Origin of the sequence: Janthinobacterium sp. HH104 (assembly GCF_001758715.1) — a bacterium.
Classification (GTDB): Bacteria; Pseudomonadota; Gammaproteobacteria; order Burkholderiales; family Burkholderiaceae_D; genus Janthinobacterium; species Janthinobacterium aestuarii.
The window spans coordinates 340922-397717 of sequence record NZ_LRIB01000027.1; the positions used below are offsets into that span (position 1 = coordinate 340922).

39 protein-coding genes and 3 pseudogenes (1 of these 42 running past the window's edge) are annotated in these 56796 nt (G+C 55.4%); 14 read left to right on the top strand and 28 right to left on the bottom strand.

The window, feature by feature from the left end; genetic code table 11:
• The 5 genes from JAB6_RS10665 to JAB6_RS10685 all read right to left on the bottom strand — a co-directional run.
• On the bottom strand, positions 1–427 hold the start of the coding sequence (locus JAB6_RS10665) for an aminotransferase class I/II-fold pyridoxal phosphate-dependent enzyme (RefSeq protein WP_070302752.1). It extends 602 nt beyond the left edge of the window; the window shows 427 of its 1029 coding nt (coding positions 1–427); the start codon lies at positions 425–427; its stop codon lies beyond the left edge, outside the window.
• A 20-nt stretch (positions 428–447) separates the two neighbouring features.
• Positions 448–2610: a hypothetical protein gene (locus JAB6_RS10670; RefSeq protein ID WP_070302753.1), complete on the bottom strand. Its 2163-nt coding sequence runs from the start codon at positions 2608–2610 to the stop codon at positions 448–450.
• 10 nt (positions 2611–2620) lie between these two features.
• Positions 2621–3976 (bottom strand): hypothetical protein, encoded by a 1356-nt coding sequence (locus tag JAB6_RS10675; RefSeq protein WP_034755504.1) that lies wholly within the window; start codon positions 3974–3976, stop codon positions 2621–2623.
• Positions 3977–3980: 4 nt separating this feature from the next.
• Positions 3981–4715 carry a hypothetical protein gene (locus tag JAB6_RS10680; protein ID WP_083292652.1) on the bottom strand — a complete coding sequence of 245 codons (735 nt, stop codon included), beginning with the start codon at positions 4713–4715 and terminating at the stop codon, positions 3981–3983.
• A gap of 74 nt (positions 4716–4789) precedes the next feature.
• On the bottom strand, positions 4790–5356 hold the full coding sequence (locus JAB6_RS10685; RefSeq protein WP_070302755.1) for a hypothetical protein: 567 nt from the start codon (positions 5354–5356) through the stop codon (positions 4790–4792).
• A 413-nt stretch (positions 5357–5769) separates the two neighbouring features.
• Here JAB6_RS10685 and JAB6_RS10690 point away from each other — a divergent pair, with 413 nt between their 5' ends.
• Both JAB6_RS10690 and JAB6_RS10695 read left to right on the top strand, forming a co-directional pair.
• The gene (locus tag JAB6_RS10690; protein WP_070302756.1) at positions 5770–7557 is read left to right on the top strand and encodes a DUF1800 family protein; all 1788 of its coding nucleotides are present in this window, start codon (positions 5770–5772) and stop codon (positions 7555–7557) included.
• Positions 7558–7567: 10 nt separating this feature from the next.
• Entirely contained in the window at positions 7568–9007 is a 1440-nt protein-coding gene (locus tag JAB6_RS10695; protein ID WP_070302757.1) for a DUF1501 domain-containing protein, read from the top strand.
• Here JAB6_RS10695 and JAB6_RS10700 read toward each other — a convergent pair.
• Both JAB6_RS10700 and JAB6_RS10705 read right to left on the bottom strand, forming a co-directional pair.
• Complete coding sequence (locus JAB6_RS10700; protein ID WP_070302758.1) at positions 9004–9846, bottom strand: intradiol ring-cleavage dioxygenase; 843 nt, start codon at positions 9844–9846, stop codon at positions 9004–9006. The two genes, JAB6_RS10695 and JAB6_RS10700, sit on opposite strands and share 4 nt — an antisense overlap.
• 131 nt (positions 9847–9977) lie before the next feature.
• Positions 9978–10256 carry a hypothetical protein gene (locus JAB6_RS10705; RefSeq protein ID WP_070302759.1) on the bottom strand — a complete coding sequence of 93 codons (279 nt, stop codon included), beginning with the start codon at positions 10254–10256 and terminating at the stop codon, positions 9978–9980.
• 193 nt (positions 10257–10449) lie between these two features.
• Here JAB6_RS10705 and JAB6_RS10710 point away from each other — a divergent pair, with 193 nt between their 5' ends.
• Together JAB6_RS10710 and JAB6_RS10715 are read left to right on the top strand one after the other, a co-directional pair.
• On the top strand, positions 10450–11139 hold the full coding sequence (locus tag JAB6_RS10710) for a response regulator transcription factor (protein WP_070302760.1): 690 nt from the start codon (positions 10450–10452) through the stop codon (positions 11137–11139).
• A gap of 2 nt (positions 11140–11141) precedes the next feature.
• The gene (locus JAB6_RS10715; protein ID WP_070302761.1) at positions 11142–12620 is read left to right on the top strand and encodes an ATP-binding protein; all 1479 of its coding nucleotides are present in this window, start codon (positions 11142–11144) and stop codon (positions 12618–12620) included.
• Between the two features lie 39 nt (positions 12621–12659).
• On the opposite strand, the gene JAB6_RS10720 is transcribed toward JAB6_RS10715, so the two are convergent.
• From JAB6_RS10720 to JAB6_RS10740, 5 genes are all read right to left on the bottom strand, one after another.
• Complete coding sequence (locus JAB6_RS10720) at positions 12660–13001, bottom strand: FlxA-like family protein (protein ID WP_070302762.1); 342 nt, start codon at positions 12999–13001, stop codon at positions 12660–12662.
• 122 nt (positions 13002–13123) lie between these two features.
• Positions 13124–13693 (bottom strand): dCTP deaminase, encoded by a 570-nt coding sequence (dcd, locus tag JAB6_RS10725; RefSeq protein WP_034755486.1) that lies wholly within the window; start codon positions 13691–13693, stop codon positions 13124–13126.
• A gap of 133 nt (positions 13694–13826) precedes the next feature.
• Positions 13827–14627, bottom strand: coding sequence for an alpha/beta fold hydrolase (locus JAB6_RS10730; protein ID WP_070302763.1), 801 nt, complete (start codon positions 14625–14627; stop codon positions 13827–13829).
• A gap of 58 nt (positions 14628–14685) precedes the next feature.
• Complete coding sequence (locus JAB6_RS10735; RefSeq protein ID WP_070302764.1) at positions 14686–15381, bottom strand: HAD family phosphatase; 696 nt, start codon at positions 15379–15381, stop codon at positions 14686–14688.
• Between the two features lie 32 nt (positions 15382–15413).
• The gene (locus JAB6_RS10740; protein WP_034756294.1) at positions 15414–16175 is read right to left on the bottom strand and encodes a TSUP family transporter; all 762 of its coding nucleotides are present in this window, start codon (positions 16173–16175) and stop codon (positions 15414–15416) included.
• 149 nt (positions 16176–16324) lie between these two features.
• Here JAB6_RS10740 and JAB6_RS10745 point away from each other — a divergent pair, with 149 nt between their 5' ends.
• On the top strand, positions 16325–17248 hold the full coding sequence (locus JAB6_RS10745; RefSeq protein ID WP_070302765.1) for a LysR family transcriptional regulator: 924 nt from the start codon (positions 16325–16327) through the stop codon (positions 17246–17248).
• Between the two features lie 21 nt (positions 17249–17269).
• Here JAB6_RS10745 and JAB6_RS10750 read toward each other — a convergent pair whose 3' ends face one another.
• Both JAB6_RS10750 and JAB6_RS10755 read right to left on the bottom strand, forming a co-directional pair.
• Positions 17270–17779 carry a hypothetical protein gene (locus JAB6_RS10750; RefSeq protein WP_070302766.1) on the bottom strand — a complete coding sequence of 170 codons (510 nt, stop codon included), beginning with the start codon at positions 17777–17779 and terminating at the stop codon, positions 17270–17272.
• Positions 17780–17869: 90 nt separating this feature from the next.
• Positions 17870–18178: a ComEC/Rec2 family competence protein gene (locus tag JAB6_RS10755; RefSeq protein ID WP_175444528.1), complete on the bottom strand. Its 309-nt coding sequence runs from the start codon at positions 18176–18178 to the stop codon at positions 17870–17872.
• A gap of 92 nt (positions 18179–18270) precedes the next feature.
• Between JAB6_RS10755 and JAB6_RS28385 the strand changes: the two genes are divergently transcribed.
• The 6 genes and pseudogenes from JAB6_RS28385 to JAB6_RS10765 all read left to right on the top strand — a co-directional run bounded on the left by JAB6_RS28385 (position 18271) and on the right by JAB6_RS10765 (position 26149).
• Positions 18271–19401, top strand: coding sequence for a tyrosine-type recombinase/integrase (locus JAB6_RS28385; RefSeq protein WP_083292653.1), 1131 nt, complete (start codon positions 18271–18273; stop codon positions 19399–19401).
• Entirely contained in the window at positions 19391–21052 is a 1662-nt protein-coding gene (locus tag JAB6_RS28390; RefSeq protein WP_083292654.1) for a tyrosine-type recombinase/integrase, read from the top strand. The genes JAB6_RS28385 and JAB6_RS28390 overlap by 11 nt, the downstream gene beginning before the upstream one ends.
• Complete coding sequence (locus JAB6_RS10760) at positions 21052–22995, top strand: tyrosine-type recombinase/integrase (protein WP_070302768.1); 1944 nt, start codon at positions 21052–21054, stop codon at positions 22993–22995. Before JAB6_RS28390 ends, JAB6_RS10760 begins: the two co-directional genes overlap by 1 nt.
• The gene (locus tag JAB6_RS28915; protein ID WP_139143346.1) at positions 22992–23504 is read left to right on the top strand and encodes a TetR family transcriptional regulator; all 513 of its coding nucleotides are present in this window, start codon (positions 22992–22994) and stop codon (positions 23502–23504) included. The genes JAB6_RS10760 and JAB6_RS28915 overlap by 4 nt, the downstream gene beginning before the upstream one ends.
• Before the next feature lie 200 nt (positions 23505–23704).
• A pseudogene (locus JAB6_RS28395) lies at positions 23705–24054 on the top strand (transposase); the annotation flags it as partial.
• Between the two features lie 214 nt (positions 24055–24268).
• Positions 24269–26149: an ATP-dependent endonuclease gene (locus tag JAB6_RS10765; protein ID WP_070302815.1), complete on the top strand. Its 1881-nt coding sequence runs from the start codon at positions 24269–24271 to the stop codon at positions 26147–26149.
• Between the two features lie 747 nt (positions 26150–26896).
• Here JAB6_RS10765 and JAB6_RS10770 read toward each other — a convergent pair.
• The 12 genes and pseudogenes from JAB6_RS10770 to JAB6_RS10815 form a co-directional block, all read right to left on the bottom strand.
• A complete protein-coding gene (locus tag JAB6_RS10770) occupies positions 26897–31078 on the bottom strand; it encodes an NACHT domain-containing NTPase (RefSeq protein WP_139143347.1) in 4182 nt (1393 codons plus the stop codon).
• A gap of 408 nt (positions 31079–31486) precedes the next feature.
• The gene (locus JAB6_RS10775) at positions 31487–32359 is read right to left on the bottom strand and encodes a hypothetical protein (protein WP_139143348.1); all 873 of its coding nucleotides are present in this window, start codon (positions 32357–32359) and stop codon (positions 31487–31489) included.
• Entirely contained in the window at positions 32343–33989 is a 1647-nt protein-coding gene (locus JAB6_RS28400; protein ID WP_175444529.1) for an AAA family ATPase, read from the bottom strand. Before JAB6_RS28400 ends, JAB6_RS10775 begins: the two co-directional genes overlap by 17 nt.
• A 344-nt stretch (positions 33990–34333) precedes the next feature.
• Positions 34334–35029 (bottom strand): hypothetical protein, encoded by a 696-nt coding sequence (locus tag JAB6_RS28920; protein WP_139143349.1) that lies wholly within the window; start codon positions 35027–35029, stop codon positions 34334–34336.
• A 1458-nt stretch (positions 35030–36487) separates the two neighbouring features.
• Complete coding sequence (locus JAB6_RS28925; protein ID WP_139143350.1) at positions 36488–37249, bottom strand: hypothetical protein; 762 nt, start codon at positions 37247–37249, stop codon at positions 36488–36490.
• A 596-nt stretch (positions 37250–37845) separates the two neighbouring features.
• Entirely contained in the window at positions 37846–39495 is a 1650-nt protein-coding gene (locus JAB6_RS10795) for a hypothetical protein (protein ID WP_070302774.1), read from the bottom strand.
• A 1200-nt stretch (positions 39496–40695) separates the two neighbouring features.
• A complete protein-coding gene (locus JAB6_RS28930; protein WP_139143351.1) occupies positions 40696–41577 on the bottom strand; it encodes a hypothetical protein in 882 nt (293 codons plus the stop codon).
• A 499-nt stretch (positions 41578–42076) separates the two neighbouring features.
• Positions 42077–42391 carry a GNAT family N-acetyltransferase gene (locus tag JAB6_RS29940; protein WP_368072921.1) on the bottom strand — a complete coding sequence of 105 codons (315 nt, stop codon included), beginning with the start codon at positions 42389–42391 and terminating at the stop codon, positions 42077–42079.
• A 49-nt stretch (positions 42392–42440) separates the two neighbouring features.
• Positions 42441–48980, bottom strand: coding sequence for a hypothetical protein (locus tag JAB6_RS10805; protein ID WP_070302776.1), 6540 nt, complete (start codon positions 48978–48980; stop codon positions 42441–42443).
• Between the two features lie 21 nt (positions 48981–49001).
• Positions 49002–49526, bottom strand: coding sequence for an AlpA family transcriptional regulator (locus JAB6_RS10810; RefSeq protein WP_070302816.1), 525 nt, complete (start codon positions 49524–49526; stop codon positions 49002–49004).
• Between the two features lie 4 nt (positions 49527–49530).
• Positions 49531–49807, bottom strand: a pseudogene (locus tag JAB6_RS29695) (hypothetical protein).
• A 56-nt stretch (positions 49808–49863) separates the two neighbouring features.
• Positions 49864–50307, bottom strand: a pseudogene (locus tag JAB6_RS10815) (tyrosine-type recombinase/integrase); the annotation flags it as partial.
• A 1308-nt stretch (positions 50308–51615) separates the two neighbouring features.
• On the opposite strand from JAB6_RS10815, the gene JAB6_RS10820 reads away from it, so the two are divergent.
• From JAB6_RS10820 to JAB6_RS28940, 3 genes are all read left to right on the top strand, one after another.
• The gene (locus tag JAB6_RS10820) at positions 51616–52614 is read left to right on the top strand and encodes a DUF4238 domain-containing protein (protein WP_070302817.1); all 999 of its coding nucleotides are present in this window, start codon (positions 51616–51618) and stop codon (positions 52612–52614) included.
• A 484-nt stretch (positions 52615–53098) separates the two neighbouring features.
• Positions 53099–53578 (top strand): helix-turn-helix transcriptional regulator, encoded by a 480-nt coding sequence (locus JAB6_RS10830; protein ID WP_083292657.1) that lies wholly within the window; start codon positions 53099–53101, stop codon positions 53576–53578.
• 38 nt (positions 53579–53616) lie between these two features.
• Complete coding sequence (locus tag JAB6_RS28940) at positions 53617–53859, top strand: hypothetical protein (protein ID WP_139143353.1); 243 nt, start codon at positions 53617–53619, stop codon at positions 53857–53859.
• A 92-nt stretch (positions 53860–53951) separates the two neighbouring features.
• Here the strand turns inward: JAB6_RS28940 and JAB6_RS10835 are convergent, their stop codons facing one another.
• Complete coding sequence (locus JAB6_RS10835; protein WP_254671545.1) at positions 53952–54887, bottom strand: hypothetical protein; 936 nt, start codon at positions 54885–54887, stop codon at positions 53952–53954.
• A gap of 736 nt (positions 54888–55623) precedes the next feature.
• Positions 55624–56796: ComEC/Rec2 family competence protein (locus tag JAB6_RS10840; protein ID WP_254671547.1), on the bottom strand; the 1173-nt coding region annotated here is incomplete at its 5' end.

The window sequence follows — 56796 nt, forward strand, 5'->3', positions numbered from 1 at the left end:
AGACCTGTCCGCTGCCCGGCACATAGCCGTCGGCCAGTATCAATGGACGCCGCCCTTGCCTGCCCCAGGCCGCCACCAGCTGCCGCAGCGCCGCCATATCGCCGCTGGGAAACATTTGCTGCGGCAAGCCCAGGGCCTGCGCCCGCTCGGCGCCCCAGCGCGCGATGGCGTAGCTGCCGCCATCGACAAGGATCACCAGCCGCTCGGCAGCCAGCATGCCGAACAGGTCCCAGAACAGGTGCAAGGTCGACGGCAGCACGCAGGCCGCTTCGCAGCTTTGCAGGGCAGCGAGATCCGCGGCCAGGGCCAGCGCGTCGGGCGGCTCCTGCAGCGCGGCCGGCTGGCCCAGGGTCAGGCTGCTCCACGGCGCCAGCGCGGCCGCCGGATGGCGCATGCCCAGGTACAGGGCACTGGTAAAGTCGAGCATGCACGCGCCCCGCTCCCGCCCTAGACGCTGCGCAGCTGCTGGCTCAGGCGCTGGCGCAGCAACACCGAGGGCATCGTCGATTCGACCACCGGGTCGCTGCTGTCGACGGACAGGTCGACCCCGGTGGCGGCACGGTAGCCGTGGATATAGCCCTGCACTTGCGGGCGCCAGAAACGCGCCCAGTTGAACGCCTGGGTCGGCTCATAAATGTCGCTCCAGTTGCCGTAGCGCACGGAGAGCAGCAATTGCTCGCCAAAGATGGCCAGGTTACGGAAATGCATCACGCTGGTATCCGTCCAGCCCTGCAGTTTCTTCATGGCGTCAACCCTGTCCATCCACGGTTCCGGATATGCGACCATCACGCGCGTCGGTAAAAATTCACGGAATTCGGGGCGCGCCAGCATCCATTGCTGCATCAGCATCTCGATGCGTGCCGTCGACGGCAAGTCGCCGAACTGGTTGTGGGCGCCCTGCGACAGGATCAGGTGGATTTCCTTCAAGGCATTGAGCACGGGGAAGGCGTCGGCCTTCACGGTGGTGTCGTCATCCTGCTTGTAGAACGAAGTCAGCAGGCGCAGCAAGTGGTGGAACGCTTCCAGGAATTTGGAGCGGCTATCGGCTGGCCGGAAGTGCTGCACTGCCTTGCCGTCCAGGCGCACACCGTAGTGATGGTCATACTCATAGTTCCGGCGCATCACGGTCAGCCGATGCTGTTCATCCTGCGTGTATCCCCACAGCAAATTATTCAGCGGACGCAGCATGTCGATTTCCGTGTTCGACAGGGGATCGAGATGGTTGCCCGGCGCGCGCAGGTTCTGGAAGCGTTGCGCGATGGCGTTCATGGTTTGCACGAGCATGCCCTCTTCATGCCAGTACGACCAGATCAGTTCCAGCAGGCAAGGATTGGCCAGCTTTTCCTGGATGATGCCAAAGCACAGGTCGACTTCGCCTTCCTGGCCGCGCGGGATGCTGATTGGGATGTCGGGCAGCTTGCGGCGGATCACGGCCAAATAGGGCAAGGTCTGGAAGCCGTCGATGTTTTCCAGGTAGTCATTGCGCAGCACGGTTTCCAGGTCGCGCCCCTGGGGGATGTCGCGCCGGTCCAGGTAAGCGTTGTCCTCGGCCGGATTGAAGGCCAGCGGCTGGTTCAGCACGCCGCAATTGACCATCACGAACGCTTCCGTCGCCACTTTCAGCACGCGGTAGGAATCGGCATCGGAAAACGGCAGCGCGCGGCGCTGCTTGAGCTGCTGGAACATCTCCGTCTTTTTGACGAAGCGTTCCTGCTCGAAGCCGCGCACGCTGGCCAGGTCGCCGCAAAACAGGCTGTCCATGAAATGCAGGTAATTGGTAAACGACATCGCCTCGGTGCTGTTGCGTATCAGGGTCCACAGCGGCAAGTCTTCCGTCGGCTCCGTTTCCGTGCGCGTCAGCGACACGCCCACATTGCCCGAAATCGGTTGCGGCTGGCGCTCTTCCGTCTCGTATTCCGCATCCAGCGCCAGCATGGCGTTCGGGCTCAGCCCTTCCGGCACGGGCAAGGCGCTGCGCAGTTCGGGCCGCTGCGACAGCATCATCTGCCCCATGAAACGGTGCATGCCGGCGCGCCGCACCGGGGTGGAGAAAGCGTTCGGCGTGCCGCGCAGGGGTACCCATGGCGCGGCGGCCAGCACCTGCACCTGGTCGCGACCATCGGCGCTTTGGTCGCCGTCAAACGAGATCGTGGCCACGGCGCGGTCGCCCACCCTGCCGAAATGGCAGTCGCTGGGATGGCAGTCGGCCGTTTCAAACGCCAGCGTCACCTGTGGATTGAGCTGGGGCGTGAAGCACAGCACGGCGCTGCAGCCGGCCTGCACCGTCACGCACTGGGGCGACGTGGCGGGGAAATTGCCATACACCCCCACGTAGCTGCCCGTCGCCAGGTCGGTAAACACGGTGCCGCCACGCCCGTCCGTCCAGCGCACGCCCACCAGCATGGCGGGGTCGGGTACCCAGGTGGCGACATTGAACAGATGGCAATCAGCATCATTGCCCCGGTACAGGCTGATGGCGGCATTGACGACCATGGCCCCGCTGTTCTGCTCGTGTACGGTGACAGCGATGCTGCCGCCGTGGTGTTTCGGACCCGCCTGGCCCGCCCCCCTGTTCTTGCCACCCATATTGCTGCTCATCTTGCTGCTCATGTCATTCTCCTCAATGGATAATCAAACGGGATGCCAGGGGCGGCAGCGGCCTGCCGGACTGGCGGCCATGCCGCACGACATCGGCGCACAGCTCCGACGTGTCCAGGGTGCTGCGCAGGGCCCAGTGGGTCAGCAAACGCCCCAGCAGCTCGCTTTCGTCTTCCGGGCTCAAGGTGCCGCTGGCGCGCGCCTGGCCCAGCACGGCGAAGACCAGGGTCGGCGCGGCTTGGTACATCTGCGCCGGCGCCAGGGTCCAGCTGCGCAACAGCTGCGCCAGCATGGCCGGTTGGCGCGTGCGCACGGCCATGGCTTCGGCCAGCGAGCCGCCGCGCAAGGCCGGCGGCCGGTGCTGCACCAGCAAGCCCACGAGGGCCGCCATGCTGGCCTGCAACTGTTCCAGCAGCCGCTGCCGGGCCGGCGGCAGACCAGCCAGCGGGTAGTACGACAGCCACAGCTGCTCCAGGCGGTCCCACTGCGGATGCGGATACAGGGCCCGCCCCATGGCGCAGCTCAGGCGTACCCGCAGCCATGGCACCGGGTGGGGATCGTCGATATTGAGGCGGAAGACAAACACGCGCGGCAGGCTGACCACGCCGATCAGGCCCAGGGTGGCGGCCACGCCGACCCGCGCCAGCGACCAGAAATCGGCCACGATCTCGGAAATCCACCGTTCCCACAGCTGCCACACGTGCACGGCACCGCTGCCGCCGTGCTGCATGGCTTGCAGCACGGGCCGCAAGGACGCCACCAGGTCCAGCAGCGCCGCGCCCTGGTGGCCTACCTCGTGCACGAGCGACGAGGCGATGCTGCTGCCGATCATGCGTTCGCGCGGCAGGCGGATGATGGCGACGGGATTGTCGCCGCCACCCGGCAGGCGCGTGCGTGCGCGGCGGATGGCCGCGCCCGGCCCCCGGTCCAGGTAGCAGATCACGGGCGGCGCCTGGTACACATTGCCGGGCAGCGCCAGCGCGTCGGCGGCAACGATGTCGAGGCCGGCCAGCCACACACCCGTCTTGTGCTCGCTGCGCTGCGTGATGACTTCGTTGAACAGGTCGAACTGGGTCAGCGCGGCATTGAATTTCAGGCGCAGGAAGGTGAAGCGGCGCTGTGCCTCGGCGGCCGTGGCCATGCTGGCGCCGTCGGCGTGCTCGCGCCGCAGCCACCACTGAAACTGGGCCACCATGCGCCGCAAGGCGCGCCGGCCCTGCACCAGCTGGCTTTCGATGGCCGACTGGGCGCTGGGCATCAGGGCGGCCGCCAGCACCGTCGGCTCGATCAGCGCGAACGGTTCCAGCCGCGCCAGCCGCGTCAGCAGCGAGCGCGCCTCCTGCGCCAGCATCCAGGCTGCGTAAGCGCCGATGGCCATGATGTCAGACGCCGTACAGGACGATTTTGTGGCCCTGGCGCGCCCAGCGCCCGCTGGCCGGGCGCATGCCGCCCTGGCCCTGGCCGCGTCCGCCCCCCTGCGTCATGCCGCCGCCCGCACCGGCGCCGCTGCCGCCCTGCGTGGCCACCTGGCTGCCGGGGCGTCCCAGCAGGCCGGGCGCGAACTGGCGCGCCGCCGCGCTGGCGGCCGCCTGGGCGATGGCGCGCGGGTCGCCCGCACCGCGTGCCTGCGCGGCGCGGTTGACGGTGTCGGCGGCCAGGCGCACGAACTGCTTGGCGCCCTCGAATTCGCGGTCTTCATTCGACGACGCTTCCGCTTCCAGCCCCAGCGCGTTGCCGGCGGCCGAAGCGAGGCCGCTGCCGATCTTGGCCCCCAGCGGGCCGCCGAAATAACCGCCGATGGCGCCGCCGGCCAGGGGGATGGCTTTTTTCGCTACGCCCTTGAGCACGCCGCCGATCGCTTGTCCCACGGGCGACTTGATGATGCCGCCCGCCACCGAGGCGGCCTTGCGCAGGAAATTGCCGAGAAACTGTTCCAGTTCCGCTTCATTGCTGACTGACAGCAGTTCATTCGCCAGTTCCATCTCCTCGGTCTCGGAAAACATGGCGTTCGCGCCCCCCTCGCCGCTCCACTCGCCCTGGCCAAACTCGAACTGTTCCGCTTCAAAGCCGGACATCTCCTGCCCGTATTCCAGGGTCGTACGATCTAAGTCATGCATGATGAGCTCCTAAAAGTTAGCACCTTGGTTGACACCTCAGTTGACACTACAGCGCCGGACAGATGGCCGTCCGGTTAACAATCGAGCACGACGATGTGCCCGCCCTCGCGGCGCCAGCGGCCACCGTCCCGCCCCGGCGTTTGCGCCGCCTGCCTGAGCAAGCCTGGCGCCACGCTGCGTGCCACTTGCAGCAAGGCCGTTTCCACCCTCGCCCTGGGCGTGCGCGCGTCCGTGCCGCCGTCCTGCGCCAGCGCCGTATTGACGGCATCGATCAGGTGCACGACCTGGCGCGCCAGTTCGAATTCCTTGTCTTCCGGGCTCAATCCTTCCAGTTCCATGCCGAAGATGCCGGCCGCGCGCCGCTTGAGCGCCTGCGGCGAACCGCCATGCAGGGGCAGCAGGGGCGCCACCACCTTGCCCAGCAACTGGCGCAGCGGCCCTTCGAACGGCGTGCCGCGCACTTGCTGCCCCGCCGCCGTGGCGCCCAGCTGGCGCGCCAAAAAGCCATCGAACTGGGCCGGCGCCTGCAATTCCAGCAACTGCGCCGCCAGTGCCAGTTCATCTTCCTGCTGCAAAGGCAGCATGCCCGGCGCTTCAGGCAATTCCATTTCGGGACGATAGGCGAGCAGACGGCTGGTCATGGCAGGCTCCGGCAACAAGGGAAGGCACGCGGCCCATGCCCTGTTATCGCAAGGGCCGTGCCAGCAAGGACAAGGGAGAGGAGCGGGTAGCGGCGAACGGCGTTTCGCCGATAGCGTAAAAACCATGGTTTCCGGCGAAGCTGTTTTCGCTCTGTCCATGAGCTTTCAAACAAGCTTAATTCGATGAAATTTATTACGTCGCCTATCCACCACAGTGGCTGCGATCGGCAAAAAATATTTTTTATTTTCAAACAGCAAAGTTCGCTCTACAGCATCAAAAACAACCACAACATCACGCCAACGTCCGGCAACTGAAAACGTGGCCAACACGTAAATAGTTAATTGAAAACAGGATTTTGGTAGCTAAGGCCTACAATTAACGGGCTAGAATTTGATTGCCTGAAAGAAACTTAATGACTGATCCTACTTTGCGCCGTTTACTGGCCATCACATTGTTCAGCCTGCTTTCCGCCTGCGGCGGTGGCGGCGACAGCAAAACCGGCTCCATCCAGAACCCGGACGTCTCGGTCGTGCCGCCAGCGAACGACGCCTCCGACAGCTCGGCGGGCGATACCATCCCGCCTCCCCCCCTGACCACGCCCCCAGCCAGCCGGACGGCCGTCACCTTCACCCGCCAGGAAGCGTCGCGTTTCCTGGGCCGCGCCACGTTCGGGCCCAATATGGCCGCCATCGACGCGCTGGCTGCCAGCGACAGCGAAGCGTGGTTCCGCGCGCAGTTTTCCAAGCCGCAAACCTTGCACCGGAAATATATCGACGCCATGCTGGCGACGCAGGCCGCCGGCGGGCAAGCGGTCGGCTTTACGGGGGTGTATGAAACATTCTGGCAGCAGGGCATACGCGGCGAGGATCAATTGCGCCAGCGCATGGCCTTTGCCCTGTCCGAAATCTTCGTCATTTCCATGCAGAACGAGTCCGTGCGCCCAAGAGTGCGTGGCGTGGCCAGTTACTACGACATGCTGGGCCAGCATGCTTTTGGCAATTTCCGCAACCTGCTCGAAGGCGTGGCCCTGCATCCGATGATGGGACTGTACCTGTCCCACCTGCGCAACCAGAAGGAATCGGCGACGCGCACGCCCGATGAAAACTTCGCCCGCGAAGTGATGCAGCTGTTTACCATCGGCCTATACCAGTTGAATGCGGATGGCAGCCTGAAATTGTCCGGTGGCAAGCCTATCGACACCTACACGCACGATGACGTGGCGGGCCTGGCCCGCGTCTTTACGGGCTGGAGCTGGGCCGGTCCGGACCAGAGCGACGCGCGCTTCTATGCCAGCACGACCGACCCCGACCGTGACTGGAAGCCGATGCAGAACTACGCGGCCTTTCATTCCAGCGGCGACAAGCGCTTCCTCGGCCAGAGCATTTCCGGCGCCAGCAGCGGCCAGGCCGACCTGAAACTGGCGCTCGACACCCTGTTCAACCATCCGAATACGGGGCCGTTCTTTGCCCGCCAGCTGATCCAGCGCCTGGTCAGCAGCAATCCCAGCGCCGCTTACGTGGGCCGTGTGGCAGCCGTGTTTGCCAACAATGGCAGCGGCGTGCGCGGCGACATGCAAGCCATCATCCGCGCCGTGCTGCTCGATCCGGAGGCACTGGCCCCAGGCGGCACCACCCTGCGCACGGGCAAGCTGCGCGAGCCGCTGCTGCGCCTGGCTGGCTGGATGCGCGCCTTCGATGCCAAGCCGGCCAGTGGCCGCTACAACCTGTATTACCTCGACGACCCCTTGAGCGGCCTGGGCCAGAGTCCCTTGAATCCGCCCTCCGTGTTCAGTTTTTTCCGCCCCGGCTATACGCCGCCCAACTCCGCCCTGGCCAGCGCGGGCCTGGTGGCGCCGGAACTGCAGATCACGGCAGAGCCATCGGTGACCGGCTATCTGAACTTCATGCAGGAAGCCATCAACAGCGGGGTGGGCGACGGCCGCGCCATCAAGCCCGACTATACGCGCGAACTGGCGCTGGCCGCCGACCCGGGCGCCCTGCTCGACCGCATCAACCTGCTCCTGATGCATGGCAGCATGCCCGCCAGGCTGCGCGGGCAAATCCTGACCGCCGTCAATGGCATCAGCATCCCTGCGGCCACGGCCAGCAATGCCACGCAAGTTGCCACGGCCCAGGCCAACCGCGTCAAGCTGGCCATTTTCCTGACCATGGCCTCGCCGGCCTACCTGGTACAAAAGTAAGAGCGATCACATGCAAAACACCCCATTTTCCCGCCGCCGCTTCCTCGGCTCCATGCTGAGCCTGGCCGGCACCACGGCCGCCCCCTTCGCCCTGAACCTGGCCGCCATGGGCAATGCCGCCGCGCAATCGGCCGGCGACTACAAGGCCATGGTCTGCCTGTTCATGGCAGGCGGCAACGACGCCTTCAACACGGTGCTGGCCACCGATCCCACCTCGTGGGCTGAATACACGCGCCTGCGCAACACGGGCGGCGGCGATTCCATCCATCTGCCCGATGTGGGCCAGACGGGCGGCGTCTTGCCCATCGTGCCCGCCACCGCGCAAACGGGCCGCGCCTTCGCCCTGCATCCCCAGCTGGCGCCGTTGAAAGGCCTGTTCGACAATGGCCGCGCCGCCATCGTGGCCAATGTAGGCACGCTGATCCAGCCGGCCACCCTGGCGCAGTACAAGGCAGGCAGCGTGGCCTTGCCACCCAAGCTGTTTTCGCACAACGACCAGCAATCGACATGGCAGTCGGGTTCGCCGGAAGGCGCCACCGTGGGTTGGGGCGGCCGGGTGGCCGACGTGGCCGGCTCGCTGAATACAAATGCCATGTTCACGGCCATTTCCGCTGCGGGCAATACCGTCTTCCTCAGCGGACGCCAGGTGCGCCAGTTCCAGGTGGGCCAGGCAGGCGCCGTGCCCATCCGTGGCATGAGCGGCAGCCTGTATGGCAGCACGGGCGGCGCGGGCGCGCTGCAAGCCATCATCAACGAGGCGGGCAGCGACCTGATCGAACAGGAACACGTGGCCGTCGTGCAGCGCGCCATTTCCAGCCAGAGCGTACTGAGCGGCGCCATGCTGGCGGCTGGCACGGGCGGCGTGCCCAATCCGCCGCCCTACATCAATCCGAACACGGGCGCGTCCGGCGTCAATCCGCTGGCCGTGCAATTGCAGACGGTGGCGCGCATCATCGGCGGGCGCGGCGCCCTGGGGGCAAAACGGCAAGTGTTTTATGTTACCTTGGGCAGCTTCGACACGCATGACCGGCAAAAAGTGCTGCATGGCGACCTGATGGCGCGCCTGGCCCATGCGCTCGCGTACTTCGACACAACCCTGGCAGCCCTGCAGGGCGTGGATCTGCGGCGCCAGGTGACGACGTTTACGGCGTCGGACTTCGGCCGCACCTTCAGCAGCAACGGCGATGGCACGGATCACGGCTGGGGCGCCCACCACTTTGTCGTGGGCGGTGCCGTGAAGGGCCGCGACATCTATGGCGCCTTCCCCGTCACGGGCGTCGGCCATGCGCTCGACGTCGGTTCCGGCGCCCTGCTGCCGACCACGTCCGTCGACCAGTACGGCGCCACCCTGGGCAAATGGTTCGGCGTGGCCGACAGCCAGCTGGCCGAGGTGTTCCCGAACATCGGCAACTTCAGCCGGCGCGACCTGGGTTTCATGACGGTGACTTAACCGTTCACGGCGATCACCAGGGTGGCGACATAGCCATCGGTGGCATTGCCCGTCACCGTGGCCATCTGCAGGCGGGTGCCGTCGCTGAAAACGTTGTCGCTCGCATAGCTGATCTGCGCCAGGTTGCGCACGCTGGCCGTGTAGCCTCTGGCCGCGTAGGCCTCGTTCAAGGTTGCCATCGGGAACGTGAATTGCGAGGTCTTGATGCGGTTCGAGGCAGAGGCCGCCCTGGCCAGGCTCGGGTAGATCTCAAGATGCCCGTGCGGCATGCGTCCCGCGTAACAGCCGGGAAAGATGGTCGTAAAGCTGAGGTTGCCAGTACTGTCCGTTTCCTGCACGCCGCGCAGGTAATTTTGCGCCGTGACGCCGCTCGAATACAGCGAATACAGACCGTCGCGGTCGCAATGCCACAGATACACGGCGTAGCCGGCCAGGCTGGCGCAGCCGCCGCTGGCGTTGAGCAGCTGCAATTCGATGGTCAGTGGCACGCCCGCCGCCACACCGGTGGCGCCATTGAAACTGGCGCGGATATCGCCGCGCACGACGCCTGACTGGTTCAGCACGTTGACGATGCTGCCGCCATGCGTGTTCGTGCCATCGGCCGGATAGGGCCCGCCCGTTTCTTCGGGGATCACCGTGCAGGCGCCCGCAGTCGGTATTGTGACGGTGCCGGCATTGCTGCCTGCCGTCGTATCGCTGGCGTCCGAGCTGCCGCCGCAACTGATCAAAGGCAGGGTGGCGGCGCCGGCCAGCAGCCAGCGCAGCACTTGCCGCCGTTCAGCCGCCTGCCGGCGCATCATTTCGAGGTCGGATGCCAGACCGTGATCATGTAATTCCATATATATTCCATCAACTGGGGTAAGCCCGCCAGGGCGGGGCTCAGGCTGGCGCACAGGTACAACACCTGCGTGGTCCGTCGCGAGAGCGCCTGGATGCGCATGCTGGCTCTCCCTGTGCTCGCGCCGGCCACTTACTCGGCGCGCTCAAGGTGGCGCGGGCCCTGGCGGCAGTCGTGCCGCTGCCGCGCCTGCTGGCGCTGTTCCGGCGTCAGCACGGCCAGCAATTGCTGCTCGAAACGCGCCTGGGCATAGGTGGCGGCGAAAATCTTGTCCTGCTGCGCTTCGTTCAACTCGATGCCATGCCGAAACGGCGGCGAGCCGGGCGGCGGCCCTGGCTGGGCCAGCGCCAGCAAGGGCATGCTGCAGGCGGACAACAGCAACAGGGATAGCATGATGCTCAGGTATTTCATCGGGATTTCCTTTCGTAACGGTCAGCCCTGATTGTCGGCGTCTGGCGTGTAAAGCAACGTCAGGGCCGCGTAAAAGCGCGTAAAGGAAGGGCAGAAAATGTAAGCGGACGTGTGTAAAAGCGGGTAAAACCGCCGTGAGCAACCTCTGTTGGCTGCTATCATCGGACGATATTCACCCGAAAAAAGCACAGGCATGAGCAAGGTTTTGTTAATCGATGACGATGTGGAACTGGTCGGCATGTTCCAGGAATACCTGACGCAGGAAGGTTTCGACGCGCGCGCCGTGCATGACGGCGAAAGCGGCGCGGCCGAAGCGCTGACGGGCCTGTACGCGATCGCCATCCTCGACGTCATGATGCCGCGCATGAATGGCCTGGAAACCCTGCGCCGCATCCGCGCCGGCAGCAACCTGCCCATCTTGATGCTGACGGCGCGCGGCGACGATACGGACCGCATCGTTGGCCTGGAGCTGGGCGCCGACGATTACGTGACAAAACCGTGCACGCCGCGCGAGCTGACGGCGCGCATCCGCGCCATCCTGCGCCGCGCCCAAGCGGCGCCGCACGATGCGTCGGGCCTGGCGCCGCTGACCGTGGGGCAACTGACGATGTGGCCCGAACAGCGCCGCGTTGCCTGGGCCGGCGCGCACCTGGAACTGACGAGCACGGAATTCAATTTGCTGGAAGTGCTGGTGCGCCATGCGGGCAAGCCCGTGAGCAAGAATCAATTGTCGGAACTGGGTCTGGGACGGCCCATGGCCCGCTTCGACCGCAATATCGACGTGCACTTGAGCAGCCTGCGCCGCAAGCTCGGCAGCCTGGCCGACGGCCGTTCCTGCCTGCAGACCGTGTACCGCCTCGGCTACCAGCTGATCAAGGAGTAAGCGTGGGCCGTTTGTTCTGGAAGTTTTTTCTGTGCATCATGCTGGCGCAAGTGACGGCCACCATCGGCATCGGCGGCACCTTCTGGCTGAAAAACCGGGCCGCGCAGCAGGAGCGGGCCCTCGACATCGACACCAGTCCGCCCGCGCAAATGATCATCGAGGCCGCCAGCGCCACCCTGGAAGCGGGTGGCAGCCAGGCCTTGCGGCAATTCCTCGGCAAGCTCGAACGCATGCGCGTATTTGCCGTCGATGCCAAAGGACAAGAATTGATGGGCCGCACAGTGCATGCCACCATGCTGGCCAAGGCGCGCGCCATGCTGGGACAGGGAGAGGGCCAGGCCCATCCCGTCGTGCGCGACGCGGCCGGCAGCGACGGCAAGCGCTACCTGCTGTTCCTGCCCTCGTCCGAACGCTTCCGCAATGCCGAGGCGGGCGCCGCGCGCGACACGCTGAACGCCGTCGCCATGAGCGGCCCGCGCGCCATGGGACCCGGTCCGCAGCCCAACGCAGCGGGCGCGCCGCCGCTACGCGGCGAATTCAGCCGCGGCCCGCCCCCGCGCATGGACACGCCCTACCGCACCTTTATTCCCCTGGCCGCCGCCATCGCCGCCAGCCTGCTGTTCTCTTTCCTGCTGGCCTGGTATTTTGCGCGCCCCATCCGCGACTTGCGGCAGGCGTTCGAGGCCGCCTCGCAGGGCAACCTGGCGCCGCGCTTTCAGGCCAACGGCAAGCGCGGCGATGAATTGACGGACCTGGGCCGCGATTTCGACCGCATGACGGGCCGCTTGCGCAACCTCATAGATAGCCAGACGCGCCTGCTGCATGACGTATCGCACGAACTGCGCTCGCCGCTGGCCCGCTTGCAGGCCGCCATCGGCCTGGCGCACCAGCAGCCGGAAAAGATGGCTGCCTCGATGCAGCGCATCGAACGCGAAAGCGAACGCATGGATAAACTGATCGGTGAGTTGCTGACCCTGTCGCGGCTGGAAGCCGGGGCCGGGCACACGCACAGCGAAGACGTCGGCATCGCCGACCTCGTGCACGACATCGTGGACGACGCCCGCTATGAAGCGCGGGCGCGCCAGCTGGACATCGCGCTGGCGGGCGACGCGGCCATGGCCGACGCCAGCGTCACGGGCCAGCCCGAATTGCTGGCGCGCGCCGTGGAAAACGTCGTGCGCAATGCCATCAAGCACAGCCCCGATGGCGGCACGGTGGAAGTGGATCTGTCGCGCCAGACCGGCTGGCTGCGCATCGCCGTGCTGGACCGGGGACCCGGCGTGGCCAGCGCCGATCTGGCCCGCATCTTCGAACCGTTCTTCCGTGCCAGCAATACCCAGCACAGCACGGATGGCCACGGCTTGGGCCTGGCCATCGCCCAGCACGTCATCAGCGCCCATGGCGGCCGCATAGGGGCCAGCTTGCGCAGCGGTGGCGGCTTGTGCGTGGAAATGCTGCTGCCCGTCAAAACGCCAGGCTGACCTGTCGGCGAGCCTGGCGTTTTACGTGTAGATGTGTTGTTACGCCTGCGTATCGATGATGCTGCCCAGGGTCGACGAGGCGGATTTAGCTGGACTGGCCGCCGTTTCGGCGCTGCTGGCCGTCTGAGAGTCTTGTTGCGCCGCCTGTTGCGCGGCTGTTGCTTGCAACTGAGCAATCTGCGCCTGCAAGGCCTGGATTTGCTGCGCCAGCTGCTGCTGCAGCTTTTGCGACGCCTCCGTCTGCTCGCCCTTCTGCGATTCCGTCAACTGCTTTTGCGCCGCCGTGATCTGCTTTTGCAGCGCCGCGATCTGCGAGCCGCTGCCCGCACTGGCGCTACCGGCCGCGCCGACTGCGCCGCCCGAACCGATTGCCGCTACCATACTGCCTCCTCAGTGTTTCGATACCAAGGTTAACGGCAGGCATGGGGTGCGGAACTAGTGCGGCCGGTGTAAAGGCAGGTAAAGGCAGGTAAAGAAGACGGTCACCCCGCCCTGTGCCGCAATCAGGTCTTCGGCAATGTCACGCCGACCTGGCCCTGGTATTTGCCGCCACGGTCCTTGTACGACGTTTCGCACACTTCATCGGACTCGAAGAACAGCACTTGCGCGACGCCTTCGTTGGCGTAGATTTTCGCCGGCAGCGGTGTCGTGTTGGAAAACTCCAGGGTCACATAGCCTTCCCATTCCGGCTCGAACGGGGTGACGTTGACGATGATGCCGCAACGGGCATAGGTACTCTTGCCCAGGCAAATCGTCAGCACGTTGCGGGGAATGCGGAAATATTCCACGGTACGGGCCAGCGCAAACGAGTTCGGCGGGATGATGCAATAGCCCTTGCCCGACACGTCGACGAAATTGTTCGCGTCAAAATCCTTGGGGTCGACGATGGTCGTGTTGATGTTGGTGAACAACTTGAACTCGTCGGCGCAGCGGATGTCATAGCCATAGCTGGACGTGCCGTAGGACACGATGCGGTTGCCGTCGCGTTCCTTGACCTGGCCCGGTTCGAACGGCTCGATCATGCCCGTTGTTTCCGCCATGCGGCGTATCCATTTATCGCTTTTAATCGTCATCGCAGGGGTATCTTTCTAGAATATCGGAATGGCTGGGGCCGCACATCTGGTGCAGGTGCAGCCCGGATGGCAGGATTTTACGCGAAAATCCGCCGCTGTTGGCCCCCATCCCCTGAAAATCCTCGGCGATATTCTATTGTTTCGCCAGCAATGCCGTGATCATCTCGCGCACCACTTGCGCCGTCAGCTCGGGGTTTTCCATGGGAAACAGATGGCCGCCCGGCACCTGGCGGAAAAACTTGCCGACCAGCTTGCGCGTAGCCGTCAAGCCCGCCTGGCGGCATTCCACCGATTCCGTGCCGCCGATAAAACCGATGGGTACTGGAAAACCGTCCTTGACGAGGCCGCCGATATGGTGCGGCAAGCTGCGATACACCTGCGTTTCCACTTCCCGCGTAAAGCGCAGCTGCACCCCTTCCGGATGAGGAACCAGACCGCTGTCGATGTAGTCGCGCAATACCTGCGGCGCCCAGATGGCGAACATGTCCTTGGCCGCGAAGTGCTCATACGCGGCTTGCGCATCGGGCCACAGCTTGCGCCGCCTGGCGGAAAAACGCGATGGAGAGAAGCGCTCGCCCAGCGCCGTGTTGCGCGCCAGCCGCACCAGCAAGGCGCGCCAGCCCGCCACCACGGGCGAATCGAGCAAGACCACGCAGCGCACGAGGTCGGGACGCTGCTTGGCCACCATCACGCTGAGCATGCCGCCGAGCGAGTGGCCGACGAGGATCACGGGGCCGCTGTAGCGGCGCTCAAGGTCGTCGATATACTCGCGCACCAGTTCGGGCCAGCCCGTGCTGACGGGATATGCGGGGTCGTGCGCATGCATGTCGAGCGCCTGCACGGTGTAGTGGCGGCCCAGCAAGCCGAACAGCTTGCGGTAGGTGCCGGCAGGATAGCTGTTGGCGTGGGCAAAGTGCAGTTGCGGGAGGGTCATCGTGGGACGGTGCCGGTGAATGCGATAGGCAATTGTAATGGCATGCCGGCAAGACGGATCAGAGGAAGACCTCTAATTGCGGGCGCACTGGCGCCATGCCGGGCACGAACGAAGCCAGCACTTCGCCCAGCTCGGCGTTTGAATCCACCACGCAAAAAGCCTCGTCAAACGCGTGGTCGCGGTTCATGTGATTGCGCACGATGATGCATTCCAGCCCGGCCGCATTGGCGGCGCGCAAGCCGCGCGGCGAGTCTTCCACGGCCACGCAGTCGGCGGCGGCCAGGCCCAGTCGCTGCAAGCCCAGCTCGTAGCCGTCGGGCGCCGGCTTGCTCTCGCCATACATTTCACGCGTCAGCACGAAGTCGAAGTGGTGCAACAAGCCCGTGGCCGCATGGCTGATCCGAAAATGCTGTTCGTAGGCGCTGGTGACCACGCCCATGGCCACGTGCGGACGCAGCGCCGCCAGTACTTGCCCGATGCCGGGCATGGCCAGCCGGTGCGCCTGGCGCAAGCGTTCGGCAAACAGCACCGTGCGCTCGGCCCGCAGGCGCTCGACCAGCTCGATCTCGTGGCCCTGCCCCAGCAGCACATGCCAGGCGCCGTAGTTATTGTCCAGGAACCAGTCAAAGAATTGCTTTGGCGTCAGGTCTATGCCGTAAGGCAAGAGCAAGTCGCGGTTGCTTTCGTAAAACAGCTGTTCGGTATCGACCAGCACGCCATCGTTGTCCCACAGCACGCCCTGGATGGTTTTCATGGCTTGTTGTCGCTCTTGTTATCTATCAATACTTACTTGAAGAAGATGTCGTAGGACAACTTGACGATCAGCAGCACCAGCAACACGAGGAAGAGGATGCGCACGAAGGCGGCGCCGCGGCGCACGGCGATCCAGGTGCCCGTCAAGGCGCCCAGGATATTGCATACGGCCATCGGTGCGGCCACCGCATACACCACGTGGCCGGCGGGAATGAAGAAGGCCAGCGCGGCCACGTTGGTGGCGATATTCACCAGCTTCGAGCAAGCCGAGGCAAGGATGAAATCGAAGCCGAAGACGCGGATGAACAGGAAAATCAAAAAGCTGCCCGTACCTGGCCCGAACAGGCCGTCATAAAAGCCGATGGCGCCGCCGATGACGATGGCGAGGATGCGTTCGCGCGGACCGATGGGACGCGCTTCGCGGGTCGTGCCAAAATCCTTCTTGATGAAGGTGTAGATGGCCATGATGATGATCAGCACCAGCACCATCGGGCGCACCACTTGCTGCGGCACGTAGGACACGGCCGCCGCGCCGATGAAGGACATGACAAAGGCGCTGGCCACGGCCGGCAGCACCAGCAGCCACGGGATATGCACCTTGCCGACAAACGAGCGGGCGGCAAACGTGGTGCCGCAGGCGGAGGCCAGTTTATTCGTGCCCAGCAAGGACGTCGAGGCCATGTTCGGCATCAGGTTGAACAGGGCCGGCAGCTGTATCAACCCGCCCCCACCTACGGCGGCGTCGATGAGGCCGGCAAAGAAGGCAAATAAACACAGCAGCGAGATGGTCAGCATGATAGGCAATATGGAATGATCGACAGCGGCAGTATAGGCGCCGTGGATTTTTTCCGATGCAACTTCAAATTGCGGAAAACGCAATCAGGCGTAACGCTTGACGGAATGCGCCCCATGCGGTCTACTGGCCTCTTTTGCCGGGAGTCACGATGTCGATGAAACTGATGTGGGAGATCCGCGCCTTCTGCACCGTGGTCGAAAAGCGCAGTTTCATCCACGCGGCGCGCATGCTGGGGCGCTCGCCGTCGGCCGTCACGCGCGCCATCCAGTTCCTCGAGGAAGCCATCGGCGCCGAGCTGATCCTGCGCACGCAAAAGCAGTTCACCCTGACGACGGCCGGCGAAACATATTACGCGTCGGCCAAGCACTTGCTGGAAACGCAGGCCGAGGCGGAAGACCAATTGGCCGAGCTGAGCAACTCGCCGCAAGGCTGGGTACGCCTCTCCGCGCCGGAAATTTTGTCGCTGGGCTTTTTGCCGAAAGTGGTGGCGCAATTTTCGCGCGACTACCCGAACGTCTCGGTGGACATCCATTTCTCGGACAAATCGATCGACCCCATCCAGGAAAAGCTCGACTTTGCCATCCGCGGCGCCTTTCCCCAGTCGAGCGAGCTGATCGGCTATCCACTGTGGAACTACCGCCGCTACATGTACGCCTCGCCCGACTATATAGAACGCATGGGCGCGCCCGAGGAGCCCGAAGAGCTGGCCGGCCACGACATCATCATGCACTCGGCCCCTCGCATCCTGCGCGACTGGCATTTCGTTTCCGGCGAGCGCAACGTACGCTACCAGGTGCAACCGCGTTTCCGCTTCACCTCCGGCATCGCCACTTTTCAAGCTGCCCTGGAAGGCGCCGGCATCGTGCGCCTGGCCAGCTGGCTGGCCGAACCCGCCGTGGCCGCCGGCACCCTGCGCCGGGTCTGCACGGCGTACCGGCTGACGTCGTCAAAGGAACTCGATCCCAGCATCCATGCGGTATACGGCACGTCGAGGATGGCCAAGGGAGCGCGGCTGTTTCTCGAATATGTGCGGCAGCGGGGGCTGGAGATACCGGATGAGCGGCACAGCTGACGCTGCGCCGATGAATGGCGGCTATGGCTTGATGCGAACAGAAACAGGGGTTTTCAAGACCCACGCCACATCATAAATCGGCGCCGTGCCACGAAACGATATCGCGATGAGCTCCAGCGGCGTCACCGTGCCATGCGCGATAAAGGTTTCCACATAGCCGTCGGAACCCACATGGTGGTAAGCCACCTCCTTCGCTTTCGCCAGCGGCGCCGGCCCGACACTGACCTGCCCCTGAAAGCGAAAAACCGGCACGCAGCCGGTTCTTTCCGCCTGCGAAAGTGCCCCCTGCAATCCCTGCGACAGCGTCACGTAGGCAAAAGCGCCTTGCAGCTGCCGCTGCTTCACTATGGCCTCGGCGGTTGGCACGTCCGTTACATGATACAAATACGGATGCTGCAGGCGAACGGCGTCTGCTTGCCGTCCCTGCAAATCATATGACAGCGTCTTCGACTGCTTGCTTTGCGAACGGAACCGCGCCTCGAAGCTGGGCACCGGCACGGCCGCCTTTTTCTTCCAACTAAACCAGCCCATCTTTATCCTTTCAGAATAATCCAGGCAGCTCCCGGGCTGCCTAGCCTGCCAAGCCATGACCGATATATACCATTAATGCAGCAGCGTCCGCTAGCGCCCATGCCAGTACCGCGGCCGGCTGGCCCGATACCGCGTCACGTCGATATTGCCCCCGAACTCCAGCACCACCGCCCCCGTCACATCCGTGCGCAGCCGGGCAATGCCCATGTCGCCATAGCGCGCATACACTTGCGGCTTCGGATGTTTATAGCGATTCCTGTGTCCCACCTGGAAAATCGCCAGGGCCGGATGGACGGCACTCAAAAATGCCGGCGTCGATGACGTACCGCTGCCATGATATCTCCCCCAAAAAAGTGTTGCGTAAGCCGGACACGGTTTTGTAAAATAAAATTTGCGCATCTTCAACCTTGAGTGCTCACAGACTCTGCGCTTTTTGCGATGCGGTATCCGCTCTTTACCGAAAATTTCGGATTCGTTGCAGGAGAGATGACGTGCAGCTGTTCTTCACTGACTCACAATTTATTTGGCATGGGCTGCCTCGCCCGTCGGTCCCCTTCCTGTGCGATGAAGAGATGGAATTGGTGTCCGCTCCCAACTCTTACCTGCGGTTTATCGCCGCTGTTAACGGACGAACGAGATCCGTAAGAACCTGGCATACATACGCCAACCATATCTACGAATTTTTCTCGTTTCTCGAGGCCAACGCCATAGATTGGCAGCTAGTGACTCACCCACAAGTGGCCGCGTGGCGTGATGGAATGATTGATCGAGGCTGCTCGCGCAGCACCGTAAATCAACGACTAAATTGCGTGAATGGTTTTTATGGATGGGCGGTACGATCAAATCTCACTCAACAAACCCCTTTTAGAACCGAGGAGATCAGAATCGCAAAGAACAGAGGCGTACTAGCTCATATAGACGTTTCTGGGCATCGATTTGCCGCAAATTCTCTCACGATGCAAAGCTACAGACCGGTTCCCCAGTTCCTACACCTACCTAAAGCAATTTCATTTTTGGAAGCGATTACACCTCATGGACTGAAGCTGATGGGCTATCTCGCGTTGCTGACAGGCATGCGGCGTGAGGAAATCATCGGCCTCAACCTTAACGTATTACCGAACCCATGCGGCCACGATCCGTCCAGACAGATGCCAATGATCCTTCAATCAAGCATCACTCCAACCAAGGGCATGAAAACAAGAACCGTAATGCTCCCATATGATTTAGCTGTCGCGCTTTGGAATTTTCTCTGTAGCGTTTGGCCGAAACGCAATGCCGAACACATGCGACGACACGGAAGGGAAAGTTCACGAGTTTTCTTGTCTGAGTATGGGGAAGAGTTTTCAATTCGTTATATGAATAACGCATTTGCAAAGGTCAGCAAAAAAATTCAAATCGAATGCCACCCACATATGCTTCGTCACACCTACGGAACTTATGAATTGCTGCGCATGGCCGAAAAAGTCGGCCAAACGAAGGCTTTACTTTGGGTGCGCGATCGTATGGGCCACAGTTCAATAACAACCACGGAAATCTACATTCACGCTGCAGATCTTTTGCAAAATACTGAAGTCGACGACTATCAAATTGAAGTATTAAGGGAGCTGCGTAATGAAAATTAGCCGGCCGCGAGTCGATCGAAAAATAAAATCTGCGGTTGATGAACTAAAACCGACCGACATGCCACCAATGTGGACATTTACGATCGACTGCCCGAATTTCGGCCTTATATACTTCGATTTTCAAGAAATGAGAAACTACCAACGCGATGAAATTGCGGGTAGCATTCGAGATGCATTTTGGAGTATGAGACATGTATCTGAAGGGGCATCATTACAGAGTTACCTTAACTCGATACGCAAGTTTTGGAATTTTCTAGATGACTTTCGGCTCTCTGGAGAGGCCATAACAAGACTCGATCAAATTGATCGACGTTGCATTGATGCTTATCTCACATGGCTCGAACTTCAAACCGTCGCGAGCAACCAGAAGAATACTGGAAAAAAACTTTCAACCGGTATGAAGCGGACAGCTTACTCAGCCATCAAGACCATCCTCTTCAATCGAAAACGATTTGATCCTGATGCTGTCAGCCCTTTCCTAACTTTTCCCAAAAATCCGTTTCCGAACGCGAACCAATTATCTTTAAAAAGACAGCCCTATTCAAACCAAGAACATCGTCGAATATTACAGGCATTAAACAACGACCTCAAGCATATCAATGAAAGCAACGTGCATTCTCTTCCCTCGCTACAAATTCTTGTAGTGTACTTATTGGTCCTGGCCTCTGCCACAGGTGAAAATTTACAACCCCTTCTTGAACTCCGGCGGGACAGTCTAAGAGACCATCCGTTAAAGGATCGAGAACTCTTGTTCACCCAAAAACGACGCGGATGGACCACTTTCGCCACTTCGGTCAGAAAATCTCAGATAACTCCTGAAACGGTAAATGGAACCCATGCCATACCGACGAGCGTAGGTGATCACTTTCGTGCATTGTGCGCGTTCACTTCCCCAATTTCCATGAAAATTGAAGAGCGCCATAGTTCATTCGTTTTTTTATGGTCTGTTTCTCGCGGAAAACGTAAAGATAAACTTATCAGGCTCACTCGCCTGGAAGCGAAAACAGGAATCAGAGATTTTTCTAAACGACATTCGCTTCTCGACGATCAAGGAAAACCGTTGGCGTTAAGCTTTGGACGCTTCCGTCCAACGTTCGCCACCGAGCTATACCGCCGAACGCATGACATCCGCAAGGTTTCACAAGCACTAGGACATGCCAGCGTTGAGACGACCGCTCGCTCATATGTCAATCTAACGAGTGATGCGACACGTAACCACTCCTTCGTGGCTGAAGGAATGGTCGCTAAGTTTGTGCGCCTCGAATCGCATGGAAAGACAGTTTTGGCAGCAGACGGAAGCATTCCAATTACCGAAATAAAAGGCCTATTGACCAGCGGATATAGCACAGGAGTAGCTCATTGCCGCAATCCATTTCGCGAAGAGGAATCTGTCTGTAAGAAATTCTTTACCTGCTTCCGATGCCCGAACATGCTCGTCTTCGAAGATGACTTGTGGAGACTGTTTAGTTTTTATTTCCGCTTACTCTCTGAACGCTCGAAGCTAAGACCCGATCACTGGCTTAAAACATACGCGCCAATTTTACGGCGCATTGACGACGAAATTGCGCCGCAGTTCCCATCAGAGAAAGTACTAGAGGCTAGAAATAAAGCACAAACTAATCCCCATCCTGCATGGAAAGGATTCACATAATGAAGTCAGGCCTGCTGAACTTTGCTTCACTTAAAAACCTCAACTATCAGGAGAAGTCTCGCGTTCCGGTGTCAATGCTAAATGGAGACAACGGCCAAGTCCTCGTTGTCAGTCGTTATGGCGATGAGTATTGGGATTTTTACCCGTATATTCCTCAGGAAAACTTGAGTAGTTCCGATAAAATCATAAATTGGTGTATAGGGCTTCCAGACGGCCAGCAGCTTACGTCGCCAAAACATGGGCTACTTTTAGAGTCAACAAAAGATTTCATTTGGTCACTGTTCGCGGATCCGATTGAAGGAAAGAAGCGGCCATCCATGAACACGTTAATCGCAAAGTTCGAACTTCTTCAGCCACTACTGCGTTGGATGGTTTCAAAAGGCTTATCACAGTTCAGCGAACTACAAGACAAGACAATGGACTACGTCCCTGTCGCCCGACTAAGCAGCGTAAATGGCTCGTTTGTCGCAGATTCAACGCTCCATTACCGTCTACACATCGTCGAATACTTATACCTCCAACGCGAAAAAATACGGGATGGGCTTTATTCTCACCCTTGGCCACACGAGACTGCATTATCTTTAAGTGGGAAAAAAAGATCGGGGGGAAATCGAACACCAACCACTGAATTCATCCCGGATTCAGTAGCCAACAAGTTGGCTCAGTGTGCAATCGAATACGTGACCAACCGCTCATCGCGAATACTTGATGCGGTCCAGACCACTGAGCGGGCAGCAACGGCAAAGTCTGAGTGTCATCGCCAAGTACAAACAGATGCGAGAACAGAGGCGGCTCGCATGGAGGGATTCGTTGGAATGTATGACTTAAAAAAACAAGTCATTCATCTTCGTACTGCTTGCTACATTGTGATCGACATGTTCTCTGGGATCCGTGATAGTGAGATGATGTCACTTGAGGTCGACTGCATCAGTCAGACCCGAAGTGCGGACGATACAACTGATATCGTATGGCTTCTCGGGACGATTTACAAAACCGGCGTACGTCCAAAGAAATGGCTTGTCCCTCAAATCGTGATTAGCGCTGTGGAGGTGCTATCGCGCTTAACCGAACAGCTGCGCAAAAAAATGCTTGACGAACAAGCGGAACTTGAATCCATGTTGCGAGACAGTAATCGTCGCAACCTAGACGCAGAATCGCTGAAGCGTCTAAGTAAGCGAGCCCATACCATTCAACATCAGAAGCACAAGTTATTTCTCTCGGTTTCGACAAAATTTTCAAATTCGATATCCGTGCTCTCCGGGCAGCAATTGAACATTGATCTAAAAAAATTTTGCATAGATCACAATATTAAGGATGATAATATACAGCCGTATCCGCTCCACGCACATCAATTCCGCAGGACCTATGCTCGGTTCGTAGCACGCGCCGAATTAGGTGACCTTCTAACACTTCGCGATCATTTTGGGCACTGGAGTCTCGACATGACCATGTATTACGTTGACGGGGCGGCCGACGAATACCGAGCAGACACCGAACTCCTTGAAATGGTCTCACACGAAAAAATCTCTCGACAAAATGGAGTTTTACGAACATATCTAACGTCAGAGTTTCCGCTCGCGAACGGTACCCACTGGCTCAACGATTGGCGCTCAAATGTCCGTACATCCGCAAATAAGGAAGCGCTAATTGCAGAGTATGCTGGGACATTAACCTTAAACGGAACAGGACATTCGTGGTGTGTGGGTAATGCCAAGGGGATGGGGTGCGGTGGCCTTTGTGTCTTTGAGGCTCAGCTTTGCGTGGATTGCCACTATGGAATCATTGGCCCCGAACATCGTCCCGTCTGGGCCGGCATTCGTGACCAACAGCAAGAGGCGCTTGCCCTCGACGATATCGGGCCGGGGGGTAAGGCGAGAACCCTCGAGATCCTCGGCTTAGCTGAGAAAGTTCTCAAACGCCTCGATGGAGAAAGTGAAAAATGAGCAAAATGTCTACCCGAACTATCGAAGCTCTAGCATCACAAAAACAGCAGTCTATCAAGGATACTCGCGAAAAACTGGAGGCTGCCCTTCATCGCCTGCTGACTGGGATATCCCGTAATCACAATCCTGGAACAAAGATCTCAGCTGCATCAGTGGCTAGTGAAGCGGGAGTTGATAGGGCAACCCTATATCGATTTCACGAACCGGTACTCGCGCAAATTCGAAATTTGAAGACCGCAACTACTGACGGCCGGTCAAATGAGAAAGTAAAAATAGATCAAGAATCAACTCGACAAACTTCATACCTCAAAATGGTGGAAGACGCGCAGCGGCAGGTTGCCTCGTTAGCGCGAATCAATTACCGTCTCGACGCAAAAATTGAGGAACTAAGCGAAGCGCTTAGAGTGCGAGATCAAATTATTGCAGATTTGCGTAAGCAAATTGTGAAGAGAGAATCAGAACCACGAATTTTTTCTTTTCCTCCTACGACTCGGCACCCAGAATCGTAGAGCGTTCAAACTGGAAAATCCCTTACTTGGGTGCCGCTGACGGTATCCAAGGCGAGGAGAAGTCATGCATACAACCGAAACACGAAGCGGTTTGCTGCCGGTTAAGGATTTAGCGAGTCACTGATTTATATATCAAACGCCGTTCCCTGCGGCGGACCTACCTGAAACAATAACGGCATCCTGACTGTTCGGCATCGATCATGCAAAAGTGCTTTTCCGACCTTGAATACGCCGCCAAGAAGAAGCTGACGCGGCGCGACCACTTCCTGGCCGAGATCGACAGTGTGACGCGGCGGACAGGCTGCACAATCTGATCGAGCCGTTCTATCCGAAGGTCGAAGACGTCGGCCGGCCACCGATCGGACTGGCGCGCATGCTGCGCATGTATGTGGCCAAGCAATGCTTTGGTTTGTCTGACGAAAGCACCGAAGATACGATCTACGACAGCCAATCGATTCGCGCATTTTTCGGCATCGATCTAGGTCGAGAGTCGGCTCCGGGAGCAACAACCTTGCTGAAGTTCCGCCACCTGCTTGAAGCCAACGGGCTCCCGTCGCCTGACACTCGGTTTTGCGCTGCAAATTAGTTGTAACTCGTCACCAAATCCCTCCGCACACTACTTATTAAGTCAGTCCGACCGCAGTCTGGCTATTCATCATATACATCAGATTTGCAGGCGTGAGAATCCATGTATTTTTCGGATGAGCAAGATGCTATCCTTGGTCGCATCGTCTGGCAAAAGACACAAGGAGCTCGAACCTGAAATGAAGATTCAATCCGTTCGTATCAAGAACTTCCGCACGTTGAAAGACGTGATGATCCCCTTCGATTCTGTCACAACATTCATTGGCCCGAACGGGGCCGGCAAGTCAACTGTACTTCGTGCGCTCGATTGGTACTTTAACGGCAAGCTTGGTTCGTTGACTGAGAAGGACTGTTCGTTCGACGCAATTGACGAAAATATTGAGGTTCAAGTCACATTCGCTGAGCTCACCGAAAAGGATCGGGCTGAACTTGGCAAGTACGCTCCAGCAGGGGTCAGTACCTTCACAGCTTGGAAGCGTCGCGGCCCAGACGGAGCTGAAAGCCTATCTGCGAACTCAAAGAACTACGCGCCGTTCAACACTATCCGCGCTAAGACATCAGCGGCCGACAAAAAAGCCTCTTACAACGACCTGCGAAGCTCAAATTCATCGCTTGGTCTCCCAGCTTGGAGCAGTGTCGAGGCTGCAAACCAAGCTATGACGACCTGGGAAGCCGATCACACCGACCAGCTTGTCGAAGCGCCAGAGTCCCTACAAACCAACTTCTTTGGTTTCAACAGCGGTGGCAAGATGAGTGGCCTTTTCGATTTCGTCCTGGTGACTGCCGACCTTCGGGCTAGCGAAGAGTCGATTGACGGGAAGTCGAGCATTATCGGTCGAATCCTTGAACGTTCAGTCGATCGTGCTGCTGCCGATGAGGAAATCGCGAAGATCGTAGAAGAATCACGTGCTAAGCAACAAGAAGTCTACGACGAAAAGTTCAAGTTACAGCTTGAGGCAATGTCGGAGAAATTAAACGGAGTCGTCGCATCTTACTCCCCTGGTCGGGCTATCACGGTTTCACCAACAGAAGTGGAACTCAAGGCCCCTCGAACCACGTTCCAAATAGCCGTACGCGATGGTACAACCGAGACCGCCGTGGAGCGCCAAGGGCATGGCTTTCAGCGCACACTTCTGATCTCGGCGCTTCAGCTTTTGGCGCAGTCAGGTGCAGCATCGGCAGAGGGTATCATTTGTTTGGCGATCGAAGAGCCGGAACTATATCAGCATCCGATCCAGGCACATACGTTCGCGAAAGTGCTCCGGTCGCTCGCTGAAGACGCAGGCAAGCGCATACAAGTTACTTACGCGACCCATAGTCCCTACTTCCTTGAGGCGCGACATTTCAACCAAGTCAGGCGGCTAACTAGGTCGTCGGACGAAACTCCTGTAGTCACTGTCCACAGCGCTACACTCAATGACGTGAAGGCCAGGCTGAATGGAGTACTGAGCGCCGATACAGTTGAGCGTCAGCTCGATGGCATCATTGCGAATCAGCTTTCCGTGGCGCTTTTCGCGCATCGCGCTTTCCTCGTGGAAGGCACGACAGAGTCATCAGTGTTCTACGGCATTGGTGATAAAACATCTCTCGGCTCGCTTGAGGCTGCTGGCATCTCTGTCGTCCCCGTAGGAGGAAAAACATCGATCCCACTCGCACATGCGATCCTGACGTCGATCGGTATCCCTGTCTATGCGCTCTTCGATGCGGATGGCGGGTTTGAAGCCCGTGCGAAGGCAAATGGGAAGGCGCAGAACAAGATTGATGCCGAGAGAGTGGGCCATGTGGCAGCGAATCGAGTGTTATTGAAGTACTTCGACCTCGCTGAAGAAGATTTTCCATCTGCTTTCGTTGGCGACGAGATAGCGATCTTTGAGGATCATCTTGAAGCGTTCCTATCGGCGAACTGGCTCGAATGGATCACTGCATGCGATAACGTCGAGGCTGCCGCAGGTATCAGTCTCGCGAAGAACCAACTCGCGTACCGGACAGCAACACTCAAGGCCGAAGGAGCGGTGCCAGAGATGCTTATACAGATCCTGGTCAAAGTGAAAAGTAAATAGTCAGGTCTGCTGGGGTCAAATAATTCTGAACACAACGATCGGTTGGTGTGCTGCCATTTTTCATTCATAGGCGGGGGGCGACCGAATACCCAATGCTAAATTGAACAGCCGGTAAAAAGCCTCGATACATTGAAGTGTTGGCATTGACGTTAAATCAGCACAGGCATCAAGATTAGTTGCCCCCAGTAAATTCGCGCAAACGAAGGTGAGGTTGAACAACAAAGTTCGACATACGCGCTCATACCGCCATTCAACATGGACATTCACAGCCATTGACGAAGAAAAACTGAACGATTGCAATCAGCCGACAGCGGTGGTTCATAGTTGTGTGCCGTCCGTCCGCTTCTGGCCCAGGCTGTGTAAAAATGCAAGAACTTCAAATTTTCATGGGGTTGGGTTACCCTTCCCAGCCCCAAGAAAATCGCGTAGCGGCCGTTCTGTGAGCCTGACTTTTTTATTATCGGATTTTCTTCGCGTTTTTACAAAGCCTGGGCCGATTCCTGCCGCTAGTGTGCAGCAAACGACACGTTGCGGACTAAAGGCCACGTAACGAACTTGGATCGATCTCAGCGCCCCTCCATCGATCGCCGGCGAACTGGATCGCGTTACTACGATGTCCGATGGCCAAGTGCTGGTCCACTGAATTTGCGCGGCGCAGCTGGCACTGGTGCCGGCATCGGACATCTCAACATCTAGGCGCGAGAGCAGATACGAAGATCCGTCGGCATTTTCTCAAGTGACCTCGATTCACCGATTTTTTACTTTGCCGTCCTGCGTCCGAGCTAATGCACCTTCGATACCAAGTCGGGGAGTCAGGTCAAGTACGCGCGCAAGCACACGGGCAGCCCCACCTAGGCGCTGCTGTGCGGTCTGAGCGGCCACGTTGAGCAGCTCCTGCAATTGAACGTGATCAATTAAGCGACCCGTGTCAGGATGTTTCCAACGCCGTTTAGGATCGGCTATGGTGACCAGCAGGCATCCCGTCTGTGCTTGCGAATGCGCCATATACTTTTTTACAAGTTGCATTTCGATGGTATCGCACAATTCTTTTGCCGAACGGTCTTTCTCGCCAATTTTCAACTCGATAGTTGCCTGCAAATCCGGAGGCGTTCGAAAGCGAATGTCCGTCTCCTTCCCGTCGGCCGTTACCGCTTCTTGATCAACGGTATATGCGCCATTTGCCATGTGAAGGAATTCCCGAGCGATCGCGGGTCGGAGCGTGTTTTCATCTTGAACCGCTGCCCACGCCGCACGTGGACTAGTATCGGCAAGCATGAGCGCCTGCAAATCATCAAGTCGATCAACGAGCACTTGCGCCATTGCACTGCCGGTTTTAGGCGGAAGGTCTTTTCCGTTAAACAGGCTCGCGATCTCAGGGACTTCCGAAACACCCTGCTCAACCTCAGCCGCAAGTCTTTCTCTGGCGACCTCACGAATTCGGTCGCGGAGATAGTCGAAGCTGGGAAATTCCGCCAAGGCAAGCTTCGCACGCAGCGCTTCGGGCCCTGATCGCCGCATAAAAGCTTCAAAAATGTACCTCCGCGCCTCCTCGGCGTAATCGCGGCTTCCGCGTGAGTAGGAGCCGACATGGACAGCGTCTATGTCAGGATGGACATGACGATAGACTTCAGCTGTCAATTCCATCAGACTATCGATGTCCGTCAACGCACTGAAGTTGTTAAGATCATGCGCTCGGCGTGAATCGACAAGACTGGCGATCAACTCGACGGCTTCACCCTCTTTATCGACCGGGAGCCCCTTCAACAGCCGCAATAAATGGGTTGTACCAATGTTTGGATTTAATGCGCAAAGGATCGGCATCCATAAGCTGAGATATGCACTTCCACAACTGACAATTTGTTGAGTGACGATGCTTTCCACGTTATTCCGTGCTACCGCGTCGCCATGCTTCAGAAGGATTTGCAGTACCTGGTTAAGCCCATTTTCCGATGAAGCGTTGTATGGTCCCTGCATTAGAACCTTTGCCGAGCCGTTCAGCCATTTGAGCAGTCGCGGTTGCAGCAATAGCGCAACGTTCGAAGGACCATAGCGGAGCGCTTGGAGCAAGCTGCTATGTGGTACTACATCGCTACCCAGCGCATCAAGATCCTCATTGAGCTCAACGCCAATCACGGTGTCAATCTGTGACGGAAAATTGCTTGCGACATCACGCAGCCAGGAAGGAAATCCATTCAGTTCGATCAGTGCATATCGCGCTGTGAGGATCGCGTCGCGGTCGCTCAGATGCTGGCTCCATGCCGGATCCTCAGCCTCTGCATAAATACCCAACAACCCCAGCGTCCAGACCACGAGATAAGTGTTTTTTTCGTCAGCCTTACGTTCGCTTCCTACAGACGGCACCATGGTACGCCAGTACGACATCAGTGCAACACGAAGGGCGTTGGTCGCGGTACGACCAAAATGCTTTTCCAGAAAGGCTCGATTCCAAAGCATGGTGTCGCCCGTCTTGCGAAGTAGAATGCCGAGATTCCAAATCGTGCTTTCCTGACGCCCCAGGGCCAATGCCACGGAAGGCTGGTTGGCGAGCTCGCACCAGAATTGCATCCAGGCTGCCGCCTCGTCCGCTGATTTCTTTAGTTGCGTTTCCTTCCTCTTCCGCTCGTCCTCCACCATTTTCAGGAACTGTTTGCTGGGCTTCTTGGATGCGACCGTTTCAACAAGCTGAGCGAGTAGAGACGATGATTCTGCTACCGCAGCCCGCATCTCTGCTGTTTTTGACGTCTCACCATCTTGTGTCGCCAGAAATACGGCAAGCTCAAGTAGCGCCTGTCGATGCGCATGTGGCGTTTGTCCATCGCCAAGTGCCTCGATAATCCATGGAAGGTCACTTTCCAAATACGCAATGGGGCCTTGCCAGAGCAACTTCCCGAGCCAGTGACTTGTGTCTGCATCCAGTTTTAGCCGTTCCAAGCAGTGTAGGTCGATTGCACATATTGCCCGGCGAGTACCGTACGGAAGCTCGTTAAGAAGCTGACACAATTCGTCGCGGTAAGAACTGTTCCCTATGTCATCGACAAGGCGAATGACCATAATAGACGCGCGTAATACTTCATGACTGACGACTTTGACCTTCAGCAGACGTATGCTAGCGGCTGCAAGCAGAGGCGACAGTTCCATGGAGGTCTCGCTGTCACGGAGTTCGTCGTCCACTACCACGATGGTCCTCTCTGCTTGAACTAAAAGCCCCGACAGAAGTGCCTCGAGACGTGTACTGCTGAAAGTCGCCGTGTCGATGCGCGATGCCATCCGAGCCGCATACCCACCCAATCTCGGCGTTCGCGAAGGCAGACGGGCCGCGATCTCCAGCAGCTGAGCGTCAGTGACGTGTTCAGGATAGAGTAAGATTGCGATCCATCCCGCTAGCTCGGCGGTCCAGTTCGGGCCAGCGGCGAGGGCCTCCTCAATCAATGTTGGTGTGCGCGGATCCGCCAATCCGGCTAGGGCTGCAGTTGCATCAAACCGTTCTTGCGGACTGGAGTCCACCGTCGAGGCGAGGCTGGCCATGAGGTCGGCACACTTCCTGAATTTTCCGACCGAAACGAGTTGTATCAGCAGATTTCTAACTTCCGGGTTCTCGACGCCGTCGCGCCACACGTCGAGCACTGTCTGGGCGAGAGACGGTTGAGCAAGACGTTCTATCTGGATATCGGGCACGCGAACACCGCGCCATCGTCCTTTTCCATACATAGCTACGAAGCCAAGCAGCGCGCGCTGACGCTGGTGGTCCATCAGCGATTCTGGATCGCCGTAGATTAACAAAGTGCTGGACTCGACCTTGAGAATTTCATCGAACACATCTTGGCGAAGTAGCGCTAGCCAGCCGGCTACAGGACGCATGGACGGTTTCAATACCCGTTCGTTTGCATCGGTCAGCCCAAACAGTAGTCGATAGCCGGCGCTCAGTGAAAGTTTGCCGCTTTCGACCAGCTGATGGACTTCGCAAGCCGCCAGATATTCCAGTACCGAGCGGTGTCGAAAGCGAACACGTCCATATCCTGCGGCTGCAAACAGTGGACGCTCCAGCAAAGCGGAGATTTCCCGGACGGTCCAATCGATCAGAAAAGGACGCGGGTCTATCGGTGCCTCCCCCGAGTCATGCAGATCTGCACCGGCGCTATAGCGAATCGTGAGCCGCCGCGATAGCACAGCCGCCAGCGCAAGACGCTGCGCACCAGTGCGCGCTTTCTCTGCTGTAATATCCGCCTTTTCCTTTCTGTTCGGTCGCGCGGCGAGTTGATCCAAAACGTGCGTTTTCACCTGCTCAAAGTGCGGACGGATGGATTGATGATCCCGCCAGTCATCGCAAAGCTCAATGAGGTCTTGAGGACGGCGCGCAAAGTCGTGCGCATGTTTTGCCTGGATCGCAGCAAGTAGATCTTGAGGTGATTCGATACCACGGCTTCGCGAGAACTGCATTATTTGCGCGTCGCTAAACTGAAGCAGTTCAACTTCCCGAAAATCCGGAAGCTCTTCACTCTTTTCTGGTCCGTGGAGTGCTAAACGCACTAGGTCCTTGCCATCAAGCTTTTGGCTAATGATTTCGCTAACGGGAAGCAGTTCGCGAAATGCCACCCGATCAATGGCAACTGGACGGGACGTTACAACGATTGTTGCACGCCCGAGCGCACCGTCCAGATCGGCCGCAAGGCGTTCAAGCGCATCTTTAAAATTCCCATGTGCCAATTCCAGTTCATCCACCGAGTCCAGAAAAAAGTAGCCCATACCGGATGCCGCAGCATACCAAGTATCGAAGCGGCGCTTATTTCTTCCAAACAGCGCCCCGGTGACGCCAACGGACGCAACGGTTTCCAAGCGTAAGAAAAACGCTGCTTCGCCCGCAGCGAACAACGATGTTGCCTTCGACTCGCATTCAAATGTTTTCCCTGTTCCCGCTTCAGAGATCAGCAAGATTCGGCGCGAACGCAGCAAGGCGTCCCAATCAAGACTCTTGTTTGAGGTGGTACGGTCTGCCATCCAAGCTGAATCCACAGTCCCCACACTCCCCCTGGCGGTCTCTCGAAAGGCACGTTGTATGGAGGATAAATGGGTGTACGCCACAATAGTCTCGTATAGATACAGGAAAGTACCATTTTATCAATTCGTCAAATTTAGCGCGAGAGCGAAAGTGGCAGTAATGAAAATCTGCTTGTGGCGAGAGCAGGCAATCACCGCCCTCCCGTGTCCGCCCCGAAGCAGACATAGATGTTACGCATTCGACATATGTCACCGCAGCCGATTAGCGGTTGCGTCTATGTCTTACATAGTCAAAAAATTGGCAAAAACGTCGATAACTCAGTTAGTCAAAATATGTATTCGTCACAGGAGCTCAGGTGGTCCATCGTTAATACGCTGCATCAACGAGGTCAGGGCGGGTACGTTGAGCAATCCGCTCAAAAATACCGAGTCCCAGTTATTGAGGCTGCGATGTCGTCGGTCCAACCGCCCGCGCTCTCGCGCGATGGCATACACAAGCTTTGGTTGTGAGATCATTGCGATGCCATGTAGCTTGGGAATTAGTAACGATGGTCTCCGCCACAAGTTCGCCCAAGCGGTTTCGAAATGTTCGATGATCGCGGTTTTCATGAGCACCTCATCAACATGAAAACGCACGGCATCAAAATCCGGATCCATCGGATTTAAGAGAATCTTCAGTTTCATTTTGGGAGCCTGACTGAACGGGTCTTCAATGTCCGCCGCGACTAGGCGCTGGCCGAGAACAGAATCGAAATATGGATGAAGCACTCTCTGGCTCTGCGATACTCCCTTAACCGTATTATTTCTTTGTACGTTACAGGGACATGCTGGAACAAGATTTGCACTTAATATTGCAAACTCGGGGTAGTTTGCTTGAGGAAGTAGGTGATCCAGTGTCTCACTTCCAAAGGAGCCACACATGGCACACACCTTATCGGCCCGAGCATCCCGAATCTGATTAATGTAAGCCAACACGACCGCCTTGGACGACTTATAGTAGTCGCGCATTAAATTGCCTACCGTCATGGAGATCGGTGCCGGCATTAAGACGTGTGGGTTGCCCTGACTGGCTGTGTACTGCAAATATGCTGCAACCAAGGTGGACTGTTCTGCCCAGATCGCTGGATATCCTTTCATTTGGCGATGCCGGGCGACATTGCTGAGAGTTGCCAAATCATCATTTACTGGCAGTGGAAGCTTATTCACTTTTGCCAAGCTCCATTCGACGACGCAACTGCATCAGAAACTCAGGTGACAACTCATCACCATATTGCCGCTCAATGTCTGACCACGACTGACCGCTTTTGACCAATCGATCAGTCAATTGTGCCGCAAAGCTTGAGGGACCGTCCTCACCGAACACGAAGAAGGATATTGCTCCAACATCCCCCCCAAACGTGCGCATTCGAGGTCGCTCCGCGAGGACGCTTCCTGTTTCATCTGTCCGCAACACTGTCACTTGCTCTCGAAATACCTCCCGGACAAAGTAAACTGAGTGGGTGGCAACTACAGCAACTGACCCGGTCTGCTGTAGCAGGTAGTCCAGCAGCGACATGAATCTACTGATGAAATTGGGATGCAGATGTGTTTCAGGTTCGTCGAACAGCAGCAATGATCCGTTCTCTACCAATGCGCTGGCCTGAGCGGCAAACTTGATGAACGACAGCTCCCCGGTACTTAATTTATATGCACGACCATCGATGACACGAACCGGGTCCTTTTTCCAGTCAACTGCAGCCAGACGTTCCAAATGAAGTTTCTCAGGAGCATACTCAAGATCTTCGAGACTGATGAACTTCACATCGCTGCTGTTTGTAACAAGGCAGATGCGACGTGCATCCGAGAACACATCGAGCGAATCAAGAAATATTTTCCAGCGAGTCACTCCTTTAATCCTGCGCTTCATACGCAACAAATCTCTAATGGCTACAGAAGCCGTAATGCCCACGCTTCCCCTATTGGTCGCTCCGACTGTGAGGCGAAAATAGCTGACGCGATGATTCGCATTTTTAGGCGACGGGAAGAGGGAAAGCGAGTCCGCAGTTGGTGCAAATGCAAGCAACCTGCTCACGAGAATTGGGGTGCCATCCGCTCCCACTAAAGAAGGACTGCGCTTTAGGGCTGCATGCGCGACTCTGGCAAGCGTCTGACTTTTCCCAACACCATTTTTTCCAATGATCACCGAAATCCGCTTCGGCAACACACTATCAGGTTCAAAGCGGAATGCAATTTCGTGATGATTCGAGCGACCAGCCAACATAAATCTAATAGTCATGTCACCATGAATACCGCCAATCTCTTCATGTACAAGGCCGCGCAAAACTGATCCAGCTCGCTGGTATGCGAAATATGTATCCGACATACGCATGAATGAAAGCCTGAAAACCTCTGTACGCTCGGCATGTGAATGCAGCCGTAGTGAAGGACGCAATTCCTTCATGGCAACTAAATCATTGGCGGCCAGAAGCGCTGCCTGAGCAAGCTTCGGACCGAATCGTTCCACTACGCGGCGGTAGGCCTCCATGTCCGGAAGGATCGTGAAGAATCGATGTCTTTCAGTCGTTGCAGGAACATCGAGGCCTTTCGATTCATTCAAAATTGCTTCAAGCGTCGTGTGATTGGCTGGCGAACCGTCAAGAAAGCCGAGACGTCCCTCCAAATCTAGTATTTGATCGGAATCGTTACCTACAATCACAATGCGTACTCTGGGTTTGTAGCCGAAATCGTTAAATGTGTCGTTGCTTGGGCTGATGTAGACACTATATGGCGGTTTCTGGCGATGCAAATTGGCAGCCGATCCGAAGAAGGCCGCGAATTTATTTTTATTTTCTTCATTTTTTTTCATTATGTTCCTTCCTAAATCAGCGTACAACCTCCAGCTCAACATCTTGAGGTGCGAATCCCCAAAGTCAGTTGGTTGGTCCCAGTTCACTCAAGCTTATAGCCAAAGGGGATTGCTGTTCACCTCAATAACCGTTGCTACATCGCGAGTAGCTCCATAATTCTGACTACGTCGTAGATTTCAAGGCCCGACATTACGCTTCCGCTGACAATGAGTTTCGATGAATGCCCGCTTCTGCAGAAGCGGACGTTTTCCTAATCGCCCAACAATATCTAATTTAAGTGGGGCCCAAACCCTCGTACGACCTGAAATTTCGTCAGTATTGGTCGAAATCGACGCATAGCCGACTAACGTTTATTCCGCCACGCATGTTCCGCTTGGTCATGTTCCCAAGGCACAGATGGGCGTTGCGAAACGATATCCAAAGATAGTCCGTTCCTGAAACCGTCTACATGCCTTGCTCGCTTCACAAAGTTTGGGTCAATGTCGCCCTTCGTACATCGTGGCATCCATCGTCCTAAATACGTACCAAGCGTAATTAAGCGATGCTCCTGCGAAAGTGGTGTTTTGGAAGGTAAAGTGCCACTATAATCTCCAGCGTCAACAACGTAGATGTTCTTATGTGTGTAGAACACGGCGACAGCCTCTTCAGTGTGACTCAACATATCTTTCGACTGCTTCTGCAAGCGTATTGCGTCCTTCTTGGACATAGCGAGCGAACGTACATCCTGGCCCCCTCCAAGCAACTTAGCCTGGAACAGAGACGCTTTTTCCACAGTGCCAATCGGAGTTTTAATTCGAACAAGAAAGCCACCGTCTGCGCCGGAATGACTTTCCTCTGTGTGCTTGTTATGCTGTCGGTACTTGAAGTCCACACGCAGATTGGCCCCATGGATTCGCTGTTGCATCAACGCGTGTCCTAATGCGGACGTCAAGGCCTCTTCGTTTCCGTGGCTCGCAATTTCACCAAGAACCTGCTCCACAGCTCGGTCGATGAGCGCTGCAATTTGAGTCTGTGTATGCTGGTCGATAAGAAAAGTCAAAGTTTTCTCTGCCTGACGTAATTAATAATTGGCGCTTTGGCGCGTTCGCAATCAGCCCACTCGCCGCTGCGCACGGTGCTTAAACGCAGAGAAAGCCGATGGCAAACGCATGCGACCGGTTGAAAGTGGCCGAAGGCCGCAGTACTGTCGCTCAATGGTAGATTAGGCCGCCTTTTTGTCTTCGACCCTTGAAAGCAGCGTTCCCGTGGCAATCCATCGGTACCGTGCGTCGTATGTGGAGCTCGTCTTGGGATGCGAAATGACTACAAATTTGTGTACCGTAACCTCTCCCACCAAGTGGGCAGTATAAATAGACCCGGACAGCTTTACGAGCTCCACTTGGGGGGGCTCCTTGAACGGATGAGGGAATGGAATTTCTTTCCACGAGTAGCCAGCGACGACAAACTCATCGCGGAGCATTGTTACGGTCCCAATTCCATCAGACGATTGGTATTTCTGAAGCTTCGCGGACACATTTTCCTCAATGCGATTACCTGGGACAAACAGGACATAGCCTACAAAGACCGCAGTGGCTACAAAGAGCACTGCAAGAATCCATGAGTTATAGTCGGTAAACGCGGTTAAATATAAGCCGATGATTGAGGCGCCACCAGCAATGACGTTGAACACAGCAAATAGGCGGCCCAAAGGTAGGTACTCCCTTTTTGGAAGAGTGGTGAATCAGCTTAGCGAGTTTTCCTCAAGACTACAAAGTCAGCTCAATAAGCTAGAACGTTGAATTCGAGCAATTGCTAATTATAGCTCATGTGTTATTTGTTTATGGTTATTCGCGCAGCACCAAATGGTCAAAACATTGCTGGTTGCATCACAACACGTAGCCAGGCGGCGAGGTTAAGTTAGGTTAATTTTTCACATGTTTCAATCGCATGGCGCTCTTAAGGAAAAAATCCCTGAACTTAGACTCTGAAAGCAGGAGCGAGCCTTTTTCCCTCTCATGCTCATATGTTTGAAAACCGATGTGTTCACCTTCAAAAGCTGGTGGTAGTCTTTCGTCAAGCCTCCTACCTCTTGCCAAGGCAATTGCTGACAAGGCTTTTTCAATGGCAGCAGTACGCTCGGATGCTGCTGGGCGTTTTCCCTATTTTTACACGGCCACAATTAGGGCCACAATCGCGATCACTACGGACCATATCGCCCATGGTGCGAAGCTCTATGCGGCCTCAGCTGAGTCCCTTACTGACTCAACAGTTGAGACTTTCCGAGCAAGCTCTTTTTCGTGCAACCAACGCCACTTATCGCTGCGACGGTAAGCAGATGCACTGTTCTTGACTTCTGCTCAAACCGCCGCTTCGCCTAAACTCTCTAACCGAGCAAAAAACTCTGCATCGGTTTCAATCGTGCCTGGCATTGCCCAAATGAACACCGCTTTAGGTTTTGGGTCTTCGGAATGCAAATACATGGCTTCCGCCCCTATTAGGATCAATCAATTAAAACGGTTTATACCGTTTTTCCACGCACAACCAACTTTAGATCGTACAAACACTGCAATGTCACATCACTAGGAACCCCAGCAGCTTTAAGACGAAATGCAAATTCGATTGGTGTGATCGTCGGCTGTCGAACTGCTTCTACGATGGCCCTATAAATTACATCAACATGCATTGACCGACGCAGAACTGCTCTTACATTTTCCAAAAGCGCACCACTAGACTTCCACCAACTGGAACTCCAAATATACCGATACTTACTTGACGTGAAAGCGGGATCAACATCATAGATCCGCGTTGTATCTTTTTGTAGAGAAGCAATCATTTCGCGCTCAGTCTGCTCTTGTTCTGCTTCAAGAGCCGCAGCAATACGCTCATTCTGCTGTCGTTCCGCTTCAAGAGCCGCAGCAATACGCTCATTCTGCTGTCGTTCCGCTTCAAGAACCGCCGCAGCACGTTCGTTCTCGATACGTTCGCGTTCAAGCTGTTCAATGAATAGAGCGGTGTTTTCTACCAACAGGGCTCGTTCGTCGTCTGTAAGTGGTCTTGCATCGCCACCACCATAATAAGGCGGTACCGCTGTACCCAGCCCACAATATAGCTTTGCAAAACATCGTGATCCCAAGACATGGAATTTGCCATTATCAAGGACGACGTGTATACGTTTGAATACTAAATGACCGCATCCGTCTGCCTGGCACCTTATTCTATTAGCGTGCGATACCTCCACGATGCTCAACAAATGGGATTCCGGTTTAGTCGTTGACATCATCTTGCGGTTTCCTACACGGTTGTGGTCGCATACGGACATTCGTAGAGTCCGGCTCCCTGAGTAGCGTCAAGAACGGGCTGTGTGCTAGCTATCAGCCTTGTTTGCCCTTTGGGATGCCAGCAATTTTTTCCTGAATAGTAGAAGCTGGTACCAGCGGGGCTTAAACTTCTCTCACCGATTGAATCAACTTCAAACCGACCTTTCCCCAAACGAACGACCGTCGCACACACATACTGGAGGCGACTGCCTTGAGTATGACGAACGACTACTTTCGCTCCAACTTGAACATGCTCCTTCAGCCACTCTTTCACGCTTGTTGCGCTCTGTCCAAAACAAGGTGCTTGATTCATCCTATGCTCCATTTCATTTTGCTGGCCGCCGGCCAGTACGGGTACCTATAGAGCGCGATTTTCTTGTCGTTTAGTCACAACGATTCATTCCATGGTTGGCTGCGGACTTCAGTACGTCTTTGACTTCAGGCCCGACAGACGCGGCCGACAGTAACCAGACCTCTTCTACTACATGCGAAAACAGTGAGCTCCCCGAAAGTTCCCTGGCCAGCGTGGCGCGATCTTTAGCCCCGATGTGCAACGGAATTATTCGCCCATGAGATTTTGAAGGTAAAGCTGCTTAATGTCGAAATCGAGGTTTTTTTGCAAAATGGTCTGATCACCGATCTCAAAGCGCTTGTCTTTAACTTCGTGGTCCACCAGCGCCAGGCATCTCTCGATGTATTTTTCAGTTTGCTCAACCAACTCCGTCAGATCAGCGCACAGCGGGAGTACGTGGCGTAAGATATTACAATTAATCGCAATGATTTGTTCCAGTTCCATGGCATCCCAAGATTTACACGATCCGAAACCCGCGTTAGTGAGGATACCGTTGATCTGCCGAGGCTGCCTATCACCCACTCCAGGGAAACACTCGTTAATAATTCGAACTTTGACCGACTGATCCAATCGGTCAAATTTTCGAAGTTGTTGTATGCCTTCGCCGATCCGTCGGTCCAGATTTCTGACCATTCTTGCACCTTCCGGATACAGTGTCGCTTTAGCCTGTATCGTCAGTAACGTGTTGGACTTCGCGCAATACACGAGCATGTCAATTTCGGTTCCGGGAATCTTCTTTTCGAGTACCACTTCATAGCCGTTCGCTTCGAAGTGATGCTTTGCGCGTCGCAAAAGCGTCGGCTCGAACAGGTCCGAAATCGGTCCGTGAAATTTGTATTTTTCTGCAAACGGAGGATGATTCTGGACCGTCATCAAAAGGTTTCGAACTGACATGCTCATGAAAGCCATGCAGGGACAAAAATACAAATCGTCGCCCAGCGACCAGAATGGCGGCAAGGAGCGCTTGCTGATAGTCGATCGTTTCTCCCCGCTTTCGAAAAAGAACTCGCCAAACTTGTCGAAATCGGAATCGCTAGCGCCTGTTAGGCACGACACGGTCTCTTTGATAGTTTGTTTTGCGACCACAGCCATGCTGAGCCCCTCGGCAAGCCCATATTTGATCTCATAGCTGAGCTTGTGTTGTTCGCAGTAATCATTTACCGCCATCGCTGTCTGCATATACGCGTAACAAATCGCGCCGAACGCTTGTCTGATCTGCCGAAACGCAGCGGCACTCGAAAATCCTAATTCGATGAAGGCAGCGTCCGGAACCAGGTCCGCTTCGCGATAGTTATGATGCATCGTCTCGTATATTCGCTGAATATACTGTGCACCCTTAATGACATTCTGTACATCACGACGATCTAGGCGCCGTATTACGGCAACCAAATGCTCGCGCGTGCCAGGTACTGTAAATCGCGGAATGATAGGCGTGCTCAGGTTCGAAAGAACCGAATCGACCAACTCGACGCGGCGCGCCCTGTCTGAAGCATAATCGACCAACCAAGTGTACGCATCGAACCGCTGGCAAGTATAGATCCCGTTGTGTATGAAAGGAAAAACAATGTTTAGATTAGCGCACATCATCAAATCTAACAAAGCCGGATGGAGTGCCTCGACCTCGCCGAAGCGCTGTCGGCAGTCCTTCGGACTCAACGGGGTCAAATCCAGATTGCGCTCGAACACGAACGTTAGAGGATTCAAGAAACTGATGTCGAGGTGACCGTTTTCTATAAATTGGATCGTCGCCAGCTCGGATATGAAATTGAACAGGACGCCAAACGGAAGTCTAAGCAGCAGGTTTTGATCGAAATGAGTATCGATTAAGGATTCGATGCTACCAAGGTCGTGATTCATTCAAGGTGTGATTTATAGCGATTCGGAAGTATTGAAAACACGGCAACACATAATACTCGACAATAAAATATCTAATTTTGATTATAACGTAAAATTGTCAATAAGAAATTTTAAATAATTACTTCGCCAATGAGGGGGCTTTGGCTCTCGTGCTGGTAATTATTGTTGTACCCACCGTGAACGCGGACACTGGCTAGAATTAAGAGCAACCGCCTTATTCCTGTCCCGAAGGACACAAAAATTACGAACGATGCCGTTTCGCTAGAGGCTGGCAGGAGCAAAGGCAGTATCAAAAAGTCAACCAGGCACTAACCACAGCATTCAACACCCACTACAGATTCAGATACCAAGCCGCCAAGTCGGCGGTTCGACGAGTGGCGCGTTTTGAACTCTGTTGATCAATCGTTGATATTGCCGCTATGAATATGGACCTATGTGCGCGATGATCGACCTGCCAGCGACACCACGCCGCCAGCCGTGGGGTTCGCCTACTCGCCCGACCGCAAAGGTAACGGTCAGATCCGGTCGCGTTTACTACAAGTTATTCCTGGCCGAGAATCGGCTGAAATGCTGGCACGGCCCGTTTCAAATGCAGGTCGCTACAGCTACCTTCGCCCAGAAGCAATGTTATACGGTGCTGTGCTAAGTGAAGATGGAATCCAAGGCTTTTACCATGGAGCAGTGCCCCGTTCAAGGAGGGTAATCAATTTTTTAGCGACATTGTCGCAATAGTTGGATCCTTTTTTCATGTTGAACTCCTAAAAAAAATAGCTACAAGAAGTGGCCAGATTGAACAATGGAAGCACGCAACCACTCATCCGCCAAGATGGGCAGCAATGTGCAAACGAGAATGGAAGGCTAAGAGCGGAGTGCTCTTGACATCGAGGGAAATTCCCGTGCGCTGGGCACGTGCAAGGAAGCGGAGCAACTTGCACTTGGTGATCCGAAAAGATCATCATGTTCTAATGTTAGGCTTCACGACAATATATGTCAATCTGGTTCTCCATCGCCCATGCATGGGTATTGCTTAACCGATCCGTGATCGACTGATTGAATAGTTATTATCGCGACACTAAGCATCAACACTAGCATCAACACTATATATCTCGTTACCCTCAGAAGTGCACGTACGCAACTGGTGAAAATGGAAAATACACCATAGATATGTCTGTGGAGAAAGATGTTTGCCGAAGCAAAAAATCACGCAGATTTTGCCCTATCCGAGATCCATTTAGTCAATTGACCTACTGTATAGGCAGGTGCTCGTCCGCAGAAGAAATTTAAATTCATTTTTATATTATTGCTAATCCAGTTTTCATATGACACGTAATTTTTTTTAATAATATTCCTGGCTTCTGCCACGGAGATGGCATCACGAATGTTCTCAATCTCGAGCAGCTTACTCAACGTAGTTTCAACGTAGTCTTTCTTTATAGCCGCAGGAGATGCACTACGACAAACTAAATCTTGCAAATTGACAAAAATCGATTCAGCATATTTCATCTGAAATGGCTTAGCGGCTTCCGATGCAGATTGTAAATTTCTATCCGAAATGATGGCATTATAAAACTTTATTAAGCTATTTTCTAATAAGCCAGCACTAATTACGCCCGCATGTGCCAATTGGAAATAAAAAGCAACTGGCTCCGCGATATCAGCTACTTTAAATGAACCAAAACCGTTACATCCTGCAAAGACAAGTCCCAGATTACACCGAGTTTTCAAATTTATTTCGGCAAGTAACGACTGCAACTCACACCATTCGACACGTTCAGAATCATTTCCAACTTCAAGACCATTTTTGTCGCCATGAAATTCCAAATGAAGAATAAAACCCATATTTGGAACCACTTCATTTTTTAACATTTTCAATTGCTGAAGTAGTTTTTCGCGGCTTTCAACAAATTCGTGTTTAAGTTCTACTTTTTTGAAGCTGCCGTATGCGCATTCATCTCGAAGACGATTGTAAATAACCAAACCTGTCTGCTTTTCGGCCGATTTATTCCCATCAAGTATGAGCACTCTGGTCAAATAAAATGAGGACATGAACTTAAACTCAGTTAAACTATCAATAAAATCCATATATTTTTCTTAAAAATTTTTCATAACAATAGCCTATCAGAGACCTACAGGATACGATATCCAACTACATCGTACATTCTTTTTCCTCGTCTATTCTTCTTACCTAACGTCCAGATATACTTGTAAGGATTGATAGTAAAGCACCATTATTTTGTCCCACTAAACTTGATCCAATGGCACATCCATGCTAAGGCGAACTATGGTCCAGGCCATTGCTCCGCTGTATTCCTCAAAGTGTATCTGGTGAATTTTTTTTAACTCTACCAAGTTGCGAAGTCCTCTACAACATCGAATCTCCGACACTCTTCTGCTAAAACTGCCACGGAATGAAATACCATTCATCGCATATGCAATCTTGGTTTCTTCATCATAGCTGATGAAATTACAAAATTTTCCGCGTCCGCTACTTTGATAAACTGGACTATGAGCATCCCGTGTATTGTTCAAATACCTGCCAGTACGGTGGCATCAAGGGACGTCAAATTCTTGAATATCGGTGCTACTCAGGAATCCACTTCATATGATACATATCATAGTCCTGATGATATTTCGCGACGATAAAATCGGAGCGTTCAAAGAATTCTCGTCGACGCGAGGTTTCGCAGGTAAGTTCAATCGGTACCCGAAAATTGAAGTGTTTCTTTACTTGCTCCACGAGCTTTTGACCAATGCCGCCCCCCTGAAATTCCGGAAGTATGTATATAAACATCAGGTCTGCACCGCAGTTGAAAGGGTATTCCGATCCATCTCGAACCATAGCGAATCCTTCCTCCCGTCGGAGAATGAAAATGCTCCCGCGTTGTAGGTAACCCAGGTAGGGATCAGGAAAATCCGGGCCATAGACGTTCGATGACTAATCGATACTAGTCCTCGCTAAACGGTGGATCGGTGCGCCGAGATAGCCTTTCATCAGGCAGGCCGGCGATCGCACGGAACCGCGGATACAAATCGCGCCGTCGGTCAGCCTCGATCTTTGCAAGAGTTTCTTTGGCTTGTCGAGAAAGTCCTCGCGGCGACCAAATTTGGCCTCGCTCATCAATGACGACCACCAGCGAACGATGACTAAAGCAGCTGGTGTCTCCAACACGCCCGCTCGACTTACCTCTATGGTATTTTTGGAGCGTGAGTACGATGACAAGGCTACGCTCGGATACCTTGAGCAGGGAAAGCAATTCGCCACGACTGATGAACAAGCGGTATCCAGTCTCGCTCCAAGCATAGTCACCCCGTCCACCCTCGGCGCCCCAGGCTTCGGCACGATACGCTGTTCTCCCGTCAATTGACCAGCGGCGGCTCACCTGATCATCCGCACTTGTACCCAACAGGTCTCTCGTCCACTGTGACGGAAAAGGCCTGTCGAGTGCCGTGGCGGCGCCATAAGGATCATGCCGATCAAGTTGGTGCTCGGTGTTCGGCGTCGTCTCCACCCATGGCTGAACCGTGTGGCCGCCGCCGAAGTGACTGACAATCTCATCTTCGTCGTCAGGCAACCATCTGAAGAATGCTTCAGATGACAGCACCGTCATGACCACCGCTCGCGCATCACTCGCATTCGCCACTACGCTTTGAAGCGTGACAGTTGTGTCTCTCCCGATCGACCAACGTCCCGCAATCTGAAGCCAGTCGGCTACCACCTTGCCGTCCTGCAAACCGAGCAACGGTGTTAGCAGATTACTGTCCTCGCGGACGGTGCTTCTCTCGCCACTCTCCGGCATAGGCATGTCCACCTCCTTGGTAAGGTCGAGCGGAAACGGATCGGTGAGATCGGCAAGCCAGAGGCCATCGTTTCTTGATAGTGTGTATTCCCTCAGGAACGCGGCCCAAGCATCGCCGTTCCAGTCCTCACCGACAATTGCCTGTGTTGCCAGCAACTCGCCGGCAACAAGCATAAGTGCATGCCATCCGAGATATCCTCCATACCGATCTCGGTCTGGAACATACCCCGAAGACCAGGATTCGTCATTGCTTCTGCTACGCGGGCAATCGTGCATTCCTCGCACGGTTGCGTCCCAACGCCGCACCCACGCATTGATGCGGTCTTCCACCTCCCAGCCTGGGCAAGCGAAGACGTGGCACAAACGCTCGACCTGATATTTGTTGAAGTCGTAGTCGAGGCGAAAGCCATCTTCTGCTCGCGGCAAGGAGTCTGGCCTGGCTGCGTACCGGAACTCGCGATAGTCGGTTCCAGGCACCGATGGGAAGGGCGACTGGTTTGCGGAGTCAAGCTTAGCAAGCATAGCTTCGCGCTCTTCGGGTCTGAGTGCAGGCGCAAGCACGCGAAGTATGTCTATCGCGAACGCACGCATGACAACGTGCGGGAACTCAGTAGAACAGACGATCCGTTCAAAAAATGCGCGATGGGGGATAAATACGGTAGCGGCGTCTTTCGCTACGCGGGCGAGCGCCATCAACAACCAGAGCTGCGCATGCATTACGTAGAAAGGCAGCTTCGCATCGCCGAAAGGCAAATTCGAAGCTGCCCCAAAGCGGTCAATCAGCCTATCAATCACATCCGATCGTCCAGCCGTCATCAAGCGCCGAACAGCATGGGCGGCACGCCACCGCATTGCTGCGACGGGGTGGCCCAGCCTCGCCCACACTAATCCCGCTACAAATGTTGCCTCATCGGGCGGCACTTTAAAACGCACGTTCCACGGTCCGTCACCAACTTCAGACGGCAGCTTTTCATCTGTGTTCGCCAGAAACCGTTCGAGGCCTTCCGCGATAGCACTGGCACTGACGTCAGGTGCCAGTCTTGCGGCGAGCGCGAGCCAAGCATTACCACCAAGACTGTCTGCGGTACTCCGAAGCGCTGCAACTACATGCTCGACAAGGGGGGCCCGTTTGGCATGAAAACTCAGCTCCAGCCCCCGCCAGCCGCCCCACGCGTCGTTGCTTGAACTGGCAAGTTCGGAGGCATGCTTGGTGGCCAGGCGCAGCCCCAAGTCAGGCAAAGCATCACGCATAGCCGCTGACGACCTCCCCCACTCCTCTAGGTAGCCGTCCAATGCGTGGATTTTGTCAACAAGCGTGGCGGCCGTTGTTTCAACGACTGCGCGGACGAACCCAAGGCGCTCGGTGGGAGAGTTCGCTTGCTTAGCCAAATCGATTAGTGTTCGAACTGGCCAACGCCGCCCTGACTGGTCAATTTCTTCATTAAGGATCTGACGATCAATGTCATCAGCGTCCGTGAGGTCCACTGGAAAGACGGGCGGCGGCTCCGCCGCAGCTGACGGAGGCATGACTGTTCGCGATTCTGATTGGGGGCCGAGGCGCGCAAGCAGGCCCTCGATTCGTAATAGCGCATGAGAAGCGGCAGGAAGACCCTGCTCACATAGGTCATGTAGCCGCTGGATGGTCTCTCGTGCGGGAGACAGTTGATCCTCACGATCGATCTCGGTCAGAAGGAGATCGAAGAACCATTCCCATCGCTTTTGAGGTAGACGGCGAATGACTTCTGACGCGAAGTCTGATATGTGCCACGTCCACGTTTCGACTGGAGCAGCCAAGCCGAATAGCGCGACGGCAGCTTCCACCGAAAGCTTCGAATCACGAACGAGGATAGTTAACGCCGGACCGAGTGACAGTCCGAGCCGAGCCGCGTCACGATCGTCCAGTCGTGCCAGCGTAGCCAACGTCGCTCGACCAGCAGTCGGTACCATCGTTTTCGCGTATTCAGTCCAAGGGAATTTGCCATCCTCGTTCTGATTCAGCTCAAGGATACGCGCCATGGTGTGCGCCGACGCCGGCTGCAGTTCAGGACCCGAATAGCGGCCGGTCAGCTCCAACAAGTGGTTGGTACGATCAAAATCATCCGATCCAATTGCCTCGGCAAGATCAAGCGCACGACGAAAATAGGCCGCAGCCTCTTCAGTGCTTACTCGCCAGACTGCGCGAGCGAGATCACCGTAGGATGAAATTCTAGATCCGACATCGGTATCGAGCTGGATCTTACGCTCGACATGACCGGCAAGAAGGAGCGCAGCATCATGGCACGGGGAGATGCGCGATAGTCGAGCAACCGAATTGGTCAGCTCCGGGGTGAATAGGCCTGGCGCACTCGCGATCCAGTCGACCATGCGTTTCGCAAGCGAGGCATTGAACGCACCTAACGCATCGGCAAGATCAAAAATCACTCGAAAACCGTTCCGTGCGAGATACGCCATCCCATCACGATACGGATAGTTGGACGATTGCTCGACATCACAGATAAGTCGTTCGAACGCTGCAACAACCATCTCATCTCGTGTCGTTCCAATCGGCGGACGAATGATGTCGGCGACATCCTGAGCATAGTTCAGCATCGGAAGAATCCGGCCGCCCAGCGCACGCGAGTAGTCTGAGCGTTTTTCCTCGTCGAGACCACACCGCCGCTTCCGTCGGTGCCGAGTTCCATCGAATTTCGGAGCCACTAGCTTCTGGTTAAGCACCCGACTGAAGGTCGCAGCGCCCCGCGATCGAGCACTTGCAGGCACCAACTCGATTAATTCCGCTGGTGCTATGTCAATTAGGGCGGCGCGCTTCCGGCTCAAAGCGGCTCGAACACCGGCAGCCAGTACGGTCACATGGATCGCGCGGTCGCTCGGATAGTGACTGGAATAGTCATAAACGCTTGGCGGTGTAAGTGCAGTTCCAGCGAGGATGCTTACTGCCTCTTTCTCCATGCCGAGCTCTATGGCCAGTGCCGATGCCAGCACACTAGCCATCGCCAAGCCTTCGCTTTTGCCATTCGCAGAAGGTGCTGCAGCAAGTGCCGCGACAAGTCCTCTGGCGTAGGTTGGGTCACGACCAACGAATGAAAACGCGGCAGCGTAGAGCGCGCGAGATGGCAGACGGCAACGCAACAACCGCATTCCGATGCGGGTTTTGGGCGGATGCGCCGAACGCTGGTGTCGATCCAGAAGATCGAACAAATCCATAAACTTGGCGAAAGCCACACCGTCGTCTTGACGAGCGAAAAACTCTGCAACGCGCACGTCATTACCCGCCAACATCTCGACATAGGCGAAGCCAATATCGTCCCACTGCCTTGATGCACTCGATCCGCTAAAACGCTCTCTGCGTTTACTATACGCGGCCCAATTGTGCCAATCGATTGATCGCCGTGCGTGGCGGCGGGCCTCGTCTCGGTCGCCTGCGAAGGCGTTCGCGAGTGCAAGCGCGGCGTGTTTCCCCCCAGGCCAGCCAGCATTGGTCGCGGAAAGCCGCCGCAAGGCTTCGGGGTCACCCGCTATTGCGGTGAGGTCAGGGTGTTCGTAAAGGAAGCGGTCAGATCGCTCATGTCCCGCGGCAACGAGTGACGCTTCCAACAGCAGGCGCAGAAGGTCGTCGCGCCGGCTCAGCTCTCCCGCCAAAGCTATCGCGGCGGTGATCCGCGATAGACGGATATCGCGTGCGCTTACCTGTGAAGCGCCTCGTGGCACACGCAGATCATAGGCCAGTTGAATGAGCTGATCGACATCGCACAGGGAGGTGAGCAACGCAGGCAGTGCCCGAGCTGCATAGTTTGAAGTGAGTTGGCGTTCTTGGAGTGTGGCGATTACGCGGTCTCGGTCAACTTGGCTCGCGCCATAGCTCGATCGGATCAGGGTCTCGGTCGGTTCATCTCGAAACATCAGACCGTGGGGCGTTCGCTCAAGCAAAGGGGCGAGGTCGGCAGCGAAACTTTCAACCTGCTCCGCGATCAAGCCGTGTGCGGCAGCCAGCTCTGCAATAGGGACCGGGGGCGCCAGCAAGGCAATGCCTGTGAGCAAGAGATCAATGTCTGCATCGCTTGCGCCGCGAGCGCGTGCAGTTTCGCGCGCTTCGGTAAGGCGCTTGCGAATCAGCACGTTTAGCAAATCTTGCGGCTCTGCTGGTGTGTCTGGGAAAGACACGGGATCAAACGGTCGCCCAGTGGTAATCAGGTTGTCCAGACAGCGTGGGTTAAGGCCTGACCGAGTCTGCAAAGCGGCGATCTCGTGAGCCGACACATTCGGCACGCGCCGCTCAACAAGGGAGCGTACTTCGGAGTTAGTGAATAGTGGGATGGTGTAAGGACGGTGCGAAGCACCACCGGTTGCCAGCGCAAGTCGTTCGGTTCGGCACGATGCGACGATGCGTACGCCATCGATCGGATCTACGCTGATGCTACGCATGAGAAGGTGTGCGAACGATGATGTCGCGGTATCCCGCGCGGCAAGCCCAGCGTGGTCGATCGCGTCGAGTACCAGCGAAACACATGCATCGCTGCGAGTTTGCCTAGCTGTCTCCACCGACTGGGCGAGCCGTCTGCGGAACGCTCTCAGCAAGCTCGTCACATCAACTACCGGCAATAGAATGTCGCACAGGCCTTGCCCGGCCATAAGGTTGGCAAGGTGGACAAGCGTTCTTTCCGGGAGATGTCGGCCGTCGGCAGGATCCCGCCAGCGACCAGCGCCGAAACCATCGAAGAGCACCACGGGACCATCGGCTTGGAATCGGTCGGCGAGGCCTTGCATCAAAACCGTCTTTCCCATCCCGCCCGCAGCATGGACCACGAGAGGAAGGCCCGTTTCACGGGCGAGAATTGCAATGTCGTCAAAGACTTCGCGCTGAATGACGATTTCAACTTCGGGAAACGCGTCAGGCGTGGGATACAGCCGATCTTCGTGCTCCACTTCCAACTCAGCCAGGACCGCTACCCGATCAACTCGTTTGTCCGTCTCGCTACCGGGACCGGCCTTGATCCTGATAAGGTTCCGCAACTTTAGCAGGCGTTTCTCCGCATCAGGGTCCCCTGGTTCGCTCCATGCGGCAAGAGTTGTTGAAATTGCACGCTCAGCCTCTGTCAAGCTCCCCTTACTGCCCACCAAGTCCAGTCGTCGCAGCAGGTCAGCAAATGGATGAGGATAGCCTTTCATGGCTTCTGCGATCTGGCCTGTTTGGCTAGCAATATCACCGGATTCTTGCGTGCCTGCGATGAACGCAGAAATCGCTTTCCCCAAGTTCTCGTGGATAGGTCTGTTTGTCGCGAATTCATAGCGGACTACGGCAAGAACATGGTCATCGCCATGGGTCGCCCGCAGCTCAGCATCGGTTACGGCAAACTTGCAGAGAGTTGAAGCCAGGTCAGCAGCTCGAACTGCCTTTGAGGCGCTCGCGATCGAGTACTTGAACTGGACAACCGCGACTCGATGCGCCCGTGCGACATCCGTGGCGCCATAATACCGAACAAGATCAGCAATCTCGACCGCGCCGATTTCCAAACTCTGCTCGTCCTGCTCGTCGAAACCCTCAAGCGTAATCGCTGTAAGGTCGGTCAGCGGTGGCAGGAGTTCAAGGGCGGTGCGCGCCGCCCAAGCTTCATGAAAGGCATGGCCTGCCTTTGATGCCCGAAGTTTGTCGATTTTTATCGGCGTTGTGCCAGTATTGTCGTCACTCATGATCGGCTTGTCGTACCTGCGTCATCCTACCAAGGCTTCCAGCGCTTTGGACGCAGAATGTGGCAAGCGCCGCCCCTCTTTAGCCACATTGACCTGCAAGGCCACCCGCGCCACGTCAAAAACGTCTTTGTCCAATGCATAGTTGCCCTTGGCCTGCAACCAGGTCAGCACGTCCGCCAAGTGCCAGATCGACGCACTCCCTTCATGCACTGGCGCAGGAAAACTACCCGGGTGAGCCAACATCAACTTGCGCATGTTCTGCCGCGACACCCCTACGATGTTTGCCACGTCGGTCAGCCCTACCAGATCTGGTGTCACTTCGATCAGCCGTGCCGACGGCGTGGCACGGCGCACATCTGCCAGCGCGCTACGCACAGCCTCGTCCGCATCCGTCGCCTCGCGGGTGAACTCCAGCGCCAACCGCCCTGGTTGCCCGAGGCCTACCAAAGCATCGTCGCAGCCAGCTTCGCCCAAGCGTTCGACCAGCACATCCGAACCGTGATCATCATCGGCAAGCTGGTATTTCAAAGTGAAGGTGTATTCCATCGTGCTACTCCTTTGCTCCGTCATCGGTCTCATACTGCTTACGATGCGTGGTGCAATTATCCACCACGCGCCGCAAGGCTTGAGCGTGATTATCGGGGTTCTTGGGCGTATTCCATATCGAGGTGATGCAAAACTCTCTGCAGCGGCACTGCTCGTCGTTGTACGAGCAATAAATGCCCCCCCAAAGCGTGGTTGCCACCAACCTCTATACGCCACTCCTACTCTCCGGCGTACTTCAGAGCTTCCACGACCTCTTTCTTCGGATGTAAAGGACGGACCATCAATGGTTTCCAGTATGGCGGGTGATCGGAATGGTTGTCAAGAGACAACCATTCCGCTATTTTGAGGCTATTGCGCTCATTACCGGAACGACCACGTTCTCAGGCATCAGCTTCGGCACATAAACCTTTCCATCGCCCCAGGCATCAATCATGTTGGCCCACTCTTGCGGCATGTGGCGCCGCTGCTCGCCATACTCAGCCTTGTTGTAGACCGACCGCGAGGAACGTCTCTCATGCGCTAGGCACTTCTCGACCCAGTCCCGGTTGAAGCCGATCTCGTTCAACAGCGTCGACCCAGTGCGGCGCAAATCGTTGACAGTGAACGGCTGCAGCGACAACTCTTTGGCTTGCGCTCCCTCAACCACGAGTTGCGTCACCCGATTCAAAGTCGCATTGGACATAAACCGCGCCGCATCGTAACGAGAGGGAAAGACGAATTTTGAGCCTGCCGCACAGGCGTGCAGCGTAACAAAGTTATCGAGCGCATGGCGCGACAGATAACCAGCTCCAACTTGGATCAATGCCGGCTGCATTGGCAGGTGCTGCCCAAGCTGCCGTGGCAGCCGCGGTCTTAGCTACGGCTGCTGTGCCCATTCAAGGATGCAAACAGTAATCGCAATGATAGTGGCCTGTTTGGCAGAAGCGAGCCAAGGAGGATCATGCGAGCAACGATGGACGATAGCAAACCCTGCGTACGAACCTTTGATGTTTAATCCAAGTGCATATCAACGCTATGGACAAATGGGGTCCTCAAGTGCACTTAATATATGGTATCTATATCAAAACATCATTAATTGCAAGCCTTTTATTTGATGAGACTCAATGTGTCGCACTTTCTAAAAAATACTAATACCCAGGCTAGTGCACCATCAACTCTCCACCTTCCGAGCCGATGCACGAGCCATAATCCATGATCAAATCAAAAGCCTTTATGACCGCCAACGGAGCCACTCGCACCTCGGTATTGTTCCGCTATTAATATTAAATCTATAAATGCCAGCAGGCCCAAGCCGACGGACTCACTGGACAAGGACTGAAGTCAATTTTCGATCAGTAAAAATTGTCTGTAACGTGGCTGATTTAATTCGAACATTTGTGCGGCGATTGAGAATTTCAATGGACACTTCTACGTAGTAGGTACGAAGATACTTATATAGAAGAGTGTCACTGACCTCAAATTCACTCAGTGAGGAACGACCGAGCAATAGGTGAGCGACCAGCGCTAACGGTCCTGCTAAATATTGCCCAGATTCACTAGTTTGTACTTCTAACACCTGTTCTAAACTTTCGGCCACGCAGTTTAACCAGTGATCGGACAAGTGACATGGCAGAGCAGCCGACGGCCCTTTGTCTAGGACCTCGCTCTTTAATGCATCTAACCTCATAACAGGAGGAAGTGGATGTTCCATTGGGCTACCTCGTATTGGCTAAAAGTTCAGATCTCCGCCCCTTCGAAGAGTTACGGAGTGAAATAAGTCATAAATTTCTTGGTCTATTTTGCCCTAGGATCCGAATATGGTGAGGTGAATTTTGTTCCGTTAAACGAAAATTTTGACTCTATTCAAGTCGACCGGATGCACGATTAGCAAGCTACGCAAGGAACTTGAACAACCACAGGACAAATTCGCACATCATTCTTCGATAGATCGATGCCACATAGAAAATAAAGTTAATGGAAAGAAACATTAAGTACTGCAAATGTAACACGTATTTTACGCACATAGTCACCGACAGCAGATCCGGCGCCTAGGCTGGTAGGAAGCTTGGTAAAATGAATCCAAAAGCCGACGCCCAACGGAATGGATACCATGTTGCGAAAAGACCTCGAAGCCAAGAAACGACAACATTACGTGTGGGCGAAGTATCTAGCCCGATGGGGCCGCGGTACGATGAACGTTTTCTACACCACGAAAACGGGAAAGTTTGCGCACGACAGTGTACGTGGCATTGCCGTTGACGACTATTTCTATAAAATTACCGTGCTTAATAGTAAGCATATTGAGGTGATCAAAGGATTCTCACGAAATAGCCCCGATCATTTGCAGCAACACCACATGTCATATCTTCATGACTTTCTAAGGATACAGCAGGTTGAGTTCATCTATGGCAAGTCTGGCACTCAGAATCTGCAAATTGAGCAATATCTCCAGGCGTTGAAATGCAATCAATTGGAAAATCTCCATGCTGCCCATGAAAAAATGGCACTTCCCGTGTTAGCCGCGTTAGCTGAAGAGAAACTTGATGTGCTGCAAAATCAGCGGCATATGCTCGAGTTCATGACATTCTTCGGACACCAGATTTGCCGCACAAAAACTTTCCGAGATGGTGTAATGCGGGTCCTGTCTAGACAAAGTGCTCTTGAGATTGAAGTCGCCAATGCTATGCAGCATACGTGGTGGTTCCTGAGTTATATGTATGGAATGAACATGGGTTTTAGCCTGTACATTGGGCGCCAGAACGCGAGGCATGCATTGCTGATAAATGATACTAGCGTGCCTTTTATCACGTCCGACCAACCTATCGTCAACGTGCATTCCTGTGTTTCTGATAAAAAATTTACCCCACCTGAGTATGCCGATCTCTATTATCCGATTACTCCACGGGTCGCTTACATCATTTGCGACTCCGAACGGTTCCCATCAGGCAGGCACGAGGTTGATAAGGCGACTGTTGTGGAATTCAATTCCAAAGTCGCAGCCCAAGCCATGGTGTACATCATCGGTGATACGGTGGATGCTATTCGCCCTTTCAGAAAGTACATCGGGCAGAACTATCAAAGTGCGCCTGATGGCCGTGTCAAGACCTGACAGAAAAATCATCGGACAACTTGGCACGTATGGCTTCACAATAGCCATGCATAAAATGACCAAAGTAAAGCGGCTCAACGAAGTTAACCTACGAAGATGACCACACCAAGCAGAACATGAAAAACATGGCCATCAGTGGGATACTCACTTCACTCACCGACGTTGCTCATCTTGTAAATGGCACGATGAATTAAAAACTATGCCACACTTGGCCAGCCAGCGACCGCTCGACGGCCACCAGTCTTTTCGTGACTTGACCTACCGGCGGCAGACGGTGCGCGGTCCTGCAGGCAAAGCGCGGATCGAGGGTAACGACAAACATCGACTGGCTCTTCTTGACAAAGAACCACTTAGCTAGGCGGATCAGTTTTCGGTTTGTGCCAGAATGAACGCTTCGCAATGGTGTGAATAGCAGGACTGCCATATATTTCAGCAAGATGTACAATATATTGTGCATTCAAGAGGTGAAATTGTGAGCATACACATGATCGGACAAGAGATTTATCTGCGGCGCAAAGCGGTTGGCCTGACTCAACAGCACCTGGCTAATCTGGCAAATCTATCGCGCCAGACCATACAACGCTTGGAAGCAGGGACAATTAAGGATCTTAGTTTTCAGCGCTTGACCAAGATCATGGGCATCGTCGGATTGAGTTTCGACGTTCCGTCGTTAGCGGCCCGGAAGCGCAAGAATGGCCTATGGATGGCCGCCAAAACCAGCAGCGTCAGCTATAAAAAAGAGATGAGCGTTGAAACCCTCCAGCATGCTCTTTCCACGGGTGAGGTTCCTCGCGGATACGAGGCGCAGATGCTTCATTTTCTGGATGAGGCACCGGTGCAAATTGTTGTTATGGCGGTCGAAGAGGCGGCCATGATATCCAATGAGTCGCCGACAAAAGTATGGTCACGTTTGGCTAAACTGGGTCCGGTACTTGGAGCCGAGCGCAAGGAGGTTTGGGGATGAGTGCAAGCACATATTCAGGAAATATAGAAGGTCCCCGCATGATTACTACCGAGGACGACGATTCTGGTTTCCCCCGACGACGTTTCGAGGAGACGCCAGCATTGGTTGACTTGCTACTATGGAGCAGCCCCACGTCGATGATCCGCACCCGCAAGGCTTTAAGCAATGGTGGGCCGTGCTGGCAGCTCGTCGCCCGGAGTTTTACTCTCAGCTTAGGTTTTTTTGCAGGAATTTTTGAAAAATCATCTTGGCATTCTCAAAATCAATGTAAAAGTCATTGATTTTCCTATACACGTTTTTGCATGAATTTTGCGAACCTATAACCTAACAGGATTTCATCCTAATTAGGTCTTTTTTTTCGATATTATTGTTACTAGAAACCGAAGAACATTTTTCGCTCTTCTACTTTGTGCAGACTGTGACGCGCTATGTGATGCGGCGTCGGCTCCACTTTTTCAGAGCAAAGTCTAAAAGCGAGTCCGTCGATGCATATTTCGGCCACCACGCCGCCAAAATCTTTTTCATAGCAGTCCTGCAGGATTTTCAAGTTGGTTGAGGGGAAACTATCTTTGAATTCCTTATTAAATTCCGGATAGAAATAGCGAATAAGCGCAGCTTCATACAGCGAAATTCTCTCCTGCTCCGTTGTATTAAAAAGCTTACTAATTCCATCCCTGATTCTCTTTCCATCGTCATCTTTCTTCTTCGCAAATGGATTCATAACAGTAAATAGCTGATTATTTGGCTGGATTGCCAGCATCAGTATGGTTAACCTGTATCCCTCGGGCACACCTTTAATAGCTATCTTTTGAAGCGTCTCATGCTTCAAAAGCCGATCGATCGCATTTCGCGAACCATCTTTTCCATATGCTTGTCCGATATACTTAACATTGAACTTCAGCATACCTACCTTTTCTTCAATTTTGTGCTTTAAGAAATCCTCATTGGGCCAGAACGTCTTTCCAGATTCGTCCTCAAGAATGCTAAATCCATCTCGTTGCCTTAGCAACAATCCTTGGGGAAGATTGATCGATATAGTGTGAGATAAATTTGCAACGGAGAAGTCCATTTCTAGTTGATTGCTATCCTGTCGAGCATCGAGAAACCTTATTGCTGGAGTATACCCAATGATGTAAATATGACACGACTCAATGACCCTCATTAAGGGAGCAAGTATGTTCTTATCATAGATATCTTCCGCGAAAATTGTGCATGAGTTGAACGCATACATTCCCAATGCATGCTCCACATCAAATAGAGCATTTGAAAAAAGTCCCTCTTGTGCAGGCCCCTTAGGCTGGTCTATCACGTACTCCTCCAGTTTAATTGATATTTTTAAAATTCCACATCGCGCAGTAGCCTACGTTTACTCATCAATGATCTTTACGATTTTTGAATCTACGAAAAGCGACACAGTTTGAAATTATGGCTAAATTAACAACAATGAATATCCTGTGCAACGTGAATACATTGATATTAATTCGTCGATTATAACCACGCAATACCACCGAAGACGTACTCTACTACCTCAACTGCAATAACCATTTCTATTTTCTCCAGCAGCACTGCTGCCTCGGCAGATACAACCTGCGTGGCTAGAACAGTAAGTTAAGAGTAAGTATGCGAAGCAAATGAATGTAAAATATTTTGTACATCTATAGAACTGCGGCATATGTATATCTACGAAGTCGGGAAAGCAGTTCGCATCAGTCGTTTAGTGGTCGGGTCAACGCAGCAACGTCGAGCGAAGTTAGCTGGTCGGTCGCACAAGACGCCGCAGCAGCTGGAAGCTGAAACCATTAGCAAATTGAGTTCCGGGCGCGTGGATTATTGGAATCCGTCGACGCCCCACGGGCTACTTGAGGTAACAATGATCGGCGTCGTAGCGCCCGCCGATGTTGCTACCGTCATACACCTCCTTGAGGAAGTGTCGCTCTAGGGTGGTATTATTGCAACAAAACAAGCCGACCTGCAAAGTGGCGCCACTGTTGTGCAGATTTGATAGCATGTGGATGCTCATCATCGATGCCTAATCGGGTACTATTTTAGCTCGATTGCCGTGTGGGAGTGGATGTCATACCGAAAAATACAACACGCGACACTGTAGTTCTTGCGAAGCAAGCGTGACCGGCCATACGGGCCTCGCCCAATAAGCGATCTTTTAGTGGGTGACATAATCCCTGATGGGGTGCGAGCAACACGTCGGCTGCCAGTTCCCCCTCGGCAGAACGGGCCAGCAATTGCGCCTCCTGCGCCGCTTCGATGTCGCCGGCCAGCAGGATCGCGTGCTTGCCTGCCGTGATTTTCACGGTGCAGCTGCGGGCGTTCGGCTTCAGGGCAATGTCCGTATGGCTGGCGGGCAATGGGTGCAGCATGGCGAAGTGCACGCCTTCCCAGGTCCAGCTCTGGCCCGCCGTGCAGTGCAGATAAGGCCGGTGCGATTCCCGCTGGAACTCGACGGCCGGATGGCCATCGAACAGCGACGAGGCCAGCCAGCCCACCTGCACGTTCTCGAGCAGGGACATGGCGCCGCCCGCGTGATCGAGGTCGCTGTGGGAAATGATGACGCCGTCAAGTTCGGCGATGCCGCGTGCGCGCAAATACGGCACGATGACCCTGCTGGCGCCATCGGAATCGAGGCTGTAGGCGGGTCCCGTGTCGTACAGCAGACGGTGGCCATGCGTTTCCACCAGCACAGCCATGCCTTGTCCCACGTCAAAGGCCGTGATCCACATCTGGCCAGGTGGCGGGCTGGACGGCAAGGCCGTCAGCAGCGGCAGCCAGCCCAGCATGCCCGCCCACCGGTGTGGCCAGCCACGTGGCGCCAGCAGCCATGCCGTGCCAAACAATGCCCAGCAAAAACTCCACATTGGCGGCGCGGGCGCCGTCCACACGGCAAAGCGGCGCGCACCCAGCCACTCGAGCACCTGCGCCAGCATCTGCACGATGGCATGCGCCAGCAGCAGCACCCCATCGGACAGGGGCGCTGGCAGCAGGCTGCCAGCCAAGGACAAAGGCGTGACGACCAGGCTGATGATGGGGATAGCCAGCGCATTGGCCACGGGGCTGACCAACGATACTTGCGAGAACAGCAGCATCGTCAACGGCACCAGCCCCACCGTCACCACGTATTGCGTGCGCGCGCCCAGCGCCACGGCCCCGCGCAGGCGGCGCCAGCGGCCAGCCTGCGGCGGCATGGGCGCCGTGGTGCGGCCCGC

What these genes read in the sequence shown, in the direction of transcription:
- JAB6_RS10670 (WP_070302753.1), bottom strand. Translation starts at nt 2,610, where the DNA reads ATGAGCAGCAAGATGAGCAGCAATATGGGTGGCAAGAACAGGGGGGCG.
- JAB6_RS10675 (WP_034755504.1), bottom strand. Translation starts at nt 3,976, where the DNA reads ATGGCCATCGGCGCTTACGCAGCCTGGATGCTGGCGCAGGAGGCGCGC.
- JAB6_RS10680 (WP_083292652.1), bottom strand. Translation starts at nt 4,715, where the DNA reads ATGCATGACTTAGATCGTACGACCCTGGAATACGGGCAGGAGATGTCC.
- JAB6_RS10685 (WP_070302755.1), bottom strand. Translation starts at nt 5,356, where the DNA reads ATGACCAGCCGTCTGCTCGCCTATCGTCCCGAAATGGAATTGCCTGAA.
- JAB6_RS10690 (WP_070302756.1), top strand. Translation starts at nt 5,770, where the DNA reads ATGACTGATCCTACTTTGCGCCGTTTACTGGCCATCACATTGTTCAGC.
- JAB6_RS10695 (WP_070302757.1), top strand. Translation starts at nt 7,568, where the DNA reads ATGCAAAACACCCCATTTTCCCGCCGCCGCTTCCTCGGCTCCATGCTG.
- JAB6_RS10700 (WP_070302758.1), bottom strand. Translation starts at nt 9,846, where the DNA reads ATGGAATTACATGATCACGGTCTGGCATCCGACCTCGAAATGATGCGC.
- JAB6_RS10705 (WP_070302759.1), bottom strand. Translation starts at nt 10,256, where the DNA reads ATGAAATACCTGAGCATCATGCTATCCCTGTTGCTGTTGTCCGCCTGC.
- JAB6_RS10710 (WP_070302760.1), top strand. Translation starts at nt 10,450, where the DNA reads ATGAGCAAGGTTTTGTTAATCGATGACGATGTGGAACTGGTCGGCATG.
- JAB6_RS10720 (WP_070302762.1), bottom strand. Translation starts at nt 13,001, where the DNA reads ATGGTAGCGGCAATCGGTTCGGGCGGCGCAGTCGGCGCGGCCGGTAGC.
- dcd (WP_034755486.1), bottom strand. Translation starts at nt 13,693, where the DNA reads ATGACGATTAAAAGCGATAAATGGATACGCCGCATGGCGGAAACAACG.
- JAB6_RS10730 (WP_070302763.1), bottom strand. Translation starts at nt 14,627, where the DNA reads ATGACCCTCCCGCAACTGCACTTTGCCCACGCCAACAGCTATCCTGCC.
- JAB6_RS10735 (WP_070302764.1), bottom strand. Translation starts at nt 15,381, where the DNA reads ATGAAAACCATCCAGGGCGTGCTGTGGGACAACGATGGCGTGCTGGTC.
- JAB6_RS10740 (WP_034756294.1), bottom strand. Translation starts at nt 16,175, where the DNA reads ATGCTGACCATCTCGCTGCTGTGTTTATTTGCCTTCTTTGCCGGCCTC.
- JAB6_RS10745 (WP_070302765.1), top strand. Translation starts at nt 16,325, where the DNA reads ATGTCGATGAAACTGATGTGGGAGATCCGCGCCTTCTGCACCGTGGTC.
- JAB6_RS10750 (WP_070302766.1), bottom strand. Translation starts at nt 17,779, where the DNA reads ATGGGCTGGTTTAGTTGGAAGAAAAAGGCGGCCGTGCCGGTGCCCAGC.
- JAB6_RS10755 (WP_175444528.1), bottom strand. Translation starts at nt 18,178, where the DNA reads ATGCGCAAATTTTATTTTACAAAACCGTGTCCGGCTTACGCAACACTT.
- JAB6_RS28390 (WP_083292654.1), top strand. Translation starts at nt 19,391, where the DNA reads ATGAAAATTAGCCGGCCGCGAGTCGATCGAAAAATAAAATCTGCGGTT.
- JAB6_RS10760 (WP_070302768.1), top strand. Translation starts at nt 21,052, where the DNA reads ATGAAGTCAGGCCTGCTGAACTTTGCTTCACTTAAAAACCTCAACTAT.
- JAB6_RS28915 (WP_139143346.1), top strand. Translation starts at nt 22,992, where the DNA reads ATGAGCAAAATGTCTACCCGAACTATCGAAGCTCTAGCATCACAAAAA.
- JAB6_RS10765 (WP_070302815.1), top strand. Translation starts at nt 24,269, where the DNA reads ATGAAGATTCAATCCGTTCGTATCAAGAACTTCCGCACGTTGAAAGAC.
- JAB6_RS28400 (WP_175444529.1), bottom strand. Translation starts at nt 33,989, where the DNA reads ATGAAAAAAAATGAAGAAAATAAAAATAAATTCGCGGCCTTCTTCGGA.
- JAB6_RS28925 (WP_139143350.1), bottom strand. Translation starts at nt 37,249, where the DNA reads ATGATGTCAACGACTAAACCGGAATCCCATTTGTTGAGCATCGTGGAG.
- JAB6_RS10795 (WP_070302774.1), bottom strand. Translation starts at nt 39,495, where the DNA reads ATGAATCACGACCTTGGTAGCATCGAATCCTTAATCGATACTCATTTC.
- JAB6_RS28930 (WP_139143351.1), bottom strand. Translation starts at nt 41,577, where the DNA reads ATGGATTTTATTGATAGTTTAACTGAGTTTAAGTTCATGTCCTCATTT.
- JAB6_RS10805 (WP_070302776.1), bottom strand. Translation starts at nt 48,980, where the DNA reads ATGAGTGACGACAATACTGGCACAACGCCGATAAAAATCGACAAACTT.
- JAB6_RS10810 (WP_070302816.1), bottom strand. Translation starts at nt 49,526, where the DNA reads ATGGAATACACCTTCACTTTGAAATACCAGCTTGCCGATGATGATCAC.
- JAB6_RS10820 (WP_070302817.1), top strand. Translation starts at nt 51,616, where the DNA reads ATGTTGCGAAAAGACCTCGAAGCCAAGAAACGACAACATTACGTGTGG.
- JAB6_RS10830 (WP_083292657.1), top strand. Translation starts at nt 53,099, where the DNA reads ATGATCGGACAAGAGATTTATCTGCGGCGCAAAGCGGTTGGCCTGACT.
- JAB6_RS28940 (WP_139143353.1), top strand. Translation starts at nt 53,617, where the DNA reads ATGATTACTACCGAGGACGACGATTCTGGTTTCCCCCGACGACGTTTC.